53 protein-coding genes (1 of these 53 cut by a window edge) are annotated in these 56,977 nt (G+C 67.4%); 22 read left to right on the top strand and 31 right to left on the bottom strand.

Annotated features, from left to right (window positions below):
- The 3 genes from RIN18_RS02565 to RIN18_RS02555 all read right to left on the bottom strand — a co-directional run.
- Positions 1-1,126: the 5' portion of a thioredoxin domain-containing protein gene (locus tag RIN18_RS02565; protein WP_309102378.1), read on the bottom strand. 677 nt of this gene lie to the left of the window's left edge; 1,126 of the gene's 1,803 nt are visible here — the first part of the coding sequence; its start codon is at positions 1,124-1,126; the stop codon falls past the left edge of the window.
- Positions 1,127-1,150: 24 nt separating this feature from the next.
- Positions 1,151-1,987 carry an aldo/keto reductase gene (locus RIN18_RS02560; protein WP_309102377.1) on the bottom strand — a complete coding sequence of 279 codons (837 nt, stop codon included), beginning with the start codon at positions 1,985-1,987 and terminating at the stop codon, positions 1,151-1,153.
- A 72-nt stretch (positions 1,988-2,059) separates the two neighbouring features.
- A complete protein-coding gene (locus tag RIN18_RS02555; protein ID WP_309102376.1) occupies positions 2,060-3,253 on the bottom strand; it encodes a heparan-alpha-glucosaminide N-acetyltransferase domain-containing protein in 1,194 nt (397 codons plus the stop codon).
- 61 nt (positions 3,254-3,314) lie between these two features.
- Here RIN18_RS02555 and hrpA point away from each other — a divergent pair, with 61 nt between their 5' ends.
- From hrpA to RIN18_RS02525, 6 genes are all read left to right on the top strand, one after another.
- The gene (gene hrpA / locus RIN18_RS02550) at positions 3,315-7,253 is read left to right on the top strand and encodes an ATP-dependent RNA helicase HrpA (protein ID WP_309102375.1); all 3,939 of its coding nucleotides are present in this window, start codon (positions 3,315-3,317) and stop codon (positions 7,251-7,253) included.
- 22 nt (positions 7,254-7,275) lie between these two features.
- Positions 7,276-8,223 (top strand): NADP-dependent oxidoreductase, encoded by a 948-nt coding sequence (locus RIN18_RS02545; protein WP_309102374.1) that lies wholly within the window; start codon positions 7,276-7,278, stop codon positions 8,221-8,223.
- A 66-nt stretch (positions 8,224-8,289) separates the two neighbouring features.
- Positions 8,290-9,582, top strand: a complete 1,293-nt coding sequence (locus RIN18_RS02540) for an O-acetylhomoserine aminocarboxypropyltransferase/cysteine synthase (RefSeq protein ID WP_309102373.1) — start codon at positions 8,290-8,292, stop codon at positions 9,580-9,582.
- 39 nt (positions 9,583-9,621) lie between these two features.
- A complete protein-coding gene (locus tag RIN18_RS02535) occupies positions 9,622-10,617 on the top strand; it encodes a Gfo/Idh/MocA family oxidoreductase (RefSeq protein WP_309102372.1) in 996 nt (331 codons plus the stop codon).
- The gene (locus RIN18_RS02530; protein ID WP_309102371.1) at positions 10,610-11,593 is read left to right on the top strand and encodes an NYN domain-containing protein; all 984 of its coding nucleotides are present in this window, start codon (positions 10,610-10,612) and stop codon (positions 11,591-11,593) included. The genes RIN18_RS02535 and RIN18_RS02530 overlap by 8 nt, the downstream gene beginning before the upstream one ends.
- 16 nt (positions 11,594-11,609) lie before the next feature.
- Positions 11,610-12,095, top strand: coding sequence for a heme-degrading domain-containing protein (locus RIN18_RS02525; RefSeq protein ID WP_309102370.1), 486 nt, complete (start codon positions 11,610-11,612; stop codon positions 12,093-12,095).
- Between the two features lie 27 nt (positions 12,096-12,122).
- Here the strand turns inward: RIN18_RS02525 and RIN18_RS02520 are convergent, their stop codons facing one another.
- Both RIN18_RS02520 and RIN18_RS02515 read right to left on the bottom strand, forming a co-directional pair.
- Positions 12,123-13,262 carry a Gfo/Idh/MocA family oxidoreductase gene (locus tag RIN18_RS02520; RefSeq protein ID WP_309102369.1) on the bottom strand — a complete coding sequence of 380 codons (1,140 nt, stop codon included), beginning with the start codon at positions 13,260-13,262 and terminating at the stop codon, positions 12,123-12,125.
- Positions 13,262-14,068 carry a sugar phosphate isomerase/epimerase gene (locus RIN18_RS02515; protein WP_309102368.1) on the bottom strand — a complete coding sequence of 269 codons (807 nt, stop codon included), beginning with the start codon at positions 14,066-14,068 and terminating at the stop codon, positions 13,262-13,264. Before RIN18_RS02515 ends, RIN18_RS02520 begins: the two co-directional genes overlap by 1 nt.
- A 111-nt stretch (positions 14,069-14,179) precedes the next feature.
- On the opposite strand from RIN18_RS02515, the gene RIN18_RS02510 reads away from it, so the two are divergent.
- Positions 14,180-14,788, top strand: coding sequence for a helix-turn-helix domain-containing protein (locus RIN18_RS02510; protein WP_309102367.1), 609 nt, complete (start codon positions 14,180-14,182; stop codon positions 14,786-14,788).
- On the opposite strand, the gene RIN18_RS02505 is transcribed toward RIN18_RS02510, so the two are convergent.
- The 8 genes from RIN18_RS02505 to RIN18_RS02470 form a co-directional block, all read right to left on the bottom strand.
- Positions 14,789-15,085, bottom strand: coding sequence for a Dabb family protein (locus RIN18_RS02505; RefSeq protein WP_309102366.1), 297 nt, complete (start codon positions 15,083-15,085; stop codon positions 14,789-14,791).
- A 14-nt stretch (positions 15,086-15,099) separates the two neighbouring features.
- The gene (locus RIN18_RS02500; protein WP_309102365.1) at positions 15,100-16,107 is read right to left on the bottom strand and encodes a sugar phosphate isomerase/epimerase; all 1,008 of its coding nucleotides are present in this window, start codon (positions 16,105-16,107) and stop codon (positions 15,100-15,102) included.
- Between the two features lie 34 nt (positions 16,108-16,141).
- Complete coding sequence (locus RIN18_RS02495) at positions 16,142-16,996, bottom strand: sugar phosphate isomerase/epimerase family protein (RefSeq protein ID WP_309102364.1); 855 nt, start codon at positions 16,994-16,996, stop codon at positions 16,142-16,144.
- 81 nt (positions 16,997-17,077) lie between these two features.
- Positions 17,078-18,274 (bottom strand): substrate-binding domain-containing protein, encoded by a 1,197-nt coding sequence (locus RIN18_RS02490; RefSeq protein WP_375163484.1) that lies wholly within the window; start codon positions 18,272-18,274, stop codon positions 17,078-17,080.
- Between the two features lie 14 nt (positions 18,275-18,288).
- On the bottom strand, positions 18,289-19,368 hold the full coding sequence (locus RIN18_RS02485) for an ABC transporter permease (protein ID WP_309102362.1): 1,080 nt from the start codon (positions 19,366-19,368) through the stop codon (positions 18,289-18,291).
- Positions 19,365-20,447, bottom strand: a complete 1,083-nt coding sequence (locus RIN18_RS02480) for an ABC transporter permease (protein WP_309102361.1) — start codon at positions 20,445-20,447, stop codon at positions 19,365-19,367. The genes RIN18_RS02485 and RIN18_RS02480 overlap by 4 nt, the downstream gene beginning before the upstream one ends.
- Positions 20,444-21,988 carry a sugar ABC transporter ATP-binding protein gene (locus RIN18_RS02475; RefSeq protein WP_309102360.1) on the bottom strand — a complete coding sequence of 515 codons (1,545 nt, stop codon included), beginning with the start codon at positions 21,986-21,988 and terminating at the stop codon, positions 20,444-20,446. Before RIN18_RS02475 ends, RIN18_RS02480 begins: the two co-directional genes overlap by 4 nt.
- Positions 21,967-23,076, bottom strand: a complete 1,110-nt coding sequence (locus tag RIN18_RS02470) for a Gfo/Idh/MocA family oxidoreductase (protein ID WP_309102359.1) — start codon at positions 23,074-23,076, stop codon at positions 21,967-21,969. Before RIN18_RS02470 ends, RIN18_RS02475 begins: the two co-directional genes overlap by 22 nt.
- A gap of 115 nt (positions 23,077-23,191) precedes the next feature.
- Here RIN18_RS02470 and RIN18_RS02465 point away from each other — a divergent pair, with 115 nt between their 5' ends.
- From RIN18_RS02465 to RIN18_RS02455, 3 genes are read left to right on the top strand one after another with little or no spacing between them, the layout of a single operon-like run.
- Positions 23,192-24,406, top strand: a complete 1,215-nt coding sequence (locus RIN18_RS02465; RefSeq protein WP_309102358.1) for an ROK family protein — start codon at positions 23,192-23,194, stop codon at positions 24,404-24,406.
- A 9-nt stretch (positions 24,407-24,415) separates the two neighbouring features.
- Positions 24,416-25,063 (top strand): DUF4166 domain-containing protein, encoded by a 648-nt coding sequence (locus RIN18_RS02460; protein WP_309102357.1) that lies wholly within the window; start codon positions 24,416-24,418, stop codon positions 25,061-25,063.
- Positions 25,060-26,025 (top strand): DUF1731 domain-containing protein, encoded by a 966-nt coding sequence (locus RIN18_RS02455; RefSeq protein ID WP_309102356.1) that lies wholly within the window; start codon positions 25,060-25,062, stop codon positions 26,023-26,025. Before RIN18_RS02460 ends, RIN18_RS02455 begins: the two co-directional genes overlap by 4 nt.
- Here the strand turns inward: RIN18_RS02455 and RIN18_RS02450 are convergent.
- Together RIN18_RS02450 and RIN18_RS02445 are read right to left on the bottom strand one after the other, a co-directional pair.
- Positions 26,022-26,426, bottom strand: coding sequence for a PLDc N-terminal domain-containing protein (locus RIN18_RS02450; protein ID WP_309102355.1), 405 nt, complete (start codon positions 26,424-26,426; stop codon positions 26,022-26,024). The two genes, RIN18_RS02455 and RIN18_RS02450, sit on opposite strands and share 4 nt — an antisense overlap.
- A 34-nt stretch (positions 26,427-26,460) precedes the next feature.
- Positions 26,461-27,390: an aldo/keto reductase gene (locus RIN18_RS02445; RefSeq protein ID WP_309102354.1), complete on the bottom strand. Its 930-nt coding sequence runs from the start codon at positions 27,388-27,390 to the stop codon at positions 26,461-26,463.
- A 31-nt stretch (positions 27,391-27,421) separates the two neighbouring features.
- Here RIN18_RS02445 and RIN18_RS02440 point away from each other — a divergent pair, with 31 nt between their 5' ends.
- Positions 27,422-28,024 (top strand): GNAT family protein, encoded by a 603-nt coding sequence (locus tag RIN18_RS02440; RefSeq protein WP_309102353.1) that lies wholly within the window; start codon positions 27,422-27,424, stop codon positions 28,022-28,024.
- 3 nt (positions 28,025-28,027) lie between these two features.
- Here RIN18_RS02440 and RIN18_RS02435 read toward each other — a convergent pair whose 3' ends face one another.
- Both RIN18_RS02435 and RIN18_RS02430 read right to left on the bottom strand, forming a co-directional pair.
- The gene (locus tag RIN18_RS02435; protein WP_309102352.1) at positions 28,028-29,128 is read right to left on the bottom strand and encodes an acyl-CoA desaturase; all 1,101 of its coding nucleotides are present in this window, start codon (positions 29,126-29,128) and stop codon (positions 28,028-28,030) included.
- A 182-nt stretch (positions 29,129-29,310) separates the two neighbouring features.
- Positions 29,311-29,514 (bottom strand): hypothetical protein, encoded by a 204-nt coding sequence (locus RIN18_RS02430; protein ID WP_309102351.1) that lies wholly within the window; start codon positions 29,512-29,514, stop codon positions 29,311-29,313.
- Positions 29,515-29,625: 111 nt separating this feature from the next.
- Here RIN18_RS02430 and RIN18_RS02425 point away from each other — a divergent pair, with 111 nt between their 5' ends.
- From RIN18_RS02425 to RIN18_RS02415, 3 genes are all read left to right on the top strand, one after another.
- Positions 29,626-30,237: an NAD(P)H-dependent oxidoreductase gene (locus tag RIN18_RS02425; protein WP_309102350.1), complete on the top strand. Its 612-nt coding sequence runs from the start codon at positions 29,626-29,628 to the stop codon at positions 30,235-30,237.
- A 64-nt stretch (positions 30,238-30,301) separates the two neighbouring features.
- Positions 30,302-30,475: a hypothetical protein gene (locus RIN18_RS02420; protein ID WP_309102349.1), complete on the top strand. Its 174-nt coding sequence runs from the start codon at positions 30,302-30,304 to the stop codon at positions 30,473-30,475.
- A 209-nt stretch (positions 30,476-30,684) separates the two neighbouring features.
- Positions 30,685-31,053 (top strand): hypothetical protein, encoded by a 369-nt coding sequence (locus RIN18_RS02415; RefSeq protein ID WP_309102348.1) that lies wholly within the window; start codon positions 30,685-30,687, stop codon positions 31,051-31,053.
- 107 nt (positions 31,054-31,160) lie between these two features.
- On the opposite strand, the gene RIN18_RS02410 is transcribed toward RIN18_RS02415, so the two are convergent.
- Positions 31,161-31,352, bottom strand: a complete 192-nt coding sequence (locus tag RIN18_RS02410; protein ID WP_375163489.1) for a BspA family leucine-rich repeat surface protein — start codon at positions 31,350-31,352, stop codon at positions 31,161-31,163.
- Positions 31,353-31,660: 308 nt separating this feature from the next.
- Here RIN18_RS02410 and RIN18_RS02405 point away from each other — a divergent pair, with 308 nt between their 5' ends.
- Complete coding sequence (locus RIN18_RS02405) at positions 31,661-33,133, top strand: hypothetical protein (RefSeq protein WP_309102346.1); 1,473 nt, start codon at positions 31,661-31,663, stop codon at positions 33,131-33,133.
- Between the two features lie 96 nt (positions 33,134-33,229).
- Here RIN18_RS02405 and RIN18_RS02400 read toward each other — a convergent pair whose 3' ends face one another.
- The gene (locus tag RIN18_RS02400; protein ID WP_309102345.1) at positions 33,230-34,135 is read right to left on the bottom strand and encodes an HNH endonuclease; all 906 of its coding nucleotides are present in this window, start codon (positions 34,133-34,135) and stop codon (positions 33,230-33,232) included.
- A 122-nt stretch (positions 34,136-34,257) separates the two neighbouring features.
- Here RIN18_RS02400 and RIN18_RS02395 point away from each other — a divergent pair, with 122 nt between their 5' ends.
- Positions 34,258-34,482: a DUF2188 domain-containing protein gene (locus RIN18_RS02395; RefSeq protein ID WP_309102344.1), complete on the top strand. Its 225-nt coding sequence runs from the start codon at positions 34,258-34,260 to the stop codon at positions 34,480-34,482.
- A gap of 98 nt (positions 34,483-34,580) precedes the next feature.
- Here RIN18_RS02395 and RIN18_RS02390 read toward each other — a convergent pair whose 3' ends face one another.
- The 8 genes from RIN18_RS02390 to nrdH all read right to left on the bottom strand — a co-directional run bounded on the left by RIN18_RS02390 (position 34,581) and on the right by nrdH (position 45,539).
- The gene (locus RIN18_RS02390; protein WP_309102343.1) at positions 34,581-37,073 is read right to left on the bottom strand and encodes a tetratricopeptide repeat protein; all 2,493 of its coding nucleotides are present in this window, start codon (positions 37,071-37,073) and stop codon (positions 34,581-34,583) included.
- A complete protein-coding gene (locus RIN18_RS02385; protein WP_309102342.1) occupies positions 37,066-37,602 on the bottom strand; it encodes a hypothetical protein in 537 nt (178 codons plus the stop codon). The genes RIN18_RS02390 and RIN18_RS02385 overlap by 8 nt, the downstream gene beginning before the upstream one ends.
- Positions 37,603-37,629: 27 nt before the next feature.
- The gene (locus RIN18_RS02380) at positions 37,630-40,221 is read right to left on the bottom strand and encodes a DEAD/DEAH box helicase (protein WP_309102341.1); all 2,592 of its coding nucleotides are present in this window, start codon (positions 40,219-40,221) and stop codon (positions 37,630-37,632) included.
- A 57-nt stretch (positions 40,222-40,278) separates the two neighbouring features.
- Positions 40,279-40,878, bottom strand: a complete 600-nt coding sequence (locus RIN18_RS02375; protein ID WP_309102340.1) for a toll/interleukin-1 receptor domain-containing protein — start codon at positions 40,876-40,878, stop codon at positions 40,279-40,281.
- 771 nt (positions 40,879-41,649) lie between these two features.
- Positions 41,650-42,627: a class 1b ribonucleoside-diphosphate reductase subunit beta gene (nrdF, locus tag RIN18_RS02370; protein ID WP_309102339.1), complete on the bottom strand. Its 978-nt coding sequence runs from the start codon at positions 42,625-42,627 to the stop codon at positions 41,650-41,652.
- A 31-nt stretch (positions 42,628-42,658) separates the two neighbouring features.
- Positions 42,659-44,758: a class 1b ribonucleoside-diphosphate reductase subunit alpha gene (gene nrdE / locus RIN18_RS02365; protein ID WP_309102536.1), complete on the bottom strand. Its 2,100-nt coding sequence runs from the start codon at positions 44,756-44,758 to the stop codon at positions 42,659-42,661.
- A gap of 56 nt (positions 44,759-44,814) precedes the next feature.
- The gene (gene nrdI, locus RIN18_RS02360) at positions 44,815-45,249 is read right to left on the bottom strand and encodes a class Ib ribonucleoside-diphosphate reductase assembly flavoprotein NrdI (protein ID WP_309102338.1); all 435 of its coding nucleotides are present in this window, start codon (positions 45,247-45,249) and stop codon (positions 44,815-44,817) included.
- A gap of 56 nt (positions 45,250-45,305) precedes the next feature.
- Entirely contained in the window at positions 45,306-45,539 is a 234-nt protein-coding gene (gene nrdH, locus RIN18_RS02355; RefSeq protein ID WP_045255893.1) for a glutaredoxin-like protein NrdH, read from the bottom strand.
- A 367-nt stretch (positions 45,540-45,906) separates the two neighbouring features.
- On the opposite strand from nrdH, the gene RIN18_RS02350 reads away from it, so the two are divergent.
- From RIN18_RS02350 to RIN18_RS02340, 3 genes are read left to right on the top strand one after another with little or no spacing between them, the layout of a single operon-like run.
- On the top strand, positions 45,907-47,118 hold the full coding sequence (locus RIN18_RS02350) for an MFS transporter (protein WP_309102337.1): 1,212 nt from the start codon (positions 45,907-45,909) through the stop codon (positions 47,116-47,118).
- Between the two features lie 60 nt (positions 47,119-47,178).
- Positions 47,179-47,937: an alpha/beta hydrolase gene (locus RIN18_RS02345; protein WP_309102336.1), complete on the top strand. Its 759-nt coding sequence runs from the start codon at positions 47,179-47,181 to the stop codon at positions 47,935-47,937.
- Positions 47,934-49,094: an acyl-CoA dehydrogenase family protein gene (locus tag RIN18_RS02340; protein ID WP_309102335.1), complete on the top strand. Its 1,161-nt coding sequence runs from the start codon at positions 47,934-47,936 to the stop codon at positions 49,092-49,094. The genes RIN18_RS02345 and RIN18_RS02340 overlap by 4 nt, the downstream gene beginning before the upstream one ends.
- On the opposite strand, the gene RIN18_RS02335 is transcribed toward RIN18_RS02340, so the two are convergent.
- Complete coding sequence (locus RIN18_RS02335) at positions 49,095-49,367, bottom strand: metal-sensitive transcriptional regulator (RefSeq protein ID WP_309102334.1); 273 nt, start codon at positions 49,365-49,367, stop codon at positions 49,095-49,097. It lies immediately after the preceding gene.
- Between the two features lie 47 nt (positions 49,368-49,414).
- On the opposite strand from RIN18_RS02335, the gene RIN18_RS02330 reads away from it, so the two are divergent.
- Complete coding sequence (locus RIN18_RS02330) at positions 49,415-50,692, top strand: DUF445 domain-containing protein (protein WP_309102333.1); 1,278 nt, start codon at positions 49,415-49,417, stop codon at positions 50,690-50,692.
- Positions 50,689-51,636: an arginase family protein gene (locus RIN18_RS02325; RefSeq protein ID WP_309102535.1), complete on the top strand. Its 948-nt coding sequence runs from the start codon at positions 50,689-50,691 to the stop codon at positions 51,634-51,636. Before RIN18_RS02330 ends, RIN18_RS02325 begins: the two co-directional genes overlap by 4 nt.
- On the opposite strand, the gene hutI is transcribed toward RIN18_RS02325, so the two are convergent.
- Genes hutI through hutH form a run of 3 tightly spaced genes read right to left on the bottom strand, consistent with a single transcriptional unit; the run spans position 51,633 to position 56,010 of the window.
- Complete coding sequence (hutI, locus tag RIN18_RS02320) at positions 51,633-52,814, bottom strand: imidazolonepropionase (protein ID WP_309102332.1); 1,182 nt, start codon at positions 52,812-52,814, stop codon at positions 51,633-51,635. The two genes, RIN18_RS02325 and hutI, sit on opposite strands and share 4 nt — an antisense overlap.
- Positions 52,814-54,463, bottom strand: coding sequence for a urocanate hydratase (gene hutU, locus RIN18_RS02315; protein ID WP_309102331.1), 1,650 nt, complete (start codon positions 54,461-54,463; stop codon positions 52,814-52,816). The genes hutI and hutU overlap by 1 nt, the downstream gene beginning before the upstream one ends.
- Positions 54,460-56,010 (bottom strand): histidine ammonia-lyase, encoded by a 1,551-nt coding sequence (hutH, locus tag RIN18_RS02310; protein ID WP_309102330.1) that lies wholly within the window; start codon positions 56,008-56,010, stop codon positions 54,460-54,462. The genes hutU and hutH overlap by 4 nt, the downstream gene beginning before the upstream one ends.
- A 52-nt stretch (positions 56,011-56,062) precedes the next feature.
- On the opposite strand from hutH, the gene RIN18_RS02305 reads away from it, so the two are divergent.
- Positions 56,063-56,833, top strand: coding sequence for an IclR family transcriptional regulator (locus RIN18_RS02305; protein ID WP_375163488.1), 771 nt, complete (start codon positions 56,063-56,065; stop codon positions 56,831-56,833).
- Positions 56,834-56,977 lie beyond the last annotated feature (144 nt).

Genomic DNA, 56,977 nt, shown 5'->3' with positions numbered 1-56,977 from the left:
CCGCGGCCTCGCCGGCGGCTTGCACCCACGACTGTTCCCCCAGAACAGCTCCGGCACGGGCGAGCGCTCTGACGGCGATCCCGTTCCACCCGGTGATGACCTTGCCGTCGACGGCCGGCGGTTCGAGATTGGCGCGCTCGGCGGCCGAGCGGAGGTAGTACCCCCCTTCGCTGCGCTCCCCCGCGATCCACGACTCCGAGTCCTGAGCAGCACCGAATCCGCCGCCCGGCCGACGGAGCACCGAGAGCAGGAACTCGGCGATACCGCGGACGGTGGCCGCGTCTCCCGCATCGAGTGCCACATCGATCAGCTGAGCGTTGTCGGTGAGCATCCGCTCGTAGTGCGGCACGCTCCAGTCGCGTTGCGTGGCGTAGCGGAAGAAACCCCCGTCGACCTCGTCATGCAGCGGCGAGGTCGCCATCGCGGCGAGAGTTCGGCGGGCCGATGCCGCCGCATCCGGTGCGCCACGGCGCACGAGCGGAGTCTGCAGGAAGAGCAGCGTCGTCGCGACCGGGAACTTCGGGGCACCGCCGTATCCGCCGAACTGGTGATCCTCTCGTGCGGCGATCGTCTCGGCTGCACGCACGATCGCGCCGGGATCGGGCAGGTCGGATCGGGTGGTGTCCGCCGCCTGGGTCAACGCCTCGGTGACGGCATCCGCCGACTCCTCGACCTGGTCGCGGCGCGTGGTCCACGCCTCGGTGACCGCCGCCAGCACATCTCGGAACGACGGCATCGGCGGCCTCGCCTCCGGCGGCCAGTACGTGCCGGCGAAGAACGCCCGCCCGCGCGGGGTCGCGAAGATCGTGAGCGGCCATCCGAGATTCTGGGTGAACGCGGATGCCGCCGCCATGTACGCGCCGTCGACATCGGGATGCTCCTCGCGGTCGACCTTCACCGCGACGAACCCAGCGTTGATCACCGCCGCGATGCCGGGATCGGCGAATGACTCGCGAGCCATGACATGGCACCAGTGGCAGGTGGAGTAACCGATCGAGATCAGCAGCGGCACGTCGCGCCGCGCTGCCTCGGCGAACGCCTCCGGCCCCCACGGATACCAGTCGACCGGGTTGTCCGCGTGGGCGCGGAGGTAGGGGCTGAGCGTTTCGGCGAGCCGGTTCGTCATGCCCTCACGCTACGCCTGCCGGGCTCAGTTCACCTCGTCCGGGTGCGAGCCGACGCGGCCCGATCCATCGAGCGGATCGAGAGCGTCGATGGCCGCCACCTCGGCATCGGTGAGCGTGAAGCCGAAGACGTCGAGGTTCTCGCGAAGGCGCTCGGCGCGCACCGACTTCGGGAAGACGATGACCCCCTTCTGCAGGTGCCAGCGCAGCACCGCCTGAGCGGGGGTGACACCGTGCGCTGCCGCGGCGTCGGCGACGGCGGGTGCGCCGAAGAGGTCGTACTTGCCCTGACCGAGGGGACCCCACGCCTCGATGCGGACGCCGTTCTCATCCGCCCAGGCGACCACATCGCGCTGCTGGTAGGCGGGGTGCAGCTCGATCTGGTTGACGGCGGGGACGACACCCGTCTCGTCGACGACACGCTGCAGGTGAGGCACCAGGAAGTTCGACACGCCGATGCTGCGCGCAAGGCCTGCCTCGCGCAGCTCGACGAGCTTCGCGAAGGCATGCACGTAATCGTCCTTGGCCGGCGTCGGCCAGTGCACCAGATACAGGTCCACCCGCTCCAGGCCCAGCTTGTCGAGGCTCTCGGTGATGGCCGCGCGCGGCTCGTCATCGTGGTGCCTGTCGTTCCAGAGCTTGGTCGTGATGAACAGCTCATCGCGCGCGATGCCGCTTTTCGCGATGGCTGCACCGACGCCCTCCTCGTTGCCGTAGATGGCGGCGGTGTCGATGTGGCGGTAGCCGATCTCGAGCGCCTCGCTCACCGTGCGCTCGGTCTCGTCCGCCGGCACCTTGAAGACGCCGTAACCGAGCTGCGGGATGGAGTTGCCGTCGTTGAGTTCGAGTGTGGGAATCGTCATGCGATAACCCTAAGACCGCGGATCTCGGCGCGAGCAGGGGGTTGACGCATCGCGTCATCGTCGCGCACACGCTCAGCGGGTCGGAGCGGATGCCATCCGCTCGGCGCTCCAGCCCGCCAGCCGCTCCAGCGGCCCGCGCCCGATGAACGCCGACCACAGCGTGGCTCCGGCCAGGAGCATCACCGACATGACCCCCCAGATCCCGTTGTCGGAGAACAGTCCCCCGGGTCCCGCCATCACGAAGATCCCGAACACGTGGAGCGTGTACGCCGACAGAGGCATCGAGCCCAGTGCCGCGAACGGCAGCAGCAGCCATCGCAACCGCCGTGCCAGCAGGAGGCAGCTCGCGATCACCGCGAGCGCGAGGCCCCCGGAGCCGATCAGCTCCGCGATCCCACCCGAGTGCGGTTCGACCGCGAAGACGGCCCGCAGCACGGCGTCCGCGGGGTCGGCCGCGTCGAGCGCGTCGGCGTACGTCTCCCAGCCGCTGGCCCGATTCGATGACGCGGAGGTCCCCGGCCCACCGGCGACGCCGAACGCGGCGCCGATCGCGCCGAGCCCGTACCCGGCGACGGCGAGCAGGATGCCCACGACCAGCGTCGCAGCGGCGGTGCCGGCGCGCTCCAGCGGCATCCGGCCCAGCGCCATCCCGGCCAACGCGAAGGCCAGCCAGGCGGTGATCGGGTAGAAGCCGTAGAAGAGGAAATCAACGCCTGCGCCGCGGGGGTCGAGCGTGAGCGCGTTCAGGAGAGCCAGCAGCGGAGGGCAGATGATCGCGAGCATCACGGCTGCGGCGATCAGCTGCCGCGGCCGCCACCGCAGAAACGGGATCATCGCGAGGTAGAGCACGCCGTAGAGGGTGAGGATGACGGCGATCGGCGTGTTCAGCATCTCGAGGAAGAGGCCGATCAGGAAGATCGTCATCCCGCGACCGACGAGACGCAGGCGGTGCTGCGGCATCCGCTCGCGATCGGGAAGCCGTGACCTGCCCGTCATCAGCGCGACAGATACTCCGGCGAGGACCGCGAACAGGATCGACGACCGTCCGTTGACCACGTCGCTCCACGTGCCGGGCTCGAGCCAGTCGAAATCGGTGGTCTCCCCGATGTGGGCACCGGCCATCCCGAGGATCGCGAGCCCTCGGGCGATGTCGAGCCCCATGATCCGCGGCGGCCGTCCGAAGTCGCGGAACCATTCCAGCGGGCTCACGGGCGACGCCACGGGCATCGCCTCGCCCGCGGGCGGCGGCTGCTCTGTCGTGGTCACCCGACGATCGTACGTCGGGCGCTGTGCGACCGGTGCCGAACGCGTCATACGATGGAGGGCTATGTCTGCGACCCCCGCCGTGATCTCCTTCCCGCCGGAGCTGCCTGTCAGCGCCGCCAGGGAGGAGATCGCCGACGCCATCCGTGATCACCAGGTGGTCATCGTGGCGGGTGCCACCGGGTCGGGCAAGACCACGCAGCTGCCGAAGATCTGCCTCGACCTCGGCCGGGATCGCATCGCGCACACGCAGCCGCGTCGTCTGGCAGCCCGCACGATCGCCGAGCGCGTCGCCGAGGAGCTGCAGGTGGAGCTGGGCGGACTGGTCGGCTACAAGGTGCGCTTCACCGACAAGGTGTCCGACAGCACCCGCATCGCGCTCATGACCGACGGCATCCTGCTGAACGAGATCCATCGCGACCGGCTGCTCACGCGCTACGACACGATCATCATCGACGAGGCGCACGAGCGCTCGCTCAACGTCGACTTTCTCCTCGGCTACCTCGCGCGGATCCTCCCTCAGCGCCGCGACTTGAAGCTCATCATCACCTCGGCCACGATCGACCCGGGCAGCTTCGCCAAGCACTTCGCGGATGCCGACGGCAAGCCCGCACCGATCATCGAGGTGTCCGGTCGCACCTACCCGGTGGAGATCCGGTATCGCCCGCTCGACGACACCGCCGGGGACCTCGATGCCGCGCCGTCCGATGCGACCGCCGAGCCCGAGGACGAGGTGTCGGCGATCGTCACCGCCCTCCGTGAACTCGACCGCGAGGAGCCCGGCGACGTGCTCGTGTTCCTTCCGGGTGAGGCCGAGATCCGCGACGCGGCGGACGCGGTGCGCGGCGCGTACGCGAAGGACCGCTCCCCGACCGAGGTGCTGCCGCTCTACGGACGCCTGTCGTCGGCGGAGCAGCACCGGGTGTTCGAGCGGAGCCGGGTCGCCGGAGTGCGCCGGCGCGTCGTGCTCGCCACCAACGTCGCGGAGACGAGCCTCACCGTGCCCGGCATCCGCTACGTCATCGACACGGGGACCGCGCGCATCTCGCGCTACAGCAACCGCTCCAAGGTGCAGCGACTTCCCATCGAGGCGATCTCGCAGGCGTCCGCGAACCAGCGATCCGGGCGCGCCGGGCGCACCAGTGACGGCATCGCGATCCGCCTCTACAGCGAGGAGGACTTCGACAAGCGCCCGGAGTTCACCGAGCCCGAGATCCTGCGCACCTCGCTCGCCTCGGTCATCCTGCAGATGCTCGCGCTCGGCTTCGGCGACATCACGGCGTTCCCCTTCCTCACCCCGCCCGACTCACGGGGCGTGAAGGCGGCGTTCGACCTGCTGACGGAGCTCGGAGCCGTCGATCCGCACGCGGGCTCGGCGACGGCACGTCTGACCCGCATCGGGCGCGACATCTCGCGCATCCCCATCGACCCGCGCTTCGCCCGCATGCTGATCGAGTCAGGGCGCGGCGGCGTGGCGCGTGACCTGCTCGCGATCGTCGCAGGCCTCTCCATTCAGGACGTCAGGGAGCGACCGGAGGAGCGCCGGGAGGAAGCCGACCGACTGCACGCCCGATTCGCCGACCCCACCAGCGACTTCCTCACCCTGCTGAACCTGTGGAACCACCTGCGGGAGCAGCAGCGCGAGCTCGGCTCCAGCGCGTTTCGCCGACTGTGCCGCGCCGAGCACCTCAACTATGTGCGGGTGCGGGAATGGTTCGACGTGCATCGACAGCTGCGATCGCTGCTGTCCGGCGCCAAGATCAGCATCGATGACTCCGGCGGCACGGCCGATCCCGACGCCGTGCACCGAGCCCTGCTGTCCGGCCTGCTCTCGCAGATCGGGCTCATCGACGAGCGCACGGCGGCGAGCGGCACGGCGCGCGCGCCGGCGAAGGAGTCGACCGCCCGGCGCGGGATCGCCGAGTACCGCGGCGCACGCGGCATCCGCTTCTCGATCTTCCCGGGGTCGAGTCTGCGCAGGAAAGCGCCACGGGCGGTCATGGCCGCCGAGATCGTCGAGACCTCGCGAACCTTCGCGCGGGTGGTCGCGGCCATCGATCCCGCCTGGGCCGAACCACTCGCGGGCGACCTCGCCAAGCGGCAGGTGTCGGAGCCGCACTGGTCGAAGGATGCCGGTGCCGCCGTCGCTTTCGAGAAGGTGACCCTCTTCGGTGTCGAGATCATCCCCCGACGCCGAGTGCAGTTCGCCCGGATCGATCGCCCGGCGTCGCGAGAGCTGTTCGTGCGGCACGCGCTCGTCGAGGGCGAATGGGACCCGAGCCGGATCGACAAGCGGGTGACGGCGTTCTGGCGCAGCAACGCCGAGCTGCGCCGCCGCCTCGAGAAGCTCGAAGAGCGTGAACGGCGTCGCGACATCCTCGCCGGCGACGAAGCGGTGTTCCGCTTCTACGACGAGCGCATCCCCGCCGAGGTCTTCGATGTGCGGTCGTTCGAGAAGTGGTGGCGCGAAGCGCTCGCCGCGACACCGAAGCTGCTCGTCATGCGCGAGGCAGATCTCCTCGAAGACGACGGACGCTCCGATCAGAGCGAGTTCCCGACCCGGTGGACGCAGGGTGACCAGGTGCTGGGGCTCGCGTACCGCTTCGAGCCGGGCGCGACCGACGACGGGGTCAGCGTCGTCATCCCGCTCGCCCTTCTCGCCCAGGTGCAGGACACCGGTTTCGACTGGCAGGTGCCCGGCCTTCGCGCCGAGCTCATCACCGCACTGCTGCGGGCGCTGCCGAAGGCGATCCGCCGGCACGTGGTTCCGGCTGCCGACTGGGCGGAGAGGTTCGGCAGCGAACTCGCCGAGGCCGGCCCCGAGTCCCACGGCGGGGTGCCGCCGCGCTCCCTGAAGGACGCGCTCGCCCGGCTGATCCAGCCGCTGGCCAATCAGCTCGTGTCGGCGAGTGACTTCGACGACGAACGCGTGCCCGCGCACCTTCGCATGAACTTCCGTGCCGTCGACGAACGCGGCCGCGTGGTCGGCTCCGGCCGAGATCTCGGTGCGCTGCAGGCTCAGCTCGCCGACCGCGCCCGCAGCAGCGTGGCACGCTCCATCGCCGCGCCCGCCCGCGGGAGCACCGAACCTGCGTCGGCCGCGACCTCGATCGCCGCGGCCGTGCGGGGGCCGATCGAACAGGACGGGCTGACCTCATGGACCTTCGGAGAGCTCCCCGAAGTGCTCGACACGAGGGTCGCCGGCGGCGTCGTGCGGGGCTATCCGGCGATCATCGACAACGGCAAGACGGTCTCGATCCGCGTCGAGGCGACCGCGGATGCCGCCGCGACCGCCACCCGCGACGGCGTGCTGCGGCTCGTGCTCCTCGGCGTCGCCTCCCCGGTCCCATACGTGCAGGAGCATCTGACAAGCCAGGAGAAGCTCGCGCTCGCGACGTCGCCGTACCCGTCGGCGGCTGCCTTGATCGAGGACTGCCGCCGCGCCGTGGTCCGCGATCTCATCGAACGGGCGCATCCCGGCGGCGTCGTCCGCACCGAGGCGGAGTTCACGCGTCTACGCGATGCCGTCTCGTCAGCGCTGGTGGATGAGCTCTTCGGTTGCGTCTCCCTCGTCGCCCGCATCCTCACCAAGGCGAGAGACGTGGAGCGCGGCATCCGGTCCGAGAACTCCCTCGCCCTGCTGAGTCCGCTGAACGACATCCGCACGCAGCTGGCCGGCCTCCTGTATCCCGGGTTCGTCTCGGCGACCGGTCTCGAACGCCTGTCGCATGTGCCGCGCTATCTCGAGGCGATGCTCGACCGGTTGAGGACCCTCGCGGACGCGCCGGGCAAAGACCGCACGCGGATGAGCGAGTACGAGCGGATGGCACAGCTGTATGCCGATGCCGGAGGCACCGTTCCGCTGCAGCCGGGCGCGCCGCCGGCGATCGCGGAGGCGCGGTGGCTCCTGGAGGAGTACCGGGTGAGCCTGTTCGCACAGCGACTCGGCACCGCCCAGACCGTCTCACCGCAGCGGATCACCAAGGTGCTGTCCGGGCGGTGAGAGGTCCCGCTAGCCTGGTGGCATGACCCGCGCGATCGTGTACACCGAGTTCGGATCCCCGGATGTCCTTCATCTCATGGAGATCCCCGACCCCGTCATCGCCGGATCCGACGAGGTCGTGGTGCGGATCGAGGCGGCGGGGGTGAACCCCATCGACACGAAGCTGCGAAGCGGCAAGCGTCCGTCCAAGCCGATCACCGAACCGCGAGCCGTCGGCTTCGACGGCGCCGGCGTGATCGAAGCCGTGGGCGACGGCGTGACCGGATTCGTGGTGGGTGACCGTGTCGCCATCCGCGACACCCTCGGCACATACGCGACGTCCATGATCGTTCGGGCGCACAACCTCGCGCTCCTCCCCGACGCGGTCACCGCCGCCGAGGGCGCCGCCATCGGCATCCCGGCGGGCACCGCCTATCAGGCGCTGCGCTCGCTCGGGGTGACGGATGCCGACACCCTGCTCGTGCACGCGGGCTCAGGCTCCGTCGGCCAGGCCGCGATCCAGTTCGCCGTCGCCTGGGGCGCGACGGTCATCGCCACGGCGAGCCCGGCGCGACACGACCAGGTGCGGGAGCTCGGTGCGACGCCCATCGCCTACGGCCCCGGGCTGCTCGAGCGGGTGCGGGAGGCAGCGCCGTCGGGGACGACGGTCGCGCTGGACTGCGCGGGCACGGACGAGGCCATCGAGGTGTCGCTCGAGCTCGTCGCCGACCGGGATCGGATCGCGACGATCGTGCGGGGACCGGATGCGGAGTCCTTCGGCATCCGTGCGTTCTCCGGCGGCTCACCGGTGCCTCTCACCGAGGAGCAGCTCGCCTGGCGCGCCGAAGCGCTGCCGAAGACCATCGAACTGCTCGCCGCAGGCGACTTCGTCATCGAACTCGGTCCGGAGCTGCCCCTCGCAGACGCCGTCAGGGCCCACGAGTTGATCGAGTCGGGCGATGCGAGCGGCAAGATCATCCTCGTTCCGTAGCGATCGGGGCTGCAACAGTTCGACACACGCCACAGGTGAGGTGCGCGTACTCACCACAATGGGGCGATGAGCGAGTTCGCGACCCAGCAGATCCAGGCCGGATACGTTCCCGGGACTCCGCAGAACAGTGCGATCCCGCCGATCTACCAGACCGCCGCGTTCCAGTTCGCCTCGCTCGCCGACGCCGCCGACCTCTTCGCGCTGCGCAAGACCGGCAACCTCTACAGCCGCAATGCGAACCCCACCCAGCAGGTGCTGGAGGAGCGGGTCGCTGCCCTCGAGGGCGGCACCTCCGCCGTCGCGGTGGCATCGGGGCAGGCAGCCGTCGCGGTCACGCTGCTCGCCCTGGCCGGCAGGCAGGGCCACATCGTCGCTGCGAACCAGTTGTACGGCGGCACCGTCGACCTGCTGCAGGACACCTTCGACGACTTCGGCATCGCGGTCACCTTCGTCGATCAGGACGATCCGGAGGCGTGGCGTGCGGCGATCACCTCGCAGACGCGGGCTCTCTTCGCCGAATCGGTCGCCAACCCGATCGCACAGGTGCTCGACATCCGCCTGGTCGCCGACATCGCGCACGAGGCCGGAGTGCCGCTCGTCATCGACAACACCGTCGGCACGCCGTATCTCGTGCGCCCCGGCGAACACGGCGCGGATTTCGTCGTGCACTCGGCGACGAAGTTCCTGTCCGGGCACGGCACCTCCCTCGGCGGGGTCGTCGTCGACCAGGGGACGTTCGATTTCGGCGCGCACCCGGATCGCTGGCCGCAGTTCACGGCGGCGTACAAGCGCTTCGGCGAGCTCGTGCTGTGGGAGCGGTTCGGCATCGGGCAGTCGTTCGCGCCCCTGGTCAAATCCAAGTACGTCCATGACCTCGGTCCCTCGTTGTCGCCGTTCAACGCCTGGCAGATCCTGCTCGGGCTGGAGACGCTCGACCTTCGCGTCGCCCGTCAGAGTGCGACGGCGCTGGCCGTGGCCGAGCACCTGCAGCAGCATCCGTCCGTGGCGAAGGTCAACCATCCGGGCCTCGACGGCAACCCATGGAACGCGCTCGCACGTCGCTATCTGCCGCGCGGCGTGCCGTCGGTGTTCTCGTTCGACCTCGCCGGCGATGACGATGACGGCACCCAGGAACGGGTGGCGCGCGTCATCGACGGTCTGCGGGTGGTGCGTCTGGTGGCGAACATCGGCGACGCCCGAAGCCTCGTCGCGCACCCCGCATCGATGACCCACTCGCACCTGAACGCCGAACAGCGAGCGGCGGCCGGCATCACGCGCAACACCATCCGCCTCTCGGCGGGACTCGAGGACCCGCGCGACATCATCGCCGACATCGACCAGGCGCTGGAACGGCTCTGAGGGCGCCGGGCGTCCGCCCCCACCGTCTACGCTGAGAACATGACTGGTCTTCGATGGGGAATCCTCGCAACCGGCGGCATCGCCGGCGCCTTCGCTTCCGACCTGCGCACTGCCGGGCTCGATCTGGTTGCGGTCGGCTCGCGGTCTCAGGAGTCCGCGGACGCCTTCGCCGCGCGGTTCGACATCGCGCACGCCCATCCCTCGTATGAGGCGCTCGTGGCCGATCCCGACGTCGACATCATCTATGTATCCACCCCCCACCCCATGCACCATGAGAACGCGCGTCTCGCGCTCGAGAACGGCAAGCACGTCCTCGCCGAGAAGGCCTTCACCCTCAATCGCGCCGAGGCCGAGGATCTGCAGAAGCTGGCGGCAGAACGCGGCCTGCTGGTCATGGAGGCGATGTGGACGCGGTATCTGCCGCACATGGTCCGCATCCGCGAGATCATCGCGGCCGGTACGCTCGGCGAGGTTCGCGCGGTCAGCGCCGACCACACCCAGCTCCTGCCGACCGACCCGACCCACCGCCTCAACGATCTCGCGCTCGGCGGCGGCGCGCTGCTCGACCTCGGCATCTACCCCATCTCGTTCGTCTGGGACATCCTGGGCGAGCCGACCAGCATCAAAGCCGTCGGGCGCCTGATCGAGACCGGCGCCGATGCCGAGGTCGCCACGGTCATGACCCACGCCGGCGGAGCGATCTCCACCACCCTGTCGTCGTCGCGTGGCGCCGGACCGAACGCGGCCTCGGTCATCGGCACCGACGCTCGCATCGACATCGACCGGGTGTGGTACTCCCCCACCACCTTCCGCGTGGTGGGCCCGGACGGCACGGTGATCGAGGAGTATTCCTCCGCCGTCGACGGACGCGGCATGCAGTACCAGGCGTTCGCGGCGGAACGGCTGGTCGCTGACGACCTCCTCGAGGGCGACATCCTCCCCATCGCCGAGAGCGTCGCGATCATGGGCACCCTCGACGAGATCCGCGCACAGATCGGGGTTCGTTACCCGAGCGAAGAGGCGAACCGTGGCTGAGACGCCGGACGCCCGCGTCGCGGTCTACCTGGACTTCGACAACATCGTCATCTCCTGGTACGACCGCGTCCACGGGCGCAACGCCTACGGCAAGGACCGACAGCGGATCACCGAGAACCCCAACGATCCCGAGGTGATCGAGCGCCTCGGGCGCGCGATGATCGAGGTCGGGGCGATCATCGACTACGCCGCGTCCTTCGGAACGCTCGTCCTCACCCGCGCCTACGCTGACTGGTCGTCGCCGGTGAACGCCGTGTACCGCTCGCAGCTCGTCGCGCGCGCCGTCGACCTGGTGCAGCTCTTCCCCGCGGCGGCATATGCGAAGAACGGTGCCGACATCCGCCTTGCCGTGGATGCGGTCGAGGACATGTTCCGGCTGCCCGATCTCACCCACGTGGTGATCGTCGCCGGCGACAGCGACTACGTTCCGCTCGCCCAGCGGTGCAAGCGGCTCGGTCGCTACGTCATCGGCGTGGGCGTCGCGGGCTCGACCGCCAAATCGCTCGCGGCCGCCTGCGACGAGTTCGAAGCGTACGACTCGCTTCCGGGCGTCGTGCGGCCCTCGAAGGCGAAGGTGGTCGAGGCTCCGGTGGCGCCGGCGGACCCCGCAGCGGACGTGGACGCCACGGCGGATGCCGCGTCAGAGACCCCGCCGAGGACGAAGGCTGCCCCGAAGTCGCGCGCGAAGAAGGCTCCCAAGGCCGTGGAGGCGGAGTCCCCCGGCCTCACCGAGCAGGAGGAGGGCACCGAGCTGCTCGAGCGTGCGCTGCGCCTCGGCCACGACAAGGCCGACGCCGACGAGTGGCTGCACAGCTCCGCGGTGAAGACCCATATGCGACGGATGGATCCGTCCTTCAGCGAGAAGGCCCTCGGGTACCGCTCGTTCTCGGACTTCCTGAAGTCCCGCGATGCGATCGCCGAACTCGAGGAGACCGGCCACGAGCGGCTGGTCCGACTGCGCGAACCGTCGGCCTGACGAATCGGAGACGGCCATGACGCCTGAGGACATCGAGCGGATCACCGCGACGATCGACGGCATCCGCGCTCAGGAGGAGCGACTGGTGCTGCCCACCTTCACCTTCGACGATGCCTGGGCGATCGGAACGCGCCTCGTCGACACCGCGCGCGTGCGTGATCTGCCGATCACGATACGCATCGTGCGCGGCGACCAGGTGCTCTTCCATGCCGCGTTGCCTGGCACCTCCGCCGACAACGACATGTGGGCAGAGCGCAAGGCGAACGTGGTGCGACGTTTCGGTCAGAGCTCCTATCGAGTCGGCCTCGCTCACGAACGTGACGGTGCGGACTTCCTCGAGTACGCGTGGAACGACGCCATGACCTACGCCGCGCACGGCGGGTCGTTCCCGGCGACGGTGGCCGGTGTGGGCGTCGTGGGCAGCATCACCGTGTCGGGGCTGCCCCAGGCCGACGACCACGCGCTCGTGGTCGAGGTGCTCGAGCAGCACGTCGGAGCGTGACGTCAGCCCGCTCCGACGTGCTCGCACTCAGAGTGTCGCCGCGTGCGGATCGAAGTCGGCGTCGATCGAGCGCACCTCATCGAGCGTGCTCTCGACCTCGATGAAGCTGCGGGCCTCCGCGGCCTCCTCGATGGACAGGAGCGTGTCGAGCACGTGGAACCCGAACTCCCCCGTGGCGACGTGCGGCCGGCCGGCCGCGATCGACCGCGCCATGTCGAGAAGCCCCACTCCCCGGCCCGAGAGCACACCTTCCTGCGTGACGTCGATGATCTCCTGCTCGACCGGCTCCGGAGGGACGAACGCCCGCCGCAGCGGACGCGTGATCGAGATCGCACCGCCGAACGTGTTCGGATCAGGCACCACGATCGTGCCGTCTGTGCCGGTGATCTCGACGATTCCCTGACGGACGACGGGCGAGTCGGTGCTGTACAGGCTCTGCGCCTGGCCGCCGTTCTCGAACTCCAGCAGCACGCTCACGGTCGACGGGATCTCGACCGGGAACTCGTGACCTGCGAGCTCGCCGACCTGCACCCGGCGAGTCGGAGTGCCACGCAGCCCGAGAGCTGCGACAGCGGCCACCGGCCCGAAGATGTGCACGAGCGTCGCGACGTAGTACGGACCCATGTCCAGGAGCGGACCAGCACCCTTGGCATAGAGGAACGCGGGATTCGGATGGAAGATCTCGGGACCCTGCCACTGGAACGTAGTCTGCGCGAACAGCGGGCGGCCGATGTCACCGCGAGCGATCGCCCGCTTCACGGTCTGCACACCGGGACCGAGGACCGTGTCGGGTGCCACACCCACTCTGAGGCCCGCGGCATCCGCCGCCTCGAGCAACCGGCGCGACTCCTCACGGTTCACGCCGATGGGCTTCTCGGTCCAGACATGCTTGCCTGCGGCGATGATCGCCAGGGAGACCTCGACATGCACCGCCGGGATCGTGAGGTTCACGACGATGTCGATCTCTGGGTCATCCAGCAGAGCCTCGACCGTCCCGGCGCGCGGAACGCCGTACCTGTCGGCCTGCGCCTTCGCGCGCTCCTGCACGAGATCAGCGATGGCGAGCACCCGCACATCCGGGAAGGCGGTGAGATTCTCCAGGTACTGGTCGCTGATGTTGCCCGCTCCGATGATGCCGACGCCGACCGGCCCGTTTCCGAGCCGCATCAGCCGGCCACCTTCTCGTCGAGGAAGATCCGGCTTCGCTGGATCGCGTCGAAGAGATCACCGTCGTAGTGGTCGAACTCGACGATCGCGAGTTCGAGTGCCGGCGCGGCCGCGATCGCCTCGATGAGCGGCACGGACCCCTCGCCCGCGACCACCTGGTCCGCAGGCGGGTACGCATCGACGAGCGCCGGGTCGAGCGTGCCGTCCTTGGCGTGCACGGCGATCACGCGGTCACCGAGGCGCTGCAGCAGGGCGACCGGGTCGACCCCGGCGCGTGCCACCCAGTACAGGTCGACCTCGAGGACGACTCTTTCGTCGAGCAGGCCTGCGAGCACTTCGAGGCCGGTGACGCCGTCGAAGACGGCTTCGAGTTCGTGCGCGTGGTTGTGATACCCGACCCGCACCCCTTCACCGGCGCCGATCTCGGCGGCGCGGTTGAGCAGCCGTGCCGTCTCGGAGATCTGCTCGCGGGTCTCCCATCGAGCCGGTTCCGTGTAGGGATCGATGACCGTGGTCATCCCCAGCGCTCTGGCGGCCGCGAACACCTCGGCGGGGCCGGGCACCGGCAGCGTCGTGCCGCTTCCGTCGGGGTTCACGAACGACTCCGACGCCAGGAACGCGTGCCCGGACGGCGCGCTGAGCCCGGCCGCGGTGAGGGCGGCGGCCATGGGGTCTGCCCGGCGCACGAAGTCGTAGGGCTCGACGGCCGTGAACCCGCGGTCGGCGACGGCGACCAGCGCTCCCTCGAGATCGGCTTCCAGCTCGTCTTTGATCGTGAACAGCTGGAGGGAAGTCTGAACCGGCATCGGTCGTGCTCCTTCGGTCGGCGATGACATGGGCGGAACGATCATCCGCGTGTCAGCACGCTAGCAGCTAATACCTCCGAGTGGAAGTTTTCATCGCCTAGACTGTGTCGCATGCCCGCCGACGAAGAACGCCCCCGACAGCGCGGTTCGTACGCCAAAGGAATCGCGCGTCGGCAGGAGATCCTCGACCGAGCGATCGAGGTGTTCGCAGGGCGGGGCGCCGATCGCACCAGTCTCCGGGCGATAGCGCGCGAGGTCGGGGTGACCCATGCCGCGCTCACCCACTATTTCGGCTCGCTCGAAGAACTGCTCGTCGCTGTCTATGAGGAAAGCTCGAAAGCAGGGCGCAGCCGGGTCGAGTCGTCGCAGGATGTCTCACCGGTCGAGATGATGATCGAATCCGCGCGGACGAATCGTCAGGTCCCCGGGCTGGTTCAGCTGTACTCCTCGCTGGTCGCATCGGCACTCGAAGAGGACCATCCCGCTGCGCGCGCATTCGCCACCGCCCGTTTCGCGCGGCTGCGCGAGCAACTCGCCTCCCGCGTGCGGACGCAGCAGCGCGCCGGGCGGATCCGCGACGACGTCGACGCAGAGGCCGTCGCCGCCCTCGTGATCGCCGCCTCCGACGGTCTGCAGACGCAGTGGCTGCTCGACGCGAGCGCGCCGCAGCACGAGGCTCTGGCGCTCCTGGAGAATCTGCTCCGGCCGACCGCCGCCTGACTACCACCCCTCGAAGTCGTACTCCTGGAACTCGGCGACCTCGGGCACCCAGCGATCCCGGACGAAAGCGGTATGCGTCGGGTGAGCGTCGTACGCGTCGTAGGCCGCATGGTCCGCGAAGACCATCGAGAACTGGTGGGTCAGGCCGCTCTTGGCACTCACCTGACGGCGGACTGCGAACTCGTGGACGCCGGGGATCGAGGAGAGCGCGGACCGTGCATCATCGAGGAATCGTCGCTCCTCGACGGATCCCGGCTCGTGAGAGAGCCGGAAGACCACGGTGTGCTGAATGGGCATGGACGCCTCCTCGATCACTGATTGCTGAACGCGGCGTCGAACGACGCTGCGGGCGCGGGCCACAGGAGTGACCGGACGAACGTGACGGCCTCGGCGGCGCCGTGCAACCGGTCCATCCCCGCGTCCTCCCACTCGATGGAGATGGGACCGGTGTATCCGATCGCCTCGAGGGCGCGGAAGGAATCCTCCCATGGCACGTCGCCGTGACCGGTCGAGACGAAATCCCAGCCGCGACGCGGGTCGCCCCATGGCAGGTGGGATCCGAGAACGCCGGCGCGGCCGTTCTGCGGTCGCATCCGAGTGTCTTTGCAGTCGACGTGGTAGATGCGTTCCTTGAAGTCCCAGATGAAGCCGACCGGGTCGATGTTCTGCCACATCATGTGCGAGGGGTCCCAGTTGAACCCGAACGCCTCACGGTGATCGATCGCCTCGAGGGCCCGTACCGAGCTCCAGTAGTCGTACGCGATCTCGCCGGGGTGCACTTCGTGCGCGAAACGCACTCCCTCACCGTCGAAGACATCGAGGATCGGATTCCAGCGGGCGGCGAAGTCCTCGAACCCGCCCTCGATCACCGATGCCGGCACCGGTGGGAACATGGCGACGTACGGCCAGATCGATGAGCCGGTGAAGCCCACGACCGTGTCGACGCCGAGTTTGCGCGCGACCCGTGCCGCACGCTTCATGTCGTCGGCGGCTCGCCGGCGGACGCCTTCCGCTTCGCCGTCGCCCCAGACGTAGTCGCGGAGGATCGCCTGGTGACGGAAGTCGATCGGCGCGTCGCACACCGCCTGCCCCGCCAGGTGGTTCGAGATCGCGAAGATCTCGAGCCCGTGACGGTCGAGGATCTCGCGTCGCGAGGCGACATACGCATCGTCCTCATCGGCGCGCTTCAGATCGAGGTGGTCGCCGGAGGCGGCGACCTCGAGACCGTCATATCCCCATTCGGCGGCGAGGCGCGCCACCTCTTCGAACGGCAGATCGGCCCACTGGCCGGTGAACAGAGTGACGGGGTGCGTGCTCATCGGATGCTCCTCGTTGCGAGTGGTCGGATCGTCGTCATGCCGCGCCGAGCGAACGCAGTGCCCGGATGCTGCGCTCGGCCAGCAGATCCTGGGTCTCGGCGAGAGGACGCCACACGGAGGCTGCGACGGCGATCGTCGCGTTCTCGCCGGTGAAGCTCTCGAGTCCGAGTGCTCCACGGTAACCCGCGTCATCGAGCGCGCGCAGGATGCCGGGCCAGTCCGTGTGGTCGTCACCGACGGCACCTCGGTCGCTGCCGCAGACCTGCACGTGCGCGATCGCCGAGCCCGCGGCGCGGATCGCGTCGTCGGGCTTCTTCTCCTCGATGTTGAGGTGATAGGTGTCGAGGGCGAGCCCGACCCCGGACCCGATCAACGGGGCGAGCGCATCGAGGCTCTGCTCCACCGTGTTCAGCACGCTGGTCTCGTAGCGGTTGAGCGGCTCGACGGCGAGCGTGATGCCGCTTTCGGCCGCCTCATCGGCGAGGGGCGCGAGGTTCTCACGCAGTTCGCGGACGATCAGCGCTCGCTCGTCGGCATCCATCCGCCAGGTCACTCCTGTCGGTGCGTAGAACGGCCCGGCCACGACAGAGGCTCCGAGAACCCGCGCGGCGTCGATGCACGCCCGCAGATACTCCTGGGTGCTGCCCACGTCGCCGGCGCGCGCGAGGAGCGAACGCCGCGGTCCCATCGCACCGATCACGACCGCACCGAGGCGCAGGTCGTCCAGGGCCGCACGGACTCCCGCCGGGTCCCAGTCGCCGACGTTCTCGAGCGGAAGCTCCAGCGCGGTGTATCCCAGATCGGCGGCCTTGCGTGCAAGGGGTCCGAGGGCTGCGTCGGTGAGCGGAGACGTCCACACCCATGTGTTCACGGCGATCGTGCGCGGCATCCTGCTCCTTCGTATGGTGGGCGTCGCTCGACGACCGGGCCGAGGACCCGGTCGTCGAGCGACGAGATGTGCCTCTGGCGGTTACGGGATCTGCCGGTCCTGCCAGACGGTCGGGTAACCGGGAAGGTTCTCCCCGCCGAACTTCGCATAGTGACCGTCGGGCATGCCGTCGTTGGCCGTGAGGTAGTCGTCGAGCTCGGCCTCGGTGATCGGCTTCTGCGGCAGCACCCACTCCTTGGGCACCTCTTCGCCGGCGAAGATCTTCTGCGCCGCGAGCAGCGGGGTGCGCCACTGGAAGTTCGAGTACACCGGAGCGAGACCCGTCAGCCCGGTGTCCTTCCACTTGCGCAGGAAGCTCATCTCGTCTTCCCCGGTCATGACCGGGTAGTCGGCACCGGCGTCCTCGAACGCCTCGATCGCGGCGACGGCGCCGTCGCCGGCATCCATCCAGATGCCGTGCACGTCGCCCTTGGCGAGCTCATCGGCGATGATGCTCTTGATCTCGGCGGGGTCGGCACCCGTGAAGTGGTCGACGGCCTCGATGCCCGCCTCGTCGAAGAGCTTCTTCGCGCCCGCCCAGCGGTGCTCGAGCACGTCCACACCCGGGAGGATGCGCAGAGCCACGACCTTGTCGCCCTCTTCGAGGTTGTCGATGAGGAACTCAGCGGTGTCGATGCCCCATGCGAAGCCACCGATGGGGTGGATGAAGGTGACGGGGCAGTCGGTGTTCACGCCGCGGTCGAACACGATGACGGGCTTTCCCGTCTCGCATGCGCGTTCGACGGCCGGAGTCATCGCCGCCGTGCTGTTGGGCGAGATGAGGAAGACGTCGCAGTTGCCCTCGGAGATGAAGTAGTCGATGTCGGCGATCTGCGTGTCGTCGGAGTCCTGCGCGTCGCGCGTCTCCATCTCGCTGATCGCACCCGCGCTCTGCAGCGCCTTCAGCTGCTCGTTCATCGTGATCCAGCCCGTCTGACGCCACGGGTTGGAGATCGAGGCGTTCGCGAAGCACGCCTTCTTGGCGCCTTCACTGGCGAACTCCGACGTGTCGATCATCTCGGCGTTGATGTGCTGCAGGTACGGCTCATCCGCCGGACCCTGCGGCTCGACGCCCCGCTCTTCGAACTGCTTGTCGAACAGCTCCTGATCGAACCACTCGGTCGTCTCGGCCGTCTCGTCGGGGTTGTCGGACTCGACCGGCGCGACGGACGGGTCGGTCGTACACCCGGCGAGCGCGATGAGGCCGAAGAGAGCCACCCCGGCGGTGGCGATCTTCATTGATCGTCGCATTGCTAATCTCCTCTGGTTTCTGTGTGGCCCCCGGAGGCGAGGGCAGGTGACGCGGACTGTCGAGCCGGCTCGCCTGGTGGCGGGACCTGCTCCTTCCCCTGGTCGGGAGAAGTCTGTGGGCCTCGCCTGCGCCGCGCCCGGAAGGCGACGGCGGAGTAGGCGACGGCGGCGATGATGATGACGCCCTGAACGGCGTCGCGGAGCGTCGACGGGACGCCGGCGATGTTCAGCAGCATGAACAGGGCCTCGAGCGCGAAGGCGCCGGCGGCGGCGGCCACGATCCACCCGCGGCCACCTCCCAGCACCACTCCGCCGAGGACCACCGCGGTGATGGCGATGAACTCGTACCCGCGCCCGACCGAGGGGTGCACTCCGGCGTAGCCGACGAGCAGCACGGCGGAGACGGTGGCGGACAGCGACGAGATCACGAATGCGCGGGTGGTGACCCAGGCGCTGCGTGCGCCGGCGAAGTCGACGGCCCTGGCGTTGTCGCCGACCGAGATGAGGAGCTTGCCGAGCGGACGCTTCGTGATCCAGATGCCGAGGGCGAGCCAGCCGATGAGGATGAACACGGCCCACGGCACGAAGTCGAGAAGCGGAACGTCGCGGATGCCGCCGCGGCCGATCTCGCGGAAGCTGTCGGCCGGGTTGCCCGTCGCCGCCCCTCCGGTCCACCACATGACGCCGCCGAGAAGGGCGAGCATCATGCCGAGCGTGACGATGAAGGACGGCACCTTCAGCAGCGTCGTGATGGCGCCGTTGACGAGACCGACGACAACTCCGACGACGATCATGAGCAGCAGCACGGGGACCGTGCGGGAGTCGTCCTGCCCCACGAGGTTGCCGGCGATGATCACCTGCGCGGTGATCAGCGAGCCCTGCGACAGGTCGAACTCTCCGGCGATGATGACGAAGTACTGACCGATCGCGACGATGGCGATCGGCGCCACCCGCTGGATGAAGCGCATCAGCTGACCGGGCTCGGCGAAATTCGGGTTCAGCACGGTCACGGCGATGAGCAGGAGCACGAGGAGCAGGAACACCGCTCCCCGCGGGCTGACGAGTGCACGCAGCGCGTTCATGCGCGCCCTCCTTCCGCGGGTGTGGTGGTATCGGCGAGGTGGGACGCCGCCGCAGCCATCTCGGGTTCGGCTGCCTTCGCGGCGTCGTCTCCCCCGGTGCGCGTGCCTCCGGCTCCGAAACGCGGACGGCGAAGAGCGATGGCCCGGCGGCTGTACACCGCGACCGCCGCGACGATGACGACACCGCGGACGACATCCTTCAGGAACGGGTTCACCTGCATGACGCTCATGACGTTGTCGACGACCGCGAGGATGGCGACGCCGCCGAGGCTTCCCCAGATCGAACCGCGCCCGCCGAGCAGGAGCGTGCCGCCGAGCACGACCGCGGCGATCGAGAGCAGCGCGTAGCCGCCCTGCTGCCCGACCGTGGGACTGCCGACCCCCAGCCGGCTGGCGAGGAGGAGACCTGCGAGGCCCGCGAACACCGAGCACAGCACGTGGGCGGTGATGAGCGGCGGGCGGGTGCGCACGCCCGACAGGCGCGCGATCTCGGGATCACCGCCGACCGCGTAGAGGTGGGCACCGGTGCGCGTGCGGTTGAGCAGGAACCAGACGAGCACTGCCAGCACGATCATGATGATCGTCGAGACGGGTACCGGCCCGACGCCGGTGGCACCGATGAGTTGGAACTCCCAGGGGACGTTGCCCGCCGATCCCTCGAAGTTCGTGTTCAGGATGCCCTGCAGGATGAGCCCTGTGCCGAGCGTCGCGATGAACCCGTTGACCTTGAGCACCGTGACGATGAGGCCGTTGACGAGACCGATGCCCGCACAGACAAGCAGGGTGACCCCCACTGCCGCGGGGATGTTCGCCGGGTTGCCGTTCATGATGGTCGCTGCCAACAGGCTCGACAGGCTGATGACGTACGTCACCGAGAGATCGAGCGATGCGCCGAGTACGACGAGGGTCTGCCCGATCGCGACGAGACCGAGCACGCTCATGCCCGTGAGGATGTCGCGGATGTTGCCGGGGCTCAGGAAGTTGCGCCCCACGGTGCCGACGAGGATCGCGCCGACGATGAGCGAGAGGATCAGGATGCCGAGGACGATGATCGTGGAGTCGATGCGGATGCGCTTCATCGTGCGCCTCCGACCGGTGCCGGGCCGCTCGGGCGGGATGCCCCGGTCGCAGCCCCGAGGATCTCGTGCTCCGCGGAACCGGCCGGGAGCTCCGCGACGAGCTCGCCGTCGTGCATGACGAGGATGCGGTCACTCATTCCGATCACCTCCGGCAGTTCGCTGGACACCATGAGGACCGCCTTGCCGGATGCCGCGAGGTCGCGCATGAGCTGGTAGACGGCGTACTTCGCACCGACGTCGATGCCGCGGGTGGGCTCGTCGAACAGCACGATCTGAGGCTGGGTCAGCAGCCATTTCGCCAGCACCACCTTCTGCTGGTTGCCGCCGGAGAGGAACCTCACCTCCTGATCGAGGCCGCGCGCGCTGATCTCGAGCGAGCTCAGTACGCCGGGCACCTCCCGGCGTGATGCGGCAGTGCGGCCGGCGAAGACGCTGCGGACGACGAGGAGCGCGTTGTCGAGGACGGACTGCCCGAGTGCGAGGCCCTGTGCCTTGCGATCTTCGGAGACGAGGGCGAGGCCGGCGCGGACGGCCGCGCGAGCGCTGGTGATGCGTATGGTGACCCCGTCGATGCGCATGGTGCCGCGGGTGAACGCGTCGATGCCGAAGATGCCTTCGACGAGCTCGGTCCGGCCGGATCCCTGCAGGCCCGCGATGCCGACGATCTCGCCGGCGCGCAGCGACAGGGAGACCCCGTCGACGAAGGCGTTCCCGCACTGCTCCAGCTCGAGCCGCGGCTCGCCGACGGTCGTGCCGTCCACGGCATCCGGGAAGTACGACTGGATCGACCGGCCGACCATCCGGCGGACGAGCTCATCGGTGGTGAGCGCGCCGGTCTCATCGGTCGAGACGAGCGCTCCGTCCTTGAGGATCGTGATGCGGTCGCAGAGGTCGAAGATCTCCTTCAGCCGATGCGAGACATAGATCACCGCGACGCCGCGGGAGGTGAGCTTCCGGATGATCGCGTACAGCAGCTCGACCTCGTGGTCGCTCAGAGCCGCCGTCGGCTCGTCCATCGAGATCACCCTGGCATCGAACGACAGCGCCTTCACGATCTCGACGATCTGCTGCTCGGCCACCGTGAGCGATCCGACGCGGGCCTGGGGGTCGATGAACGAGACGCCGAGATCGGCGAGGAGCTGGCCGGTGCGCTCATGCATCGCCCCGCGATCGACGAAACCGGCACGGCGCGGCTCCCGGCCGAGGTACACGTTCTGCGCGACGGTGCGCTCCGGCAGGAGCGTGAACTCCTGGAAGACGGTCACGATTCCGGCATCCATCGCCTGCCGTGGGTGCGAGTGATGCACCTGCTCGCCGAGGTAGCTCACCGACCCCTCGTCGGCCGGCTGGACTCCCGCGATGATCTTCATCAGCGTGGACTTGCCTGCGCCGTTCTCTCCGACGAGGCCGTGGACCTCTCCCGGCCGGACGTCGAAGTCGATGCCCTTGAGAACCTCGACGCCGAAGAACGACTTGCGCACGCCCTGGACGGCGAGCACCGGCTGCGTCGTGGTCGCCGTCACTGCGACACCTCCATCCATCGGCCGTCGTGCGCGGCCGAGTCGAGCACGGCCTCCGTGAGCACGGCGGCGCGGTGACCGTCGGCGAACGTCGGCAGGCCCTCGGGCTCCTCGCCCGCGATCGCCGCATAGACGTCGGCCATGAATCCGTTGAACGCGTCCTGGTAGCCCATCGCATGACCGGCGGGCACGCGCTGCAGACGCGCGGAGTCCGCGTCTGCCGTCGAGGGGTCGCGCAGCAGCAGCTGGGACTGCGCCCTCGAGCCGACCCACAGCTCCTCCGGACGCTCCTGCTCGAAGCGAAGACTCTGCTTCGAACCGTGCAGTTCGAGCGTCAGAGCGTTCTTGCGCCCTGCCGCCATCTGCGAGATCAGCAGCGTTCCCAGCGCCCCCGACTGCGTCTCGATGAGCACGGCCACGATGTCCTCGGTGTCGACCGCTCGCCCGGCCCGCTCGGCGAACACCCGGCGCGTACGCGCGCTCAGCGCGCGGATCCGCTCGCCGATGACGAACTCGATGAGATCGCACAGATGAGAACCGATGTCGGCGAAAGCCCTGGATGCGCCGCCGGAGGAGGCCTGTACCCGCCAGTCGTCGTCGCTCGGCAGCAGCATCCAATCCTGCAGGTACGAGCAGTCGAGGGTGAGCAGCTCCCCCACGTCCCCCCGCTGCATGCGACTTCTGGCCTCGCGGACCATCGGGTGATAGCGGTAGACGAAGGGCACCGCGCCGACGAGCCCGTGTTCGGCGGCGGCATCCACGAGGCGCTTCGCGTCGGATGCCGTCGTCGCCAGCGGCTTCTCGCAGACGACGTGCTTGCCGGCGGCGAATGCGCGCAGCGCGAGATCGGCGTGTGTGGCGTTGGGGGTGCAGATGTGCACGACGTCGATGTCGGCGGCATCCAGGAGTGCCTCTGAGTCAGCCTCGGCGCGCTCTGCTCCGAGCGCGAGCGCGGCGATCCGTCCGCCGGAGGCAGAGCTGGTGGCCACGGCGCGAAGCTCGGCGCCTGCATCGCGGGAGGCGGTGCGGTGAACGCGCGCCATGAATCCCCCGCCGAGGATGCCGGCGCGGATCATTCCGAGGCCGGTGTCAGTGACATCCGTTGTCATGCTGGCGATTCTGGCACATGCCGCGCACCTTTTGCTAGCTCGTCGTCAAAAGTTTTTCGTTGCGGAATCAGAAGCCTGCAGTCTGCGTGCCGAAGTGCTGTGGTTTACTGACGCAATGGTTGATGTTCTGAGGCCTGCAGCGGCGGGCAATCCGGGCGCCGGAGAGATCTTCCAGATCCTTCGCGACGGCCACGCCCGCACCAAGGCGGAGCTCGCGGCCCTCACGGGCCTCGCGCGGTCCACTGTGGCCTTGCGCGTGGACTCCCTGCTCGCCGCCGGCCTCCTCCGACCGGCGGGCGAGGCCGTGTCGACGGGCGGACGTCCGCCCGCCCGCGTCGCGTTCAATCCCCGCGCCGGGTTCGTTCTCGCCGTCGATCTCGGAGCCACGCATGCCACGGTCGCCGTCGCCGACCTGGCCGGACGCATCCTCGACTCGCACACCAGGGCCATCGACATCGGCGACGGCCCCGAGAATCTGCTCGACACGATCCTCGCCGACGGATCCGCACTGCTGACCGAGTCCGCCGCGCCCGACGTTCCGCTGGTCGGCGTCGGCATCGGAGTACCCGGGCCGGTGGAGCATTCCACCGGCAGACCGACCAACCCGCCCATCATGCCGGGGTGGGACCGCTTCGACGTTCCCGGTTACGTGCAGCGCACGTTCGACGTCCCGGTGCTGGTCGACAACGACGTGAACATCCTCGCGCTCGGCGAGCAGGCGACCAGCTGGCCGCAGGTCGACGACCTCATCTTCGTGAAGGTCGCGACCGGGATCGGTGCCGGCATCATCGCCGGCGGTCAGCTGCAGCGAGGCGCACAGGGCTCCGCCGGAGACATGGGGCACGTGCAGGTTCCTGCCGGTGCTGGCTCCAGCCGTCAGCTCGGCGATGAACGCGATCTGGAGGCCCTCGCGAGCGGATCGGCACTCACCGTCGCCCTGCGCGAGAGCGGCCACGACGTGCACAGCCCGTCCGATGTGGTCGCCCTCGTCAGAGCGGGCAACACCGCCGCGATCGAGGCGACCCGCCAGGCCGGCCGCGATGTCGGAGAAGTGCTCGCCACGGTGGTGAACCTGCTCAACCCGTCGATCATCGTGCTCGGTGGCAGCATCGCTCGCGCGGGCGAGCACCTGCTGGCCGGCGTCCGTGAGGTCGTCTACCGGCGATCCATCCCGCTCGCCACGCAGCATCTCGCGATCGTGCAGTCGCAGGCGGGAGAAAGAGCCGCGGTGCTGGGGGCTGCGATCATGGTCGCGCGCGAAGTGCTCTCGCCCGTCAACGTCGACGCATACGTCGCCGCCCGGGCGGCGCGGGCGGACGCCGCTCGTTAGGCTGAGGGCGTGACGTCCCCTCCCCGTGCCCGCGCCTCCGACGCTGCGAGCGCCTCGCCCTATGAGCGAGCACTGGGCGAGCGGATCTCCGAGCTGCACCCGAGGACGCAGCGATACTTCCGCACGATCCCCGACGGGTATGTCGGCGTCGGTACCGGTGTGTTCACCACGGCAGGATCACGGCATCGCTGGCTCTGGCCGCTGTTCCGCCTCGCAGAGACGGCCGGCGTGGCGTTCGCCGGCTGGGAGACCGACGTGCCGTTCCGCATCGAGAACCGCACGGTCGACGGGTGCGCCGTCGCGGTCCGTGAGTTCGAGCTCGCCGGACGCCGTTGGATCATGCCCGACATCGTGATGCTGACGCCGGGCGGGGTCCTCCGGAACGCGATCGGCGTTGGCCGGTCGGTCGTCACCACCTTCGACTGCGACGTGCGCGATGAGGCGCTGGTGCTCTCGATCCGACGCGTCGGGCTTCGGATCGGGCGCCTTCGATTGGCGGCGCCGGCGTTCCTTCGGCCTCGGATCGGCCTCATCGAGCGCTGGGACGAGGACCGGCAGCGGCATCACGTCGACATGACGATCGACGCCCCGATCCTCGGCCGGGTCTACGAGTACCGGGGGTACTTCGAATACGCAGTGGAGAGGGAGACTCGATGAGAGACGGCCGCGTCGTCATCGGCGGATCGACGGGTTTCATGGGGCAGTACCTGCTCCCCCGCCTGCGCGCAGCGGGGCGGGAGGTCGTGACGATCTCGCGATCCGGCGCCGACCTCGGCTGGGACGACCAGGCAGCGATCGACCGAGCCGTCGACGGCGCGGCGCTCGTGATCGGACTGGCGGGCAAGAGCGTCAACTGCCGATACACGCCGGCGAACAGAGCAGCGATCTTCGCCTCGCGGCTGCACACGACGGCATCGCTCGGCACCGCGATCAGCCGAGCGATCGAGCCACCCGCGCTCTGGGTCAACTCCTCCACCGCGACCATCTACCGCCACGCCGAGGATCGACCCATGACCGAATCCAGCGGAGAGATCGGCACCGGGTTCTCGGTGGAGGTCGCCAAGGCATGGGAGGCGGCCCTGTATGCGGAAGACCTCCCGGCCACCCGCCGGGTCGCGCTGCGCAGCGCCATCGTGCTGGGGCACGGCGGAGTGCTCGGTCCGCTGAAGAACCTCGCCCGGATCGGCCTCGGCGGCGCGCAGCACGACGGGCCGTGGCCGATCAGCCGCGCTCGACGCAGAGCGGGCACAGCTCACCTGCGGGGCGCGGGCCACGGGCGCCAGCGGTTCAGCTGGGTGCACGTCGAAGACGTGGCCCGCATCATCGACTTCCTCGAGGAGACGGATTCGCTCGAGGGTGCCGTCAATGCCGCAGCCCCCAATCCGGTGGACAACACCGAGTTCATGGCCACTGTGCGCAGGGCGTTGGGCGTGCGGTTCGGCCCCCCGATGCCGCGGTGGATGCTGGAGCTCGGCGCGATCGGCATCCGCACCGAGACCGAACTGATCCTGAAGAGCCGATGGGTGCTCCCCGAGAAGCTCACCAGGGCGGGTTTCGAATTCCGATATCCGACGCTCGAGCCGGCGATCCGGGAGTCGTTCGACGTCGCTCCCGCTTAGGGGCGCGCAGGGTCGTCGTTCGAACCGGCATCCGCGGCGGGATCGTTTCCGCCGGCGTCGCGCCGGCGCTTCTCGAGCTCCTGGCGCAGGCGCCACTCCTCGATCTCGCGATCGAGGTCGGCGATCTGCTGCTCGGTGGTCCGCGTGTCGCTGACGGGCGCCGGCTGAACCTGCGTCGGGGCGGTGCGTGCAGCCCGTCGAACGCGTGGAATCGCGATGCCGGAATCGCCGTACTCGCGGCCGATCGTGAACCACAGGATGCTGCCGATGAGCGGCAACAGGATCACGATGATGATCCACACCATCTTCGGCAGGTACTTCACCTGCGAATCGTCGCGCGTGATGATGTCGATCAGCGCACCGATCATCAGTGCGACGATGAGGAGCGACAGGATCGGCATGAGATCAGGGTAGACGACGCGGGGCGTCTCGCGCCTACGGCAGCAGGTGTCCGGCGGCGCGGAACAGTTCGTACCACTCCGAGCGGGTCAGCACGATGTCGGCGCCGGCGGCCGCATCGCGAACGCGCTCGGGGGTGGTCGTGCCCAGCACGACCTGCATGTGCGCGGGGTGACGCGTGATCCACGCGGTCGCGATGGCGATCGGTGTGACCTCGTGGGATGCCGCGAGCCTGTCGAGCACCGCGTTCAGCTCGGCGTACTCGGGGTTGCCGAGGAAGACGCCCGTGAAGAACCCGCCCTGGAACGGCGACCACGCCTGGACGGTGATGTCGTTGATACGGCAGTACTCCACGATGCCGCCGCCGTCGCGCACGATGCTCTGGTCGTCGGCTGCCATGTTCGCAGCCACGGGCTGGGCGATGATCGGCGCATGGGTGATCGAGAGCTGCAACTGGTTGGCGACGAGCGGCTGACGCACAGCGGTGCGCAGCAGATCGATCTGACGCGGCGTGTGATTGGAGACACCGAAGGCGCGCACCTTGCCGGCGGCCTCCAACTCGTCGAACGCGCGGGCGACCTCATCGGGCTCCACGAGAGCGTCCGGCCGATGCAGCAGCAGCACGTCGATGTAGTCGGTGCGCAGTGCTCGCAGCGACCCCTCGACCTGCGCGACGATGTGCTCGTACGAGAAGTCGAACATCTTCTCGGCGGGCACGATGCCGCACTTGGTCTGCAGGACGATCTCACTCCGCTCCGCCGCACTCAGGTCCAGGGCCTCGGCGAAACGCGCCTCGCACGCGTGCATGCTGCCGCCGTAGATGTCGGCATGGTCGAAGAAGTCGATTCCGGAGCCGCGCGCAGCCTCGTAGAGCTCGCGGATCTGAGCGTCGTCCTTGTCACTGATGCGCATCATTCCGGCGATGACGGCGGGGGCGGTGGCGGTTCCGAACGGCACGGTCTTCATCCCGCAACCGTACCGCTGATTGAATTGCTCCATGGCCTTCCTCGTCGCGCCCGCCCCCGTCACCCTCACCGGCCGCCTGGTCGAGCTTCGTCCGCTTCAGAGGGAGCATCGCGACGGACTCATCGACGCTGTGCTCGAAGGCGACCTGTGGAAGACGGCGTGGTACACCTCGGTCCCCGCTCCCGACGCGGTCGCCGCCGAGATCGACCGCCGGCTCGCGCTGATCGACACCGGCGAGATGGTGCCCTTCACCACGTTCGACGCGACGGGGCGGGTGCTCGGCATGACGAGCTACTACGATTTCGCCGCTGACGTTCCCCGTCTGCACATCGGCTACACCTGGAACCGCCCCTCGGCGCACGGCACCGGCACGAACGCCGAATCCAAGCTGCTGCTGCTCAGTCACGCCTTCGAGACATTGGGGGTGTTCCGCGTCGGGCTCACCACACAGTGGATGAACTTCCAGTCGCGGGCGGCGATCGAACGCCTCGGTGCGAAGCAGGACGGTGTGATGCGTGCCGTCGCCCGCTATCGCAACGGCACCCTGCGCGACAGCGTGGAGTTCTCCATCATCGAACCGGAGTGGCCGGCGGTGAAGGCGAATCTCGAGGTGCGACTCGCCCGACGGGGCTGACGTTCAGGTGCCCGCGGTCGGTGCACTGCGCTGATCGACCAGCGGACAGCTGAAGACGTCGCGCTCACCGAGCCCGACCCGGTTGATGTAACGGACGACGATCGCGTAGGACGTGAAGAGACCCGTCTGCGCGTACGGAATGCCGTGTTCACGGCAGTAGGCGGCGATGAGCGGCGCGGCCTTGCGAAGGTGCGGGCGCGGCATCGAGGGGAACAGGTGATGCTCGACCTGGTAGTTCAGCCCGCCCATAGCGATGTCGACGAAGCGGCCTCCACGGATGTTCCTGCTCATCATGACCTGGCGGCGCAGGAAGTCGAGCACCAGGTCTCGGGGAACGACCGGCATCCCTTTGTGGTTCGGTGCGAACGACATCCCCATGTAGAAACCGAACAGCCCGAGTTGCACACCGAGGAAGGCGAAGGCGATCCCCGGCGAGAGCACCACGAAGACCAGCACCAGGTACCCGATCATGCGCACGCTCAGGAACGCGATCTCCGCCCAGCGGCGCTCCAGGCGTCCGCGCACGACGACGCGTCGGATGCTCGAAGCGTGGAGGGATATCCCCTCCAGGAACAGGATCGGGAAGAAGAGCCACCCCTGGTGACCCTGCAGCCAGCCGATCATCCCACCCCGGCGACGCGCCGCGGTCTCTTCCGTGACCGCGATCACCGGGAGTTCGATGTCCGGATCGGCGCCGAGCTTGTTCGGATTCGCGTGGTGCTTCGTGTGCTTGTGCTGCCACCAGCCATAGCTCATGCCGACGAGCAGATCGCCGAGCACCAGGCTGATCCAGTCGTTCCAGCGGCCGGAGACGAAGATCTGGCGGTGTGCCGCATCATGGCCGAGGAACGCGATCTGCGTGAACACGATCGCGAGAACGGCGGCTGTGAACAGCTGCCACCAGGTGTCGCCGATCCAGACGAACGCGAGGAGGCATGCGGCGAGGACGAGAGGAGCTGCGATGAGCTTCGTCCAGTAGTAGCCGTAGCGCCTCCGGAGAAGTCCACGGCTGCGGACCTCGTGAGCCAGCTCTGTGAACGGACTCGTCTGGCGCGCGGTGCTTCCGCGCTTCCCGGTACGGACAGTCGAGCGGATTCCGCCCATGATGACCCCTTTTCCGCGGGTCTCCCTGCCGTAGGGCGGCGCCGCTCTCCGACTTCATCGTCGAGATGCACCGGGTCTGGGATGCGTCCACCTCTGACGCTACGCCTGCTGTCTGGACGAGACTCAGACAGGACGGCGCGTGGGCGTGTCGGCCGCGGGGTCGCTGCTCCGCAGCGCGGGAGTCACTCGGTGGCTTTGCCTGACCACGAGCCGGACCGGCGCGTGGCCGACCCCGGCTGGCGCATGACGTAGCCGAGCGAGCCGGTCGACAGAAGGAGGCCTGCGACGAAGACGATCGACTGGAAGTCCTCGATCGTCTGCGCGAGCCCCATGACCCAGATCCCGCCGATGAAGAGGATCAGGAAGAGGATGAAGCTGAAGATCACGATGTCTCCTGTCGTAGCGGCCGTTCTCAAGGATACCGCCGACCGGTAGCGCATCGTGCCGGCCCTGGAAACCCCCTCCCCCTTCCGCGGGTGCACTGCTTGAGTGCCGTCATGGATTCACCACTGACTGCACTCGTGATCAACTGCACGCTGAAGCCTTCGCCGTCGGAGTCCAGTTCCGATCTGCTCGGATCGCAGATCCTCGCCGCTCTGGCGCAGCACGGCGTCGTCGGCGAGACGATTCGCGCCGTCGACCACGACATCCTTCCGGGCGTGTTGAAGGACATGGGAGAGGGCGACGCCTGGCCGCCCCTGCGGGAGAAGGTGCTCGCAGCAGACATCCTCGTCTTCGTGACTCCCACCTGGCTCGGCCAGCATTCGAGCGTCGCCCAGCGCGTGCTCGAGCGCCTCGATGCGGAATTGGGCGAGACGGATGCCGTCGGGCGCCCCATCCTGTTCGACAAGGTGGCGATCGCGGGCATCGTGGGCAACGAGGACGGCGCCCATCACATCGCCGCCATCCTCTTCCAGGCGCTGGACGACGTCGGCTTCACGATCCCGGCGCAGGGCTCGGTGTACTGGAACGGCGAGGCGATGCAGGCCACCGACTATAAAGACCTCGATGAGACACCGCAGAAGGTCGCCGAAGCGATGTCGACCGCCACTGCGAACGCCGCGCACTTGGCCGCCCTGCTCAAGGGGCGCGGATATCCGGCCCCGTAGACATAGACGACCCGCAGACCCAACGCGACGACCCGCAGACCCAACCAGAGAGAGGACGAGAACCATGTCGGATCCGAAGTCATACCCAGAGGACGAGGGCCCCTTCGAGCCTGCCGAGACCACCACACCCGCCGAGGAGAGCGAGGACCAGGGGCCGATCACCTCGGCCGGCGGCGTCGACGACCCGATCGAGCAGGGCGAGGAGTCGAACGTCGACCCGGACATGTCGCCGGAGTAGGCGGCACAGGGGCGATAGCGTCGCTGCGCCTAGGCGGACGCGTAGGAGTATTCGCTGACGACGAGACCGGGGAGCACTTCGCGGTCTCCGTCGTGGCGGAAGCCGAGCCTCTCGTAGAGGTGTCGGGCGGGGGTGTTCGCTCGCCCGGTGGCGACCACCCTGACGATGCAGACCTCCAGCCTTCGCGAGATCCGCGACGCGGCCGGGCAATGACCAACCCATTGGCCGCCATCATCGGGCCCTGTTATACGCGAGCATCTCTGGCGCGCGCACTCGGGTGGACAGAGCAGGACGTGGCGAATGCGGTGGAAGTGCTCGATCTCCTGGAACTCGACACCATCGAAGGCAAGATGCTGTACCCCGCCTTCCAGGTCTCAGATGGCCGAATCGTCGCAGGTCTAGCCGAAGTGCTCGGGACGCTCCACACCGGGACCGAGTCGCGGTGGACGTGGGCGCAGTGGTTGAACAGCACTGGCTATGCGGAAGAGTCACGCCGCCCCATCGACATGCTCAAAGACGGCGAACTCGACCAGGTTCTCCTGGAGGCCCGCCACGATGCGTGGTCGTGGAGAAGCTGACCCCGCTGTGCCGTTGTGCTCGTGGAACACCGACCCGGCGCGAGGCCTCACGCACCTGCACGGTCGCGGCCTCTCGTCTCACGTGGAGGCCAGGCCGTTGCCGACAGTCAGAGGGTGAATTTCGGAAGCTGCGCCACGGTGAGCTCCGACCCAGGGGCGAAGTCGAGCACGTTCTTCTCGGCGTCGTACAGTGCACCCACATAGAAGTGAGAGAGGTCCTGGGCAAACGCCGACGCTCCATTGAACATCCGCTGCACCTTCGTCGCGGAGGTGGTCTTCCACCCCACCGCCGCACCCATCACTGCGGGCCTCTACACTGCATGGCGCGAGGAGACGCAGGTCACGCACGTGAGTGCTCAGCTCACGGTCGCGCATGCGCCGAAGACCAGCACGGACCGTGTGGGCTCCGACATCCCACCACAGCAGAATGGGAGCCTCGAAAGCCATCACATGATGACACTGCTCGTCGGGACGCTTGCCACGGAACTCCTCAAAGACGCGGGTCTGCCCTCCAAAGTGGTCGAACCGATCCTTACACCGCATGGGACGTGCACTGACTTTGAGCGCAGCCGACTCCACGCGGCCCTGGTCTGCCATCATCGTCAGCATGACCACGATGGATACGCCGTCGATCTTCTTCAGCACCTTCTTCGGAGTGCCCCGCGAGCAGTTGGACGACTACGGGGCGTTCGATCTGAACCTTCTTGCCGACGTCGAGCTGTTCGTGGACCCTTTCCTCCTCTTCAACAGCGCGAACCCCGAGTATCAGGAACTGCATGAGAACATCCTCCGGTACCTGCGCTACCTGAAGTCTTTGGCGGACGAGCCGCTCTCCGACGCGACGATCCGAGATCTGTTCCGGTTCCAGGAAGTCGGCCAGAACTGGTTCGGGTACACCAAGATCGGCAACCGCGGCGCAGGGCTCGGCATCGACTTCGCACGTGCTCTGCGCTCCACGATTGGACGGGTCGTGGCGAACGAAGGCGAATCGTTCGGGACGGAGAGCAGCCACCTCGAGAAGGTGTCCCTCATCACTGGCAAGGTTGGTCTCGACAAGATCAGCGACTTCACTACCAACCTCATCAAGGACTACCTGGTCACGTACACCGAGACTTTCGCCCGCGAACATCTCGACCCGAGCCTCTGCGCCGACATCGCCGTCACCCGAATCCGCTTCAACTACGAGACAGAGACGTGGATGACTGAGGTGCGCTACCTCCCTGTCTTCGGCGACGACTACGTCCTCCTCACACCGACGGACATCCTGGTTCACCAAGACACCTGGATCAACCACCGAGACATGGTCAGCCGATACCCCGAGATCGCGGCCGCCGTCGACGACGACGTGCTCCGAGAGAAGGTCGACCGTTACTTCTACTCGGCGCTCAAGGACTCGAAGAAGAAGGCCGAGGAAACGGCCATCCGAACGACGACTCTCATCACCTTCCCGGAACTCATCGACGTGTACATCCGTCTGAAGGAGGAAGCCGGCGATGGAGCGGTGGCTGTCAGCGACGAAGAACTCGCGCGGCTCCGCGGGATCTTCGTGGAGTTGTTCTCGCAGCTCCTGCAGGAGTTCTGGTCTCTCCCCGAGATGGAGCACCGGCCGCCCATCGATAGCTTCGACGAAGCGAAGCGTCGGTGCGACGTCTTCAAGAAGTGGGTGGAGGACAAGGATGGGTGGAGGACGCTGAACACAGCGCGTGGCCGCGCCAGCGAGGCGGATGTGCAGCGTCTGATCTACCTGACCCTGCAGGCGAGCGACTTCGACGTCAACCGCGAGGTGAACAACGGACGTGGGCCCGTCGACCTCAAAGTCAGTCGAGGGAGCCGTGACACGTCCCTCATCGAAGTCAAACTCGCGAGCAACAGCCACCTCGCCCGGAACCTCGAACGCCAGGTCGAGATCTATAAGAAAGCCAACGAGACGAAGAACGCCGTCAAGCTCATCGTCTTCTACGACGCGCTCGAGCAAGCGAAGGTGGAGCGGGTCTTGAAGGCTCAGGAACTGGCAGAGAGCGACTGGGTGGTACTCGTAGACGCTCGCGACGACAACAAGCCGTCCGCGTCAGTCGCCTGAGACGACGCCTCGCAGGCGTCCGCACGCATGCGAAACGAACGAATCGGCGGGAGGTTGAGCGAGAACGACTGACACAGAGCGACGGGACGACTCACGTCATGTGCTCGACGGTTGAGTCTTCGAGTTCTGCTCAAGAACCCATTCCTGCGTGACTTCTGGTTGCCATATGGGCAGTTCAACGATGTCATGCCACTCGCCACGCTCGGTGACGTCGTCGCGGCGGGCCGCGAATACACGAAACCTCGGAGGTATGAATCCGATACGTCGACTCGCCTCCAACACGGTCTCCCGAACGTCCCCGGCATCCTGCAACCACGCTTGGGAGTCGTGGCCCTTCAACCGGTGAGGCGACGCAGGTGGACAATAGGCGCCGTGGAAAATCCAACGCATCGGATCGTCTTGACCGAGGTCAAACTCAAAGCCCGCGCTGACGCTCACACCCGATGCGCTCTTGTTGACGACTTCAACTCCCACGAGCACTTTCGGGTCTGTCCCCTCGGGCAAGGTCACCTGGCCGAGTGCTTGCAGCGGCATCGTCACTACCTCCATATTGCCAACGATGCGCGCGCCGAGGAGGTTCAGTCCAAGCGAGACACTCATGAGACCATACAGCGCGGCGAGCGAGGCCTCGAGCGTCTGCATCATGTTCGTCAGCTCTGCATCGGAGACGGTGGTGCCGCCGCCTTGGCTGCGTTGCGCAGACTGCCACTCGACGAGTTCCTCGATGGTGAACGTCGCCTCGTTCTGGTCCACGGCAGTGTGATGCTTGCCGCACATGAGAAGAAGGTTGTCAGGAGTGTTGATGAGGGTCTTGTCGTAGGTGCGGTCGTAGCGAGGTCCGTCGACCTTCTCGGAGCGGATGTGCGCGATCTGGACAGCAATGCTTCTAACACCGCGAGCGGGGTCTTCAAACACCAGCGATTCGTTGCAATCGGGATAGGCGCAGTGCGATGCCTCCGCGAAAAGCATCTTGATGGTGGGCAAGGAGTAACTGCGGGCCATGCCATCATCTTCCCGGATCGGGGTCCCGTCGGTGTCGTAAAAGTTAAGAGACGCTGATACCTGGGGGTGCATGCTACAACTATCTCGTCGGCAACACGGCCGACCTCTGGGGAAGGAACAAGATGGCGAACGGGGACATCCGGACGTACTACGAAGACGGTCAGTGGAAGTCGAAGGTGGATGGAAGCTCCCGAGCCGCTCATGTCGGCGGAACCAAGACCGAGCAGAGTGCGGTTGGTCGCGACATGGCTCGTCAGCGTGGCGTGGAGCACCGCATCACCCGCACCGACGGAGCGGTCACGCAGCAGAACTCCTACGGCAACGATCCACGCAGCAGCAAGGGCTGAGGGCAGGGGGCGCTCGCGTCCGAGCGCCCCCTTTCCGCCGAGGAGGCGTTCACCTCTAAGAGTTCCGAGCAGCGCGGCTGAACCGCGCTGTGGTGCGACTAGTCGTCCTCTTGCGCGAATTCCTCAATGAACGCAATCATCGTCGCGGCCTCATCGTCGGCTACGCCACGACTAGTCAACGCCTTCAGAAGAGCCGGGCGCAGTTGACTACGAAGGTCCGCCGGGATGACCTCCATGGTGAGCATGTTCCCTGCGTACGCGAGCACGCGCATGACCGCGATGTTCGCTTCCACGCTGACGGCCACCTGATTGTCGAATAGGACCCCGTGGTCGAGTTTCGTCGCGCTGTGCCCCGCGGAAGCAAGCAGGATCGAATACGCGAGAACCTTGGCCGAGCGACGCACATCCCCGTGGCGCAGCCACACGTTGGCCGACGACCAGAGCTGCTCAGCGAAAAGTAGCTCCGTGTGGTTCTTCTGCGCGGCCCGCGCGAATCGCTCGAGCTGTCTTCCGAACACGGCTCCGTCTCGCCTGCTGGCGAGGGCGTGGAGCATGAACCCTTCGTAGATCGGGCGCCGGCTGGGCACCGCTATCTGTCGAGCTTGCTCCCAGAGGGCGTATGCGCCGTCAGGATCACCGTCAGCGAAGGCGAGGGATGCCAGCGCACTTGCAGCGCGGGACCGAGCGTTCTCGTCGCCAGCGCGCTTCGCAAGCTCCTCTGCACGTCGCGCTACAGAGCGCGCCACTTCATGGTCTGAGACGTCGTCGTCGTTGACGAAGGTGTTAGCCAGGGACGCGAGCGCCAACGCTGCTCGTTCGTCGTCGCCAAAGGCCTCCGCTTGCATCGCCGCTTTCTCAAAGTGCGGACGCGCGTTGAGCGGGCGATGAGCGCGAGCATGGATTTCGCCGATGTTCATCTCGACCAACGATCCCAATACCCGGTCATTACGGTTCAGCGCGATCTCGCTGGCAACTTGGAGGCGTTCGAGAGCCTTCTCGTCGTCATCCGACCTCATCAAGACCAAAGCAGAGTCGTTGAGCGCGTTGCCGAAAACGGTCGGCTGGTCCACAGGCGACAGTTCCTCAAGCGCATCGTCATACAACGCCAGCGCGACATCGAGGGCATGGTAGGAGTGCTCTGCGACACCTGCAAAGTCGAGAAGCAGAGATGCACGCGGACTTTCGTCATCGCTGAGTAGACGCGCGGCCGAACGCAGGTGGTCGAGCGCCTTTGACGAGTCCGTATCCGCGTCCATCATCAGCAATCCGGACAACCTGAAACACTCCCCCGCAAAACTCGACGACACCCCTGCGCCATGGGCCGCACAGTTCTGCAGGCGCGAAGCACCCTCCTCAGAACGTCCAGTCGCGAGCCAGACAACGCGGAGGTTCCTGATGCCGCGCATGGCCCATTCCTGGTCACCACCCTCCAGGAGCTTGTTGACTGCCTCCAGCAGAACGCTCTCAGCCTCAGAAAAGGGGAAAGCAGCCGCCTCGGGTGACATCGCATCTCCTGCGCGCGCGTCGAGTGCTTCGGATACCAGTACGGCTCCGAGATCTGCGCGGGCCCGAGCCGAGGAAAGGCCCGCTGCTTTCTCGACAGCGCGACGCAACAGCGGGACCGCTCGGTCGAATCTTTCGAGCTTTGCGTAGTCGATGGCGAGTTCATGGGCAGTTTCCGCGAGAAGTCCAGGGTCCCCTGACTCCTCGGCCACAGCAAGAGCGCGTTCTGCATATGAGACAGCTCGTAGCTGGTGACCATCGTCCCGCTGAGACTGCGCGAGGTGCCCGAGTGCCGCAACCTGCAGTTGGGTGTCGCCCCTGCGCTCAGCATTCCTCAATGCGCGGCGAAGTTTGGTTCGCCCACTTCGAACGTCACCGTCCAGGATGTCCATCACCGCGGTGCGTGCCAGCCACGAACCTGCGAGATGAGGGTCGCGAGCGTCATGAACGCGCTTCTCGAGGCGTTCCAGGCGCAATCGAGCTTCATCTGGGCGATCTTCGACCGCCGCGTACTCGACGAGGTTGAGTTCGGCCCCAACCACGCCGACGTCGTCGCCGAGCTGCTCGTAGCGCTCGAGCGCGTCCTCGGTGACCTTTCGCGCCTCAACGGCGTCCCCGACCTCATGATGCAGGGCTCCGAGGCTTTGGAGGAGTCGGGCTGCACTGAGCGAGTCACCCACCTCGTCAGCGACGTGAACCGCATCGCGATACAGCGCCAGAGCGTCATCTGTGTGCCCTTCGCGACGGGCGGCGAACGCGGTGACGGCCAGAATTCTTGATGCTATTTTGCTTGTCGGAGCTTCTGCGCGGATGCGGCGGGCGCGCTCGCTGACGGGCGTTTCGCTCCTGTACTCGTCGAGGACGGACTCGAGCGAAACACCAAGAACGTAGGAAACCCCGATACTAATGAGTGCGTTCGCGGCAACGAACGCCCCATAGCCGGCGAGTTCACCTGCGACTTCCGCCAACTCGGCGACGTGCTCCTCGTCCCGCCGTTTGTAGGCGCGCATGAGCGCGGCCATGACCAGTTCGTGTCCATTGTCGAAGTCTCGCCAGTTGTCGGGGAGCTCGGCATCCCACTCAGTCATCGGACGGTCCGTCCGGGAGACGTTCGCGCCGGTCGATGGTCGCTAACGTCATGGCTCTCACAATTGCGCGAGACAACGCGTCGTAGACAAGGGAGTCCAGTTCATCCGCATTCTGGAAGTTCCGCGTGACGACCTCGGACACCTGCTGGTCTTTAATGAACTCGGCAACGTCCTCGGGGAGCTCCGCGTCCTTCCGAATGAGAATGTACCGGTTCGCTCCGCCCTCGCGCGCGGCGAGATACTCGGCATACACGATGGGAGAAAGACCTCCATCGACCAGAAGGATGAGGCCAGAACTCGTCTTGGCATACTTGACGCACTCGTGCTCCGAGTGAAGTTCGCCTACGGCCGCGTCGCGCTCCCAGAACCATGCCCGGTGCCCCGAGACCCGGTCGACCGCGCCCGCGGTGACAAGGCGCTCTGCGTCGAGGGTGGTCCTCATCCGAGAGCTGATGAAAACGCGGGCGTGGTCGTGGTCCCTGCCGTAGACGATCTCGTCCCTCAGCTCCTCCGAGACCTTCCTGCCCACCCGAAATCCCTCCCTCTCTTTCGCAGATCACTCTGCCAGATCATCACGCGCGGAGGGGTTCACCGGGTCCTGAGTGAGCCGCTCGCGCAGAAGAGTCGGGAGGAGGCCGCGCCCTTGGAGCACGTCAGCCACGAGGTCGCGCACCGCGTCAGGCGTGCGACCCGGGGCCTTCGTGAGCATGTCCTCCCATGCATTCTGGACGTCGTACGCGATCTCCGCGATAAGGGGCGGTGCCACCATGTGCACGTGAGCTTCGGCGCCCTTTGCCCCGTCATCGTCGATGCCCGGCTTCGGGGAGATGATGACGGTCGCGCTGCCGACAGGCGCTTGTGGCAATCCTCGGTCAGACGCAAGTAGCCGGAGCTGGTCGTTCGCTTGGCGCACCTCCTTGTGAGGGACGACACCCGATGGTTCATGATCGCTCTTCGCCTCAAGGGCCAGCCAGAGTTCGTTGTCCCACAGCCACACTGAATCGCAACGCCCCTTGCCCTTCGGCTTGAACGCGTCCGCACCGACGAGCTTGCCGAGCTCGGTCAGTGCAGGCTCGTACACGGAGGGCGACCGCTTACTGAGCCCGACGTGGATCTCGCCCAGCCGACTACGAAGCTTCCCTTGGTTTACGCCGCCGACCAACTGGGCAGCGACCTGTGTCACCGCCACCATGTCAGCAGCTCCCAACGGACTGCGTTCCATCGACGGGAACGGTGCCATCTCGCGAACCCAGGACCCAAGGCTCTGAACGCGCTCGGCCTGGCGCACCAGCTGCGCGGCAGCGGCACGTCCCGCAGCATCGCCTGCCTCAGACGCAGCGTGGTCACTCCACGCAGCTTCCAGATACATCCAGAACGCGCGATACCCGGCAGCGTCGCGCCCTCCGGCTCCAACCAGACGCGCGACCTCGTGCGCATGCGTCGCAGCGTCCGACCACGCGCCCGCAGACGCCGACGCCCACGCCCGCACTTCCTCAGAGACTGCCGAGGCCAGAGCGGCGGTACCGGGCGGGTCGACCTTCACCGCGTCCTTCCTCATCGACTTGAGGTGCGGCTCTGCTCCGTCAATCCACGTGCTGTCCGTCGCCTGATTCAAGAACGCGGCGACGTTCGTCATCACATCGGTCGCATTGAACGCCTGGGAGTTCTCTCGGCCGAACGCGACCTCCGCCTGCAGCTCAGGGTCGAGCGCATCAGTTACCTCCGGACGGGTGAGGTAGCGGGACAGCTCCTTGCCCAAGACGAGAACGATGGCCGTGTCGTGCGGACCGCGCGTGCAACGACCAGCCCCCTGGATCACTCGTGTGCGGACGCGGGCTGCAATAGCAGCACCTGCGCGAGCGCGAGTCTGAAGGAACCGTTCTTGAAGGTTGTCCTGATTCGGAACCCCATCCATCGCGACGACGCGACATGCCTCGCCGGGCAGATCGAGGCCGTCATATCGAGCAGCGAGACCACAGACTCCGTGCTCCAGGTCTGCGAACGGAGCCATCCCATCCGCGACATCGTTGATGTCGAAGACCGGCCAGGACGGCTGCGCCAGGTCTCTCGCGTCCTGCTCGGCCACATCGGTGCGCGGAGCGAGGACCAGCGCCTTTCCAGCGGCTTTCACCACGTCTTGGGCGAACTCCGTAGCATCGACTCCCTCGACGAACTCGGGAAATACGAAGAAGCGTCGGCCGTACCGCGGCGCGGTCGCGGGAGCGGGAAGCCTGTCGATGGACAAGCGCCCGAACGCGCGCTCCAACTCCCCACCCTCGCCGAGGGTCGCCGACAGATACACCCGCTGGCGGGCGTCGGTGAACAGGCGATTCTGGTGTGTGGGCGGAATGTAGGGGCGCACCAGAATCCCGGAGTACGACACGTAGACGAGACACGGAGCAAGGCCCGCTCGAATCATGGAATAGCGGTACTTCAGCGGCGCGTCGAGGGCACCGAGAGCCGAATCCAACGCCGCCACCATCCCAGGCTGACGGAGAGGTACCACCAGCCGCGTATCGTTCCCGATGCTAGGGTCGGGCGCGCCCTGGCGGAGACGTTCAAGGAATACTCCGTCCAGCGCGGGCGCGACCGCTTTCAGCACTGCTGCGTACTCCGCCGGCGATTCCCGACGCTTGAGCATGACCCCGTAAGCCTCGCCGACATACTGCTCCCCCGCATGCGCATCGTCGAACAGGATCATGTCCGGGTCAGCGAGATGAGGGTTGCTGTTGAAGATGGTGCTGTACGTCGTCACGGCGATCTGCGCCGCCGAGTCATACGCGGTTTCAGCAGCAGCCGGCCACTTCGCGTGCGGTCCGATAAGCAGAGAGGTGCGGATGCTCTCCCGGTTCGCCGCACCCACGACCTGCATGGCGAGTTGCTGCGTGGGGCATGCGTAGACGACTCGCGCACGACGGCTGAGACGCGTCCACTCAGCAATAACCACGCCCGTCAGCGTCTTGCCTGTGCCCGTCGGAAGCTCCAGCGCCACGTCCGGCTTGTTCGTCAACTCGGCGAACGCGCTGAGCATCTCGGACTGATGCGCCCACAGACCTGGCACCGCGTCCGGCCGCGGGGGCAGGTCACGGTACATCTCAGCGGGTGTGCTGGCAGCAGTGGTCGACTGACTCGGTTTAACGAACGGCACGTGAACTCCCTCGTGTCTGCGCCCTCTCGGGCACCTCATGCTTCGTACGAACTCTGATTACTCGGGGCGGACGGCGTTAGCGATCTTCACGGCCACATCGACCAGGGAGACGCCGTCGCTGGTGAGCCCTGCTCGCGCTCCGAGCAGGGGACTTTCCCGACGCAGCTGCTCGTAGGTGATGCCGTGGGCTACCGGGATGACCCTCTCAGTGGCCAGGAGCGCCGACAGCTCCTGCTCCGCGACTCCTTCGTTCGCCAGGCTCTCCAGCATGTGCGGTGTCATGAGCACCACCCCGATGCGGGACATGCGAAGGCCCTTGTCGATAGACCGGATCAGCGACGACCCCAGCGTGACGTCCTTCTCGCTAAACCAGACATCGACCCCATACGAATCCAGCAGATCGTGCAACTCAGCAGCAGCACCCTCGCGGTCACCCCACGCGTGGCACAAGAAGACGTCGCGACGTTCGGGATGAACCTGAGCCTGCTCGGCAGCCATCGCGCGGACCGGCTCGAGGTACGCGCGCTCCGTCACCGTGTACGATACGGCCGGCCGGCTCACGCGCGCCTTCTGATTGAACTCCCGCTCCGCCTTGCGGGCGGCAGCGTTCGCGTCACGCTCGAGCTTGTTCTGGATCCGATTCAGTTCGGAGTTCATCTCACGCTCGATCTTGCGTCCTGCCGCGCGAATCTGCGAACGAATCTGCGACTGTGAAGGCATCCGTCGTGAAACCATGGTTGTCCCTGCTTTCCTGCCACCGTCTCCGGCGACCTATCTCGGTCGACCTCCCCGCACGGTCCGAGCTCGGGCTCTACCCACTCCCGGACCGTCGTCGACGAAACCGACGTCGTTCTATGTGCCGAGTTTCTCTAGCCGGTACAAGCGAGGCACGTAGCACTTGCGGCTGATGATGTCACCGGCTCTCGCCGAAGTATTGTGTTTCCGCGGATCTAGCTCCGCTGATTGCGTGTCGACTGCGCTCTCCATTGAGGAATCGGGTCACCGAACGGGGCTTGCACCCTGCGCTCGTCTTTCTTCATCCCTCCTGGAGTACAGAACCACCTCAAGAGACTCTTCCAACGTGACTATCGCTCGAAGGTGCGGCCATGCCGACCCCGAGAGAACCCTCCGCACCGAAGCCTCGTCGAGACCTGCATCCGCTGCGATACGTCGGACGCTCGTCTCGCCCATCGCTGCACGCAAGTTCACTACGAATCGGCGTGCGGCCTCACCAGCGGGATCCTCTGACGGAACGTCAGGCCAGGAGCTAGTGAGGTCCTTGGGAGTGGGGTGCGGTTTGTTAGGCATCGGCCCTGCACCCCACTCTCAATGGTTTCCTACGCCAAGTACCGAATCAGTGCCGGTTCGTGTGACGTGTGCCAACTTCAACGTGTGGCGGCACCATAATGCGTGACGCCGCACAGCTGCTCAGAAGTCCCAGTCGTCGTCTTCGGTGGCCTCGGCCTTGCCGATGACGTACGACGAACCCGAGCCACTGAAAAAGTCGTGGTTCTCGTCGGCGTTCGGCGAGAGCGCCGACAGGATCGCCGGGTTCACGTTCGTGACGCTCGACGGGAACATCGCCTCGTAGCCCAGGTTCATCAGCGCCTTGTTGGCGTTGTAGTGCAGGAACTTCTTCACGTCTTCGGTCAGGCCGACACCGTCGTAGAGGTCCTGCGTGTACTGCACCTCGTTGTCGTAGAGCTCGTACAGCAGCGAGAAGGTGTAGTCCTTCAGCTCATCCTTCTTCGCCTGGTCGAGCGTCTCGAGTCCGCGCTGGAACTTGTACCCGATGTAGTACCCGTGCACAGCCTCGTCGCGGATGATGAGGCGGATGAGGTCGGCGGTGTTGGTGAGCTTCGCCCGGCTCGACCAATGCATCGGCAGATAGAAGCCCGAGTAGAAGAGGAAGCTCTCGAGCAGGGTCGACGCGACCTTGCGCTTGAGCGGGTCGTCGCCGCGGTAGTACTCGGTGACGATCTGCGCCTTCTTCTGCAGGTTCGGGTTCTCGACGGACCAGCGGAACGCCTCGTCGATCTCCTTCGTCGACGCGAGCGTCGAGAAGATCGACGAGTAGCTCTTCGCATGCACCGACTCCATGAACGCGATGTTCGTGTAGACGGCCTCTTCGTGCGGCGTGATCGCGTCGGGGATCAGCGAGACGGCCCCCACCGTGGCCTGCACCGTGTCGAGCAGGGTGAGTCCGGTGAACACGCGCATGGTGAGCAGCTGCTCATCGGGCGTCAGCGTGTTCCACGACTGGATGTCGTTGGACAGCGGGATCTTCTCGGGCAACCAGAAGTTGTTGACGAGGCGGTTCCACACCTCGACGTCCTTGTCGTCCTGGATGCGGTTCCAGTTGATCGCCTGCACGTGATCGACCAGCTTGAGCGATGAGGGAGTCATGGGGTTCGTCGTTTCTCGAATTGTCGGAGTCTCAGAGCATGCAGGAGACGCACTCGGTCATGTCGGTGCCCTCGAGCGCCATCTGACGGAGGCGGATGTAGTAGATCGTCTTGATGCCCTTGCGCCATGCGTAGATCTGCGCCTTGTTGATGTCGCGCGTGGTGGCGGTGTCCTTGAAGAACAGCGTCAGCGACAGGCCCTGGTCGACGTGCTGGGTCGCAGCGGCATACGTGTCGATGACCTTCTCGTAACCGATCTCGTATGCGTCCTGGTAGTACTCGAGGTTGTCGTTCGTCATGAACGCCGCCGGGTAGTACACGCGACCGAGCTTGCCTTCCTTGCGGATCTCGATCTTCGACGCGATCGGGTGGATCGAGGACGTGGAGTTGTTGATGTACGAGATCGATCCGGTCGGCGGCACCGCCTGCAGGTTCTGGTTGTAGATGCCGTGCTTCTGGATCGACGCCTTCAGCTCGGTCCAGTCCTGCTGGGTCGGGATGTGCTTGCCTGCGAAGAGCTCCTTGACCTTCTCGGTCTCGGGCACCCACGCACGCTCGATGTACTTGTCGAAGAACTCCCCCGACGCGTAGGTCGAGTCCTCGAAGCCGTCGAACGCCGTTCCGCGCTCGATCGCGAGCTTGTTCGATGCACGCAGCGCGTGGAACAACACCGTGTAGAAGTAGATGTTCGTGAAGTCGATGCCCTCTTCCGAACCGTAGAACACGTGCTCGCGAGCGAGGTAGCCGTGCAGGTTCATCTGGCCGAGGCCGATCGCGTGCGAGCGGTCGTTGCCGTCCTCGATCGAGCGGACCGAGCGGATGTGGCTCTGATCGCTGACCGCCGTGAGGGCGCGGATCGCGGTCTCGACGGTCTGGCCGAGATCATCGGCATCCATCGACAGCGCGATGTTCATCGAGCCGAGGTTGCAGGAGATGTCCTTGCCGATGTTGTCGTACGACAGGTCATCGTTGTAAGTCGTCGGCGTGTTCACCTGCAGGATCTCGCTGCAGAGGTTCGACATGTTGATCCGGCCCTTGATCGGGTTGGCCTTGTTCACCGTGTCCTCGAACATGATGTACGGGTAGCCCGACTCGAACTGGATCTCGGCGAGGGTCTGGAAGAACTCGCGCGCGTTGATCTTGGTCTTCTTGATACGGGGATCGTCGACCATCTCGCGGTACTTCTCGGTGACCGAGATGTCGCCGAACGGCAGGCCGTAGACCTTCTCGACGTCGTACGGCGAGAACAGGTACATGTCCTCGTCGTTCTTGGCGAGCTCGAAAGTGATGTCGGGCACGACGACGCCGAGCGACAGCGTCTTGATGCGGATCTTCTCGTCGGCGTTCTCTCGCTTGGTGTCGAGGAAGCGCATGATGTCGGGGTGGTGCGCCGAGAGGTACACCGCCCCGGCGCCCTGGCGCGCGCCGAGCTGGTTGGCGTAGCTGAAGCTGTCTTCGAGAAGCTTCATCACCGGGATGATGCCGGAGGACTGGTTCTCGATCTGCTTGATCGGAGCGCCCGCCTCGCGGATGTTCGACAGCAGCAGCGCCACACCGCCACCGCGCTTGGACAGCTGCAGTGCGGAGTTGATGCCGCGGGCGATCGATTCCATGTTGTCTTCGATGCGCAGCAGGAAGCAGCTGACGAGCTCACCGCGCTGCGCCTTGCCGGCGTTGAGGAACGTCGGGGTCGCCGGCTGGAAGCGGCCGGAGATGATCTCTTCGACCAGGCTCACCGCGAGCTTCTCGTCGCCGTCCGCGAGGCCGAGGGCGGTCATCACGACGCGGTCCTCGAACCGCTCGAGGTAGCGCTTGCCGTCGAACGTCTTCAGCGTGTAGCTGGTGTAGTACTTGAACGCGCCGAGGAACGTCTCGAAGCGGAACTTCTTCGAGTACGCGAGGTCGTTGAGCTTCTGGATGAAGTCGAACGAGTACTTCTCGATGACCGCGCCCTCGTAGTACTCCTTCTCGACGAGGTAGTCCAGGCGCTCTTTGAGCGAGTGGAAGAACACTGTGTTCTGGTTCACGTGCTGCAGGAAGTACTCCCTGGCCGCGCGCTTGTCGGCGTCGAACTGGATCTGCCCGTTCGCGTCGTAGAGGTTCAGCATCGCGTTGAGGGCGTGGTAATCCATGCCGTCGTACGAGGGGTTGATCTTGAACGCCGCGTTGCTCTCCAACGCCGACTCCGTCACTGCACTGCCCACTGTCGTTCCAATCCGTCGCTCACGCGATCAACGTCGTCCTGCGTGCCGAAGATTTCGAGCCGGTACAAGTGCGGCACCTGACACTTGCGGCTGATGATGTCACCGGCGAGGCAGAAGGACTCACCGAAATTCGTGTTGCCTGCGGAGATCACTCCGCGGATGTGGCGCCGGTTGCGCTCGTCGTTGAGGAACCGGATCACCTGCTTGGGCACGGCGCCGCGCTCGACGCCGCGCCCTTCACCCCCGCCGTAGGTGGGGGTGATCAGCACGAAGGGCTCGTCCACGACGAGATCCTCTTCCTGGCTGTGGAGCGGGATCCGCTTCGCCGGCAGCCGGAGCTTGTCGACGAAGCGGGCGGTGTTGCCCGAGATGCTCGAGAAGTACACGATGAGCGGAGCGGCGGTGGTGACGACGCTCATGGCTCTCTCCTCGTGTCGGTGCGTATCGGACTCTGGGCCGCTGAGACGCCGGAGGGTCAGGCGAGACGCGACGCGAGTTCGGCGATCTTGTCGGGACGGAAGCCCGACCAGTGGTCTTCGTCGGTCACGACGACGGGTGCCTGCATGTAGCCGAGCGCCTTGACCTGCTCCAGGGCCGTCGGGTCCTCCGACAGGTCGTGGATCTCGTACTCGATGCCCTTCGCATCCAGTGCGCGGTAGGTCGCATTGCACTGAACGCAGGACGGCTTGGTGTAGACCGTGATCGACATCTCATCCCCTCAATTCCTAGGTTTTCTCCGGCAGACCCCCGCCGGGACTTCAATACTACATATGGGTGCGGACATTGGGGGTGACCACAAGGGGTAGTAGTTACATCCCTGTAGTTTTCCACCGCTCTCCCTTAATACAACACAGGTTCTCCACCGTTTCTTCCACAGGCCGCGACCTTCGCAGAGGTGTCGCGAAGGGCGGAATCCCGCGGTTCGCAGACGCCCGATCCTGATCCATCCACAGGCGGCACGATACGCCCGGCATCCGACATCCGGATTCCTGTGGAAAGAGGTCCTCGGCGTGTCGTCGGCGTGTCGCGCCGAGGCCCGCTTCGAGGCCGTCGCCGCACACCGGTACCGTTGTCAGGTGGCGGGATATCGGGAGCTCCTTCGCACGCCGGGAGTGGCGCGCATGATCGCGGCCCAGCTGACGGCGCGGTTCCCCAACGGCATGTCGTCTCTCGCGATCCTGCTGCACGTCGAGCAGCAGACCGGCTCGTACGGTGCCGCCGGTCTCGTACTTGCGGCGACCTCCGTCGGACAGGCGGTCGCCGGACCCATCACCAGCCGCTGGATGGGCGCGTGGGGAATGCGCCGGGTCGTCACGCTCACCCTGACCGTCTGCGTCATCGCCGTGCTGGCCCTCGCCCTGCTTCCGCTCAGCCTTCCCGGATACATGGCGCTCGGAATGCTCGCCGGGCTCTCCACCCCGCCGATCCAGGCGGCCGTGCGCACCATCTATCCCAAGCTGGTCAACTCGTCGCAGCTGACCCCGCTGTTCTCGCTCGACGCCTCGCTGCAGGAGATCATCTGGATCCTCGCCCCGGTCGTCATCACGCTGGTGTCCACCCAGATCGGCACCGTGCAGGGACTGCTGCTCGTCGCCGTCATCCTCGTCGGCGGAGGCTCGTGGTTCGTCCTCTCGCCGGAGGTCGGACGCGTGCGCATCCCGCGCAGTCGGCACGCCCTCGGCAAGGTCGTGCTCAAGCCCCCGGTGCTGCTCGCGACCGTGCTCGGATTCCTCCTCATCGGCGCGTGCGCGGCGGTCGAGGTGGGCGTCGTCGCGACGTTCGAGCACGGCAGTCTCGCCGCAGGTCTCGTGCTCGCCGTCTTCGCGGTGGGAAGCCTCGCCGGCGGTCTCGGCATGGGCCACATCCCCATCGGGCGCTGGGCGATGGCACGTCGCCTGACCATCGTGACGGTGGGGCTGGCACTGACGATGGTGTCGCTGAACGTCTTCTGGCTGGGCGGAACGCTGATCCTCGCCGGCATCGGGATCGCGCCGGCGCTTGCCGCACTGTTCGCGATCACCACGGCGAGCGTGAAGTTCAGCGAGACGGCGGAGGCCTTCGGCTGGGCGGGCACCGGTCAGCTCATCGGCGCCGCTGCCGGCTCCGCGATCGCCGGCTTCCTGGTCGACGCCACCGACGGCCCTCAGGGCGCCTATCTCGCCGCCACCTTGTTCGCCCTCGTCGGCGTCGTCGTCGCTGTCGTGTTCGTCCGCGCGCTTCCCGACCTCCGGCACCGTGATCCCAGCCCCTACCCGGACACCGAACCTGTGGCGGTCACCCCTTCCTGAGCAGTCTTCGGCCGGGCTGACACCGCGCCTTCGCGCCCGGGCCCGTCCTAGGCTGGAGCCATGGCCGCACCGCTCACTCTCCCCCGCATCTCCTGGGGCGAGCCGACCGCCTCACGACGCGCGCTGCTCGTCCACGGTCTCGGGTCGTCCGCCGCGCTGATGTGGCGCCTCGGCGACGCGCTCGCCGAGGCGGGATGGCACGCGACCGCGGTCGATCTGCGCGGTCACGGCGACGCCCCGCGCGCGCTCGATTACACGGTCGGCGCATACGGCGCGGATCTTGCAGGGACCGTCCCGTCCGACGGCGCACCCTGGGACGCTGTCGTGGGCCATTCACTCGGCGGGGCGGCGAGCACGGTGGCCGCGGCATCCGCCCCCGCATGGACGCGCCGGCTCGTGCTCATCGATCCCGCCATCCGGGTCGAGGGGCGCGACGCGAACATCGTGCGCAGGAGCCAGGAGCGCGCGTTCGCCGACCCGCGGATCGAGGTCGTGCAGGCCGAACACCCGCACTGGCATCCGCAGGATCACGAGCTGAAGGTCGATGCCGTCCTCCGAACCAGCCGTTGGGCCGTCGAGCAGACCACCGCACAGAATCAGCCATGGGACGTTCGGGATGCCGCTGCCCGGCTGAGCGTTCCGACCCATGTCATCGGCGCCGACCCCGCCGTCTACAGCATCTTCACCGGCGCTCTCGCCGACGAGGTCCTCTCCGGCAACCCGCGCATCACGATGTCCGTGGTGGCGGGCGCAGGTCACTCCCTGCACCGGGACAAGCCGGAGGAATCCATCCGACAACTGCTGGAGGCTGTGGCATGAACGACTTCGACCCCTCGGCGTACCTCCCCGACGACCTGCTGGAGCGGATCCGCGAACGCGCCCCCATCCACGACAGGGAGAACACCTTCCCCCAGCAGGACCTCGACGAGCTCCGCGACGCGGGCTACCTGTCGATCCTGGTGCCGGCCGAGCGCGGGGGCGCCGGTCTCGGCCTCGCCGAGGCGGCCGTGCTGCAGCAGCGGCTCGCGACCGCGGCGCCGGCGACCGCGCTGGCGATCAACATGCACCTGGTGTGGACCGGCGTCGCCAAGGTGTTCTCGGATCGCGGCGTGCCAGGGCTGGAGTTCGTGCAGGACGGAGCTGTCGCCGGCGACGTGTTCGCGTTCGGCATCAGCGAGGGCGGCAACGACCTGGTGCTCTTCGGCAGCGACACCGATGCCGTGCCGCGCGAGGACGGCGGCTATGCCTTCACGGGCACGAAGATCTTCACCTCGCTCGCACCGGTATGGACGCGCCTCGGACTGCACGGACTCGACACCACCTCGCCCGATGCTCCGAAGCTCGTCTTCGCCTTCGTGGACCGCAGCGACGCCGTGGTCACCTCCGACGACTGGGACACGCTCGGCATGCGCGCCACCCAGAGCAGGACCACCCGGCTGAACGGAGCGACCGCGGCGCCCGAGCACGTGGTGCGGCGGATCGATCCGGGGCCGAACCCCGATCCGATCGTCTTCGGCATCTTCTCGGTCTTCGAGATCCTGCTGGCATCGGTGTACACCGGCATCGCCAGACGTGCGCTCGAGCTCGCGGTGCAGACCGCCCGCAAGCGTCGCTCGAAGAGGTCCGGCGCCGCGTACAGCCAGGACCCCGACATCCGCTGGCGGATCGCGGAGATGGGGCTGGCCTACGACGCGCTGCCGCCGCAGATCGAGTCGCTCGCACGCGACGTCGACCGCGCCGCCGACAACGGCGCCCGCTGGTTCACACTGCTGTCCGGGCTCAAGCACCGTGCGATCGTCATGGCCAAGAAGGTCGTCGACGAGTCGATGCTCGTCGCCGGGGGCGGGTCGTACTTCTCCGCCAACGAGCTCTCACGGCTCTACCGCGACGTGCTGGCCGGCGCGTTCCATCCCTCAGACCCGGAATCGGCGCACGCGACGGCGGCGACGGCCTGGCTCGGTCCGCTGGAGACCTGACTACTTCGAGTCGAAGTCGAACGCCTTGAGCAGTTCGAGGACGGCCTTGTCGCGCGCGTCGCCGCCCTCGTCGAACATCTCGGTGACGTGGGTGCGCAGGTGATTGTCCAGCAGCATGCGGTTCAGGGACTCCAGCGAGCGCTGGATCGCGCGGGACTGCGTGATGATGTCCATGCAGTACTCCTCGTTCTCGATCATCCGCGCGACGCCGCGTACCTGACCCTCGAGGATGCTGGTGCGATGCAGGGCCCGCTTCTTGATGTCTTCGATCACCCTCCGAGGGTACTCTCCGAGCGGCCCTGCCATGAAAGGATGAGGGCATGCCGCGAACATCGATGGCGCCGCTCACCCCCGCCGATCAGGAGCGCCTGCGGGCCCTCCGCCGGATGAAGGCGGTCGCCCTCGGCGCGCTCGTGTTCATGGCGGTCGTGTTCGTCGTCGCGTTCTGGCTGCAGGAGAGACAGCCGTGGCTGGCGTACGTGCGGGCCGCCGCCGAAGGCGGAATGGTCGGCGCTCTCGCCGACTGGTTCGCCGTGACGGCCCTGTTCCGACGGCCGCTGGGGTTGCCGATCCCTCACACCGCGATCATCCCGAACCGCAAGGACGAGATCGGCCGCACCCTCGGCGAGTTCGTCGAGACGAACTTCCTCGAGGCCGCTGTCGTCCGCGCGAAACTCGCGACGACCCCCATCGCCCTGAGAGCCGGAGAATGGCTGCGCGAGGCGCCGCACGCGGAGCGCGTGGCCACGGAGGGCGCTGCGGTCGCCACCGCCGTGCTCAATGCGCTCAGCGATGATGACATCCGCGACCTCATCACCGACCTCGCCCGCGAGCACCTGGTGACACCGGAGTGGGGCCCGCCTGCCGGCGCCTGGCTCGGCAAGATCGTCGAGTCCGACGCCCACCACGGCGCGGTCGATCTCGCCGTGGATAGCATCGCCACCTGGCTCGACGCCAATGCCGAATCCTTCAGCGGCCTCGTGTCACGCCGGCTTCCCTCCTGGGTGCCCAAACTTGCACACCGTCTCGTCGACGACACCGTCTACAACGAGGCCGTCCGTTTCGTCCACGCCATGCAGGCCGACCCTCGGCATCCGGCGCGGCTCGCGGTGGACGGGTACCTCGCCCGGCTCGCCGACAATCTGCAGCACGATCCGTCGACGAGGGCGAAGCTCGAGAACGCGAAGGCGACGCTGTTCGACAGCCCGCGGGTCGGAGCCCTCGCCGCCGAGGCGTGGAACACCGCGAAGGCGGGCCTTCTCACCGCGCTCGCCGACCCGTCGAGCGGTCTGCGCCGGCGAGCGACCCAGGCCCTGCAGGAGATCGGTGAGCGCCTCACGACGGACACGGCCCTGCAGACCCGCGTCGACACCTGGGTGTCCGACGCCGCGGTCTTCCTCGTCGACCGCTATCGGCACGACATCGCCTCGATCATCACCGACACGGTCGAACGGTGGGACCCGGCCGAGACGACCGAGAAGATCGAGCTCATGGTCGGGCGTGACCTGCAGTACATCCGCTTGAACGGTACGTTCGTCGGAGCCCTCGCGGGCCTCGCCATCTTCACCATCGCCCACGCCCTGATCCCCGGAGTCTGACCGTGACGCTGTCCCACGACCCTCTCTGGCCGCGTGCGGGTCGCTGGCCCTCGTTCGAGGAGGGTGCGGATGCCGTGCTCCTGGGGGTGCCCACCTGGCGGACGTCGCTCTCCCCCACCGGCGCACACGCGACGCCTGCCGCAGTGCGCGATGCCCTCGAGCGATACGGGACCGCGGTGATGGGCCCGCCGGCGCTCGATCTGAACGACGTCCTGCGCATCGCGGATGCCGGGGACATCCACGAGCCCGACGGGGATTCCGGCGAGGCGGACACGATCGAACGGGTTCGGGAGCTGAGTTCCGGTTCTGACCTCGTGATCGCCCTCGGGGGCGACAACTCGCTCACCTACCCGGTCGCGCTCGGGTCCGGTGCCACCGGTCTCATCACGTTCGACGCGCACTTCGATCTGCGCGACGGCATCTCCAACGGGACGCCGGTGCGCCGCCTCGTGCAGGACTCTCCCGCCGGATCCCGCACGGAGACGGCGCGGATCGATCCGTCCCGGATCGTGCAGATCGGCATCGCCGACTTCGCGAACTCCGTCGCCTACGCCGATCGGGCGGCGGACTGGGGCATTCGCGTCATCACACTCGACGAGCTGCGCCGGCGCGGGATCGACGACGTCGCCGCCGAGGCCCTCGAGATCGCATCGGCAGGCATCGACCCACGCGTGCACCTCGACATCGACGTGGACGTCTGCGACCGCGCTGTGGCGCCGGGGTGCCCGGCGAGCGTGCCGGGCGGGCTTCACGCGTGGGAGCTGCGCGCCCTCGCACGCGCTGTCGCCTCCCATCCGAACGTCGTGAGCGCCGACATCGCCGAGGTCGACGCGACGGCCGACGCAGACGACGCGCGCACGGTCCGCCTGGCGGCGCTGTGCGTGCTGGAGCTGCTCGCCGGTCTCGCATCCCGCTCTGTGAACGTCGCCGGGCGAAGCGACTAGCGCACGGCGATCCCGTCCTTCCACACTCGCGAGACGAGCGGCACCCCCGGCCGGTAGGCGAGATGGATGCGCGTGGGCGCATCGAGCAGAACGAGGTCCGCGCGTGCCCCGGGTCGGATGACGCCGATGTCGTCGCGCCGCAGCGCCCGCGCTCCCCCGGCTGTCGCCGCCCATACGGCCTCGGCCGGTGTCATCCCCATGTCGCGGACGGCGATGGCGATGCAGAACGGCATCGACGACGTGAAGCTCGAACCGGGGTTCGTGTCGCACGCCAGCGCGACGGTCACTCCCGCGTCGATGAGCCGGCGCGCATCGGGATACGGCTGCCTGGTCGAGAACTCGACGCCGGGAAGGAGCGTGAGCACGGTGTCGGATCCGGCGAGGGCTGCGACATCGGCATCGGTGAGGTAGGTGCCGTGATCGATGGAGGCCGCGCCCAGGTCGACGGCGAGCTGCACTCCGTCTCCGGGCCCGAGTTGACTGGCGTGCACCCGCGGTGACAGACCCTGCGCGATGCCCGCCTCCAGGACTCGCCGCGACTGGGCGACGGTGAAGGCGCCGCTCTCACAGAAGACGTCGATCCACTTCGCGTGCGGGGCGCACCGTTCCAGCATCCGCCCCGTGACGAGCTCCACGTACTCCTCGTCGCGTCCGGCGTACTCTGCGGGGACGACGTGGGCACCGAGGAAGGTCACCTCGGACGTGACCTCGGCGGCGAGGCGCACCAGACGCTCCTCAGTCTCGACATCGAGGCCGTAGCCGCTCTTGATCTCGACGGTCGTGGTGCCCTGCGCGAGGAGCTCGTCGACGAAGCGCCGCAGCCGCGCACGCAGCTCGTCCTCCGAGGCGGCGCGCGTCGCCGCGACGGTCGAGCGGATGCCGCCCGCGGCGTATCGCTCGCCGGCCATGCGCGCCTCGAATTCCGCAGCTCTGTCGCCCGCGAACACCAGGTGGCTGTGGCTGTCGACGAAGCCCGGGATCATCGCTCGGCCGTCCGCATCGATGACGTCGTCGGCGGCGTCATGCACCTCGGGGCTGCGAGCAGCATCCGACGAGCCGAGCCACGAGATACGACCGCCGTCGATGACGACGGCGGCGTCGTGGCGCGTGCCGCACAGGTCCTCACCGCTGGCGTCGTTCGTGGTGAGCTCGCCGATGTTCGTGATGAGGGTGCGCATCAGAGCATCGGCACCTTCAGGCCGCGCTCGCGCGCGACGTCCCTGGCGTGGTCGTACCCGGCATCCACGTGGCGCATGACCCCGCTGCCCGGGTCGTTGGTGAGCACCCGTTCGAGCTTCTCGGCGGCGAGCGCCGAGCCGTCGGCGACGATCACCTGTCCGGCGTGGATGCTGCGCCCGATCCCGACGCCACCGCCGTGGTGGATCGAGACCCACGAGGCGCCGGATGCCGTGTTCAGCAGGGCGTTCAACAGCGGCCAGTCCGCGATCGCGTCAGAGCCGTCCTTCATGGCTTCCGTCTCGCGATACGGGGATGCGACCGACCCGGAATCGAGATGATCACGGCCGATCACGATCGGCGCCATCAGCTCACCCGACGCGACCATCTCGTTGAATTTCAGCCCGGCGAGATGACGCTCCTGGTAACCGAGCCAGCAGATTCGGGCGGGCAGGCCCTCGAATCGCACCTTCTCGCCCGCCTTCTGCAGCCAGCGATGAAGGGCCGCATCTTCGGGGAACAGCTCAGCGATCGCGCGGTCGGTCCGGAGGATGTCCTCGGGGTCGCCCGAGAGAGCCGCCCAGCGGAACGGACCGCGCCCCTCCTCGAACTGCGGGCGGATGTACGCCGGCACGAAGCCGGGAAACTCGAATGCGCGCGCGAAGCCACCGAGTTCCGCTTCGCGGCGGATCGAGTTGCCGTAGTCGAAGACGGCTGCACCGGCATCCTGGAATCCCACCATGGCCGCCACGTGCGCAGCCATCGATGCGCGCGACCGGGCGGTGAATCCCTCCGGGTCGCGTCCGGCTTCGGCCTTCCAGTCCGCGACGGACACCCCGAGCGGCAGGTACGCGAGCGGGTCATGGGCGCTGGTCTGGTCGGTGACGATGTCGATCGGAGTACCGCGGCGCAGCAGTTCGGGAAACACGTCGGCGGCGTTGCCCACGACGCCGACCGAGAGGGCATCGCCCGCGTTCTTGGCTGCGATCGCACGATCGACGGCAGTGTCGAGGTCGGTGGTGTACTCGTCGAGGTAGCCGTGCTCGACGCGGCGTGCGAGGCGCGATTCGTCGACGTCGACGACGATCACAGCGCCGTCGTTCAGGGTGACCGCGAGAGGCTGAGCGCCACCCATGCCGCCGGCACCCCCGGTGAGGGTGAGAGTGCCCTTGAGTGAATCCCTGCCGAGTGAGCGCGCCACCGCGGCGAAGGTCTCGTACGTGCCCTGGAGGATCCCCTGGGTGCCGATGTAGATCCAGGAGCCGGCCGTCATCTGGCCGTACATCGTCAGTCCGAGCTCTTCCAGGCGTCGGAACTCGGGCCAGCTGGCCCAGTCGCCGACGAGGTTCGAGTTGGCGATCAGCACCCGCGGCGCCCACTCGTGCGTCCGGAACACACCGACGGGTTTGCCGGACTGCACCAGCAGCGTCTCGTCGGGCTCGAGCTCGTCGAGGGTGCGCACGATCGCGTCGTACGCCTCCCAGCTCCGCGCGGCCTTGCCTGTTCCCCCGTACACGACGAGACTCTCGGGGTGCTCGGCGACCTCGGGATCGAGGTTGTTCATCAGCATCCGCTTCGCCGCCTCCGCACCCCAGCTCTTCGCCGTGCGCACGTTGCCGCGCGCCGCGCGGACTTCTCTTGCAGCGCTCATGCGCGTGCCTCCTCGATGAGTGGTCGGACGGCGCGCGCCACGGCGCCGGTGTGCACGAGTTCCGTGATCGCTTCCATGTCCTGCGAGAGGAACCGGTCGGGGCCGGGGCCGCCGGCGACTGTGCGGACGAGGTCGCGTACGGCGCCGGTGGCGCGCCCCGGTTCCAGGGGCCCTCGGAGGTCGAGGGCGCGCGCGGCGGTGAGGATCTCGATGGCCAGGACGCGGCCGAGCCCGTCGATCGCGCGGCGGAGCTTGCGTGCAGCCGCCCATCCCATCGATACGTGGTCCTCCTGCATCGCCGAGGAGGGGATGGAGTCGACTGATGCCGGAACGGCCAGCCGCTTCAGTTCCGACACGATCCCTGCTGCCGCATACTGGGCGATCATCAGACCGGAGTCGACGCCGACCTCGTGCGCGAGGAACGGTGGCAGGCCGTGACTGCGCGCGGGGTCGAGCGCCCTGTCCGTCCGGCGCTCGGAGACCGAGGCGACGTCGGCGACCGAGATCGCCAGGAAGTCCAGCACCGCGGCGATCGGGGCGCCGTGGAAGTTGCCGTTCGACTCGATCCGGCCATCAAGGGTGATCACGGGGTTGTCGATCACGCTCATGAGCTCTCGGGCGGCGACCGCCGACGCATGTGCGACCGTGTCGCGTGCTGCGCCGTGCACCTGCGGGGCACACCGCAAGGAGTAGGCATCCTGAACACGTCCGTCCTCGGGGCCGCGGTGACTCGCCACCATCGGCGAACCGGCGAGCAGCGCCCTGATGTTCGCGGCGGCATCTGCCTGCCCGGCCTGCGGCCGCAGTGCCATCAGGTCTGCCGCGAAGACCGCATCGGTTCCCAGCTGGGACTCGATCGACATCGCCGCGGCGACGTCGGCCGAGAGCAGGAGTTCGTCGAGGTCGTGGAGCGCGAGCGCCAGCATGGCGAGCATCCCGTCGGTGCCGTTGATCAGCGCCAGCCCCTCCTTCTCGACGAGGGTCAGCGGCTCGATGCCCGCAGAGGCGAGCGCCTCGGATGCCGGACGCAGCGTTCCGGAGGCATCGCGCACCTCCCCCTCGCCCATCGACGCCAGCGCGACATGCGCGAGCGGGGCGAGGTCGCCCGAGCAGCCGAGGGAGCCGTACTCGCGGACCACCGGGGTGATCCCCGCATTGAGCATCGCGGCGTACGTCTCGACCACGACCGGCCGGACGCCGGTGCGACCCGAAGCCAGGGTCTGCAGTCGCAGGAGCTGAAGCCCGCGGACCACCTCGCGCTCGATCTCTGTTCCGGTCCCGGCGGCGTGCGACCTGATCAGACTCGCCTGTAGCTGCAGACGCCGCTCCGGGGCGATGAACGTCGTCGCGAGCGCACCGAACCCGGTCGAGACGCCGTAGTGGGGATGCGGATCCGCGGCCAGTCCGTCGATGACGCGGCGGGTGGCCGCCACCCTTTCGAGCGCTTCGGGGTCGAGCGCGACCTGCGCGCCGGTGCGCGCCACGGAGACGACATCGATGACGGTCAGCGGATCGGCGCCGACGAGGATGGGGGACGGATCGGTCATGACTCGATTCCACACCCGCGGGCACGACGGCGACAGCGGTTCGTGCCATGCTGTGTCTGTGATCCGAGACAATCCGCAGGCCCAGGTGCCCGCCGCAGACGGCACGCTGCGCATCCTCCGGTATCTCGCCGGCCGCCCGGCGCCGGTCGCCGCGTCCGCGATCGCCCGCGAGCTCGAGCTGCCTCGTTCCTCGGTGTATCACCTGCTCACGACGCTCGCCGCGCACGGCTTCGTCGTTCATCTTCGGGAGGACCGGCGATGGGGACTCGGCACCACGGCGTTCGAACTCGCCGGTGGCTATGCCCGGCAACAGCCCCTGGCGCGACTCGGACGCCCGCTCGTCGCGGCGCTCTCCGATCGCCTCGGCGAGAGTGCGCACCTCGCGGTGATGAGCGGCGGCGACGTGCTGTACATCGTCGAGGAGCGCGCACCGCGACGCCCCGCTCTCGTCACCGATGTGGGCGTCCGCCTTCCCGCCCACCTCACCGCCAGCGGCAGGGCGATGCTCGCGGCGCTGCCGCGCGAGCAGGTCAGGGCCCTGTACCCCGATGCCAGCGCATTTCCCGACCGCACCGGGCGAGGCCCGCACACTCCGGCAGAGCTGCGAGAGCTGCTGCGCGAGGTACGGGTGCGGCGTTTCGCCGTCGAGGACAGCGAGGTCGCCGAGGGGCTGCGCTCGGTGGGCGCCGCGGTGCTCGACCATTCCGGGTGGCCGGTGGCGGCGGTCGCCGTCACGTGGGCTGATCCCGACCTCCATGAGGCGCAGCTCGCGGAAGCGGTGCGTGAGACGGCGGCGCTTCTCGAGTCGCGCTTGAAGCGATGAAGCGCTGTGAACGAAAGCCCTGTTAACGTGAAATGGCCACCCTGCGTTGGGTGGCCATTTCACTTTGGAAGAAGTCCGGCGGTGTCCTACTCTCCCACAGGGTCCCCCCTGCAGTACCATCGGCGCTGTGAGGCTTAGCTTCCG

Source organism: Microbacterium sp. (genome assembly GCF_031179285.1).
Lineage (GTDB): Bacteria > Actinomycetota > Actinomycetes > Actinomycetales > Microbacteriaceae > Microbacterium.
Note: the sequence above shows the minus strand (reverse complement) of the source record. Positions and strands in the feature narration are given on the sequence as shown.

Coding starts and splice junctions, on each gene's coding strand:
- RIN18_RS02510 (WP_309102367.1), top strand. CDS start 14,180: ATGCCCGCCGACGAAGAACGCCCCCGACAGCGCGGTTCGTACGCCAAA.
- RIN18_RS02480 (WP_309102361.1), bottom strand. CDS start 20,447: ATGAAGCGCATCCGCATCGACTCCACGATCATCGTCCTCGGCATCCTG.
- RIN18_RS02470 (WP_309102359.1), bottom strand. CDS start 23,076: ATGACAACGGATGTCACTGACACCGGCCTCGGAATGATCCGCGCCGGC.
- RIN18_RS02390 (WP_309102343.1), bottom strand. CDS start 37,073: ATGACTGAGTGGGATGCCGAGCTCCCCGACAACTGGCGAGACTTCGAC.
- RIN18_RS02435 (WP_309102352.1), bottom strand. CDS start 29,128: ATGGGCGGAATCCGCTCGACTGTCCGTACCGGGAAGCGCGGAAGCACC.
- RIN18_RS02425 (WP_309102350.1), top strand. CDS start 29,626: ATGGATTCACCACTGACTGCACTCGTGATCAACTGCACGCTGAAGCCT.
- RIN18_RS02490 (WP_375163484.1), bottom strand. CDS start 18,274: ATGAAGATCGCCACCGCCGGGGTGGCTCTCTTCGGCCTCATCGCGCTC.
- RIN18_RS02505 (WP_309102366.1), bottom strand. CDS start 15,085: ATGCCCATTCAGCACACCGTGGTCTTCCGGCTCTCTCACGAGCCGGGA.
- RIN18_RS02525 (WP_309102370.1), top strand. CDS start 11,610: ATGACGCCTGAGGACATCGAGCGGATCACCGCGACGATCGACGGCATC.
- RIN18_RS02515 (WP_309102368.1), bottom strand. CDS start 14,068: ATGCCGGTTCAGACTTCCCTCCAGCTGTTCACGATCAAAGACGAGCTG.
- RIN18_RS02535 (WP_309102372.1), top strand. CDS start 9,622: ATGACTGGTCTTCGATGGGGAATCCTCGCAACCGGCGGCATCGCCGGC.
- RIN18_RS02375 (WP_309102340.1), bottom strand. CDS start 40,878: ATGAACTCCGAACTGAATCGGATCCAGAACAAGCTCGAGCGTGACGCG.
- RIN18_RS02450 (WP_309102355.1), bottom strand. CDS start 26,426: ATGCCGATCCTGTCGCTCCTCATCGTCGCACTGATGATCGGTGCGCTG.
- RIN18_RS02395 (WP_309102344.1), top strand. CDS start 34,258: ATGGCGAACGGGGACATCCGGACGTACTACGAAGACGGTCAGTGGAAG.
- nrdH (WP_045255893.1), bottom strand. CDS start 45,539: ATGTCGATCACGGTCTACACCAAGCCGTCCTGCGTTCAGTGCAATGCG.
- nrdE (WP_309102536.1), bottom strand. CDS start 44,758: ATGGATTACCACGCCCTCAACGCGATGCTGAACCTCTACGACGCGAAC.
- hrpA (WP_309102375.1), top strand. CDS start 3,315: ATGTCTGCGACCCCCGCCGTGATCTCCTTCCCGCCGGAGCTGCCTGTC.
- nrdI (WP_309102338.1), bottom strand. CDS start 45,249: ATGAGCGTCGTCACCACCGCCGCTCCGCTCATCGTGTACTTCTCGAGC.
- RIN18_RS02475 (WP_309102360.1), bottom strand. CDS start 21,988: ATGGATGGAGGTGTCGCAGTGACGGCGACCACGACGCAGCCGGTGCTC.
- RIN18_RS02330 (WP_309102333.1), top strand. CDS start 49,415: ATGCCGCGAACATCGATGGCGCCGCTCACCCCCGCCGATCAGGAGCGC.
- RIN18_RS02345 (WP_309102336.1), top strand. CDS start 47,179: ATGGCCGCACCGCTCACTCTCCCCCGCATCTCCTGGGGCGAGCCGACC.
- hutU (WP_309102331.1), bottom strand. CDS start 54,463: ATGAGCGCTGCAAGAGAAGTCCGCGCGGCGCGCGGCAACGTGCGCACG.
- RIN18_RS02495 (WP_309102364.1), bottom strand. CDS start 16,996: ATGCCGCGCACGATCGCCGTGAACACATGGGTGTGGACGTCTCCGCTC.
- RIN18_RS02405 (WP_309102346.1), top strand. CDS start 31,661: ATGACCACGATGGATACGCCGTCGATCTTCTTCAGCACCTTCTTCGGA.
- RIN18_RS02340 (WP_309102335.1), top strand. CDS start 47,934: ATGAACGACTTCGACCCCTCGGCGTACCTCCCCGACGACCTGCTGGAG.
- RIN18_RS02500 (WP_309102365.1), bottom strand. CDS start 16,107: ATGAGCACGCACCCCGTCACTCTGTTCACCGGCCAGTGGGCCGATCTG.
- RIN18_RS02465 (WP_309102358.1), top strand. CDS start 23,192: ATGGTTGATGTTCTGAGGCCTGCAGCGGCGGGCAATCCGGGCGCCGGA.
- RIN18_RS02420 (WP_309102349.1), top strand. CDS start 30,302: ATGTCGGATCCGAAGTCATACCCAGAGGACGAGGGCCCCTTCGAGCCT.
- RIN18_RS02400 (WP_309102345.1), bottom strand. CDS start 34,135: ATGGCCCGCAGTTACTCCTTGCCCACCATCAAGATGCTTTTCGCGGAG.
- RIN18_RS02445 (WP_309102354.1), bottom strand. CDS start 27,390: ATGAAGACCGTGCCGTTCGGAACCGCCACCGCCCCCGCCGTCATCGCC.
- hutH (WP_309102330.1), bottom strand. CDS start 56,010: ATGACCGATCCGTCCCCCATCCTCGTCGGCGCCGATCCGCTGACCGTC.
- nrdF (WP_309102339.1), bottom strand. CDS start 42,627: ATGACTCCCTCATCGCTCAAGCTGGTCGATCACGTGCAGGCGATCAAC.
- RIN18_RS02440 (WP_309102353.1), top strand. CDS start 27,422: ATGGCCTTCCTCGTCGCGCCCGCCCCCGTCACCCTCACCGGCCGCCTG.
- RIN18_RS02415 (WP_309102348.1), top strand. CDS start 30,685: ATGACCAACCCATTGGCCGCCATCATCGGGCCCTGTTATACGCGAGCA.
- RIN18_RS02410 (WP_375163489.1), bottom strand. CDS start 31,352: ATGGGTGCGGCGGTGGGGTGGAAGACCACCTCCGCGACGAAGGTGCAG.
- RIN18_RS02455 (WP_309102356.1), top strand. CDS start 25,060: ATGAGAGACGGCCGCGTCGTCATCGGCGGATCGACGGGTTTCATGGGG.
- RIN18_RS02560 (WP_309102377.1), bottom strand. CDS start 1,987: ATGACGATTCCCACACTCGAACTCAACGACGGCAACTCCATCCCGCAG.
- RIN18_RS02545 (WP_309102374.1), top strand. CDS start 7,276: ATGACCCGCGCGATCGTGTACACCGAGTTCGGATCCCCGGATGTCCTT.
- RIN18_RS02485 (WP_309102362.1), bottom strand. CDS start 19,368: ATGAACGCGCTGCGTGCACTCGTCAGCCCGCGGGGAGCGGTGTTCCTG.
- RIN18_RS02540 (WP_309102373.1), top strand. CDS start 8,290: ATGAGCGAGTTCGCGACCCAGCAGATCCAGGCCGGATACGTTCCCGGG.
- RIN18_RS02520 (WP_309102369.1), bottom strand. CDS start 13,262: ATGCGGCTCGGAAACGGGCCGGTCGGCGTCGGCATCATCGGAGCGGGC.
- hutI (WP_309102332.1), bottom strand. CDS start 52,814: ATGCGCACCCTCATCACGAACATCGGCGAGCTCACCACGAACGACGCC.